At 71.9% G+C, this 57,671-nt stretch carries 51 protein-coding genes (1 of these 51 running past the window's edge); 25 read left to right on the forward strand and 26 right to left on the reverse strand.

The window, feature by feature from the left end:
- Positions 1–461 (reverse strand): ABC transporter ATP-binding protein (locus tag LUU90_RS23970; protein WP_275006536.1); only part of this gene is annotated, 461 nt, incomplete at its 3' end.
- 374 nt (positions 462–835) lie between these two features.
- Between LUU90_RS23970 and LUU90_RS23975 the strand changes: the two genes are divergently transcribed.
- Complete coding sequence (locus tag LUU90_RS23975) at positions 836–3,943, forward strand: FtsK/SpoIIIE domain-containing protein (protein WP_275006538.1); 3,108 nt, start codon at positions 836–838, stop codon at positions 3,941–3,943.
- Here LUU90_RS23975 and LUU90_RS23980 read toward each other — a convergent pair.
- Positions 3,891–4,061, reverse strand: a complete 171-nt coding sequence (locus tag LUU90_RS23980) for a hypothetical protein (RefSeq protein ID WP_275006542.1) — start codon at positions 4,059–4,061, stop codon at positions 3,891–3,893. The genes LUU90_RS23975 and LUU90_RS23980 overlap by 53 nt on opposite strands.
- Before the next feature lie 541 nt (positions 4,062–4,602).
- Here LUU90_RS23980 and LUU90_RS23985 point away from each other — a divergent pair.
- Entirely contained in the window at positions 4,603–4,851 is a 249-nt protein-coding gene (locus LUU90_RS23985) for a WhiB family transcriptional regulator (RefSeq protein WP_026365970.1), read from the forward strand.
- Between the two features lie 143 nt (positions 4,852–4,994).
- On the opposite strand, the gene LUU90_RS23990 is transcribed toward LUU90_RS23985, so the two are convergent.
- Complete coding sequence (locus LUU90_RS23990; protein WP_275006687.1) at positions 4,995–6,476, reverse strand: sensor histidine kinase; 1,482 nt, start codon at positions 6,474–6,476, stop codon at positions 4,995–4,997.
- A 160-nt stretch (positions 6,477–6,636) separates the two neighbouring features.
- Between LUU90_RS23990 and LUU90_RS23995 the strand changes: the two genes are divergently transcribed.
- The 7 genes from LUU90_RS23995 (at position 6,637) to LUU90_RS24025 (ending at position 15,027) form a co-directional block, all read left to right on the forward strand.
- Positions 6,637–7,161, forward strand: coding sequence for a DUF2505 domain-containing protein (locus tag LUU90_RS23995; RefSeq protein ID WP_275006544.1), 525 nt, complete (start codon positions 6,637–6,639; stop codon positions 7,159–7,161).
- A gap of 281 nt (positions 7,162–7,442) precedes the next feature.
- A complete protein-coding gene (locus LUU90_RS24000) occupies positions 7,443–8,789 on the forward strand; it encodes an ABC transporter substrate-binding protein (protein WP_275006546.1) in 1,347 nt (448 codons plus the stop codon).
- A gap of 192 nt (positions 8,790–8,981) precedes the next feature.
- On the forward strand, positions 8,982–10,310 hold the full coding sequence (locus LUU90_RS24005; protein ID WP_275006548.1) for an ABC transporter substrate-binding protein: 1,329 nt from the start codon (positions 8,982–8,984) through the stop codon (positions 10,308–10,310).
- Between the two features lie 169 nt (positions 10,311–10,479).
- The gene (locus tag LUU90_RS24010; protein ID WP_275006550.1) at positions 10,480–11,496 is read left to right on the forward strand and encodes a carbohydrate ABC transporter permease; all 1,017 of its coding nucleotides are present in this window, start codon (positions 10,480–10,482) and stop codon (positions 11,494–11,496) included.
- A complete protein-coding gene (locus LUU90_RS24015; protein ID WP_275006552.1) occupies positions 11,493–12,410 on the forward strand; it encodes a carbohydrate ABC transporter permease in 918 nt (305 codons plus the stop codon). Before LUU90_RS24010 ends, LUU90_RS24015 begins: the two co-directional genes overlap by 4 nt.
- A gap of 8 nt (positions 12,411–12,418) precedes the next feature.
- A complete protein-coding gene (locus tag LUU90_RS24020; protein WP_275006554.1) occupies positions 12,419–14,005 on the forward strand; it encodes a GH1 family beta-glucosidase in 1,587 nt (528 codons plus the stop codon).
- The gene (locus LUU90_RS24025; RefSeq protein WP_275006556.1) at positions 14,002–15,027 is read left to right on the forward strand and encodes a LacI family DNA-binding transcriptional regulator; all 1,026 of its coding nucleotides are present in this window, start codon (positions 14,002–14,004) and stop codon (positions 15,025–15,027) included. Before LUU90_RS24020 ends, LUU90_RS24025 begins: the two co-directional genes overlap by 4 nt.
- A gap of 81 nt (positions 15,028–15,108) precedes the next feature.
- On the opposite strand, the gene LUU90_RS24030 is transcribed toward LUU90_RS24025, so the two are convergent.
- Positions 15,109–18,723 (reverse strand): bifunctional proline dehydrogenase/L-glutamate gamma-semialdehyde dehydrogenase, encoded by a 3,615-nt coding sequence (locus LUU90_RS24030; RefSeq protein WP_275006558.1) that lies wholly within the window; start codon positions 18,721–18,723, stop codon positions 15,109–15,111.
- Between the two features lie 97 nt (positions 18,724–18,820).
- Between LUU90_RS24030 and LUU90_RS24035 the strand changes: the two genes are divergently transcribed.
- Positions 18,821–19,648: an AraC family transcriptional regulator gene (locus tag LUU90_RS24035; protein ID WP_275006561.1), complete on the forward strand. Its 828-nt coding sequence runs from the start codon at positions 18,821–18,823 to the stop codon at positions 19,646–19,648.
- On the opposite strand, the gene LUU90_RS24040 is transcribed toward LUU90_RS24035, so the two are convergent.
- A complete protein-coding gene (locus LUU90_RS24040; RefSeq protein WP_275006563.1) occupies positions 19,627–20,418 on the reverse strand; it encodes an ABC transporter permease in 792 nt (263 codons plus the stop codon). The genes LUU90_RS24035 and LUU90_RS24040 overlap by 22 nt on opposite strands.
- On the reverse strand, positions 20,415–21,380 hold the full coding sequence (locus LUU90_RS24045; RefSeq protein ID WP_275006566.1) for an ATP-binding cassette domain-containing protein: 966 nt from the start codon (positions 21,378–21,380) through the stop codon (positions 20,415–20,417). Before LUU90_RS24045 ends, LUU90_RS24040 begins: the two co-directional genes overlap by 4 nt.
- Positions 21,381–21,470: 90 nt before the next feature.
- On the opposite strand from LUU90_RS24045, the gene LUU90_RS24050 reads away from it, so the two are divergent.
- The 3 genes from LUU90_RS24050 to LUU90_RS24060 all read left to right on the forward strand — a co-directional run bounded on the left by LUU90_RS24050 (position 21,471) and on the right by LUU90_RS24060 (position 24,736).
- Positions 21,471–22,235: a TetR/AcrR family transcriptional regulator gene (locus LUU90_RS24050; protein WP_275006568.1), complete on the forward strand. Its 765-nt coding sequence runs from the start codon at positions 21,471–21,473 to the stop codon at positions 22,233–22,235.
- Positions 22,236–22,491: 256 nt separating this feature from the next.
- Positions 22,492–23,799, forward strand: a complete 1,308-nt coding sequence (locus LUU90_RS24055) for a Glu/Leu/Phe/Val family dehydrogenase (protein ID WP_275006571.1) — start codon at positions 22,492–22,494, stop codon at positions 23,797–23,799.
- Between the two features lie 103 nt (positions 23,800–23,902).
- Positions 23,903–24,736: a putative protein N(5)-glutamine methyltransferase gene (locus tag LUU90_RS24060; protein WP_275006573.1), complete on the forward strand. Its 834-nt coding sequence runs from the start codon at positions 23,903–23,905 to the stop codon at positions 24,734–24,736.
- Positions 24,737–24,767: 31 nt separating this feature from the next.
- Here the strand turns inward: LUU90_RS24060 and hemQ are convergent, their stop codons facing one another.
- The 3 genes from hemQ to LUU90_RS24075 form a co-directional block, all read right to left on the reverse strand.
- Complete coding sequence (gene hemQ, locus LUU90_RS24065; protein WP_275006575.1) at positions 24,768–25,517, reverse strand: hydrogen peroxide-dependent heme synthase; 750 nt, start codon at positions 25,515–25,517, stop codon at positions 24,768–24,770.
- A gap of 33 nt (positions 25,518–25,550) precedes the next feature.
- Positions 25,551–26,705 (reverse strand): ferrochelatase, encoded by a 1,155-nt coding sequence (locus tag LUU90_RS24070; protein WP_275006577.1) that lies wholly within the window; start codon positions 26,703–26,705, stop codon positions 25,551–25,553.
- A 105-nt stretch (positions 26,706–26,810) separates the two neighbouring features.
- Positions 26,811–27,698: a LysR family transcriptional regulator gene (locus tag LUU90_RS24075; protein ID WP_275006579.1), complete on the reverse strand. Its 888-nt coding sequence runs from the start codon at positions 27,696–27,698 to the stop codon at positions 26,811–26,813.
- 72 nt (positions 27,699–27,770) lie between these two features.
- On the opposite strand from LUU90_RS24075, the gene LUU90_RS24080 reads away from it, so the two are divergent.
- Complete coding sequence (locus tag LUU90_RS24080) at positions 27,771–29,144, forward strand: MFS transporter (protein WP_275006581.1); 1,374 nt, start codon at positions 27,771–27,773, stop codon at positions 29,142–29,144.
- On the opposite strand, the gene LUU90_RS24085 is transcribed toward LUU90_RS24080, so the two are convergent.
- Together LUU90_RS24085 and ald are read right to left on the reverse strand one after the other, a co-directional pair.
- A complete protein-coding gene (locus LUU90_RS24085) occupies positions 29,035–30,186 on the reverse strand; it encodes a glycerate kinase (RefSeq protein ID WP_275006583.1) in 1,152 nt (383 codons plus the stop codon). The two genes, LUU90_RS24080 and LUU90_RS24085, sit on opposite strands and share 110 nt — an antisense overlap.
- A 26-nt stretch (positions 30,187–30,212) precedes the next feature.
- Positions 30,213–31,331 (reverse strand): alanine dehydrogenase, encoded by a 1,119-nt coding sequence (ald, locus tag LUU90_RS24090; RefSeq protein WP_275006585.1) that lies wholly within the window; start codon positions 31,329–31,331, stop codon positions 30,213–30,215.
- Between the two features lie 86 nt (positions 31,332–31,417).
- On the opposite strand from ald, the gene LUU90_RS24095 reads away from it, so the two are divergent.
- Positions 31,418–32,317, forward strand: coding sequence for a LysR family transcriptional regulator (locus LUU90_RS24095; RefSeq protein WP_275006587.1), 900 nt, complete (start codon positions 31,418–31,420; stop codon positions 32,315–32,317).
- A 7-nt stretch (positions 32,318–32,324) separates the two neighbouring features.
- On the opposite strand, the gene LUU90_RS24100 is transcribed toward LUU90_RS24095, so the two are convergent.
- Entirely contained in the window at positions 32,325–32,792 is a 468-nt protein-coding gene (locus tag LUU90_RS24100) for a MarR family winged helix-turn-helix transcriptional regulator (RefSeq protein WP_275006588.1), read from the reverse strand.
- Between the two features lie 133 nt (positions 32,793–32,925).
- The gene (locus tag LUU90_RS24105; RefSeq protein WP_275006590.1) at positions 32,926–33,687 is read right to left on the reverse strand and encodes an isoprenyl transferase; all 762 of its coding nucleotides are present in this window, start codon (positions 33,685–33,687) and stop codon (positions 32,926–32,928) included.
- Between the two features lie 426 nt (positions 33,688–34,113).
- Between LUU90_RS24105 and trhA the strand changes: the two genes are divergently transcribed.
- Positions 34,114–34,788, forward strand: coding sequence for a PAQR family membrane homeostasis protein TrhA (gene trhA, locus LUU90_RS24110; RefSeq protein ID WP_275006689.1), 675 nt, complete (start codon positions 34,114–34,116; stop codon positions 34,786–34,788).
- A gap of 15 nt (positions 34,789–34,803) precedes the next feature.
- On the opposite strand, the gene LUU90_RS24115 is transcribed toward trhA, so the two are convergent.
- From LUU90_RS24115 to mca, 3 genes are read right to left on the reverse strand one after another with little or no spacing between them, the layout of a single operon-like run.
- A complete protein-coding gene (locus LUU90_RS24115; protein WP_275006592.1) occupies positions 34,804–35,640 on the reverse strand; it encodes a carbon-nitrogen hydrolase family protein in 837 nt (278 codons plus the stop codon).
- Positions 35,633–36,043, reverse strand: coding sequence for a hypothetical protein (locus LUU90_RS24120; RefSeq protein WP_275006594.1), 411 nt, complete (start codon positions 36,041–36,043; stop codon positions 35,633–35,635). The genes LUU90_RS24115 and LUU90_RS24120 overlap by 8 nt, the downstream gene beginning before the upstream one ends.
- Positions 36,040–36,927: a mycothiol conjugate amidase Mca gene (gene mca / locus LUU90_RS24125; RefSeq protein ID WP_275006691.1), complete on the reverse strand. Its 888-nt coding sequence runs from the start codon at positions 36,925–36,927 to the stop codon at positions 36,040–36,042. The genes LUU90_RS24120 and mca overlap by 4 nt, the downstream gene beginning before the upstream one ends.
- Before the next feature lie 172 nt (positions 36,928–37,099).
- Between mca and LUU90_RS24130 the strand changes: the two genes are divergently transcribed.
- Together LUU90_RS24130 and greA are read left to right on the forward strand one after the other, a co-directional pair.
- Entirely contained in the window at positions 37,100–37,609 is a 510-nt protein-coding gene (locus LUU90_RS24130; protein ID WP_275006596.1) for a DUF4307 domain-containing protein, read from the forward strand.
- A 205-nt stretch (positions 37,610–37,814) separates the two neighbouring features.
- The gene (gene greA, locus LUU90_RS24135; RefSeq protein WP_275006598.1) at positions 37,815–38,297 is read left to right on the forward strand and encodes a transcription elongation factor GreA; all 483 of its coding nucleotides are present in this window, start codon (positions 37,815–37,817) and stop codon (positions 38,295–38,297) included.
- A 57-nt stretch (positions 38,298–38,354) separates the two neighbouring features.
- On the opposite strand, the gene LUU90_RS24140 is transcribed toward greA, so the two are convergent.
- From LUU90_RS24140 to LUU90_RS24165, 6 genes are all read right to left on the reverse strand, one after another.
- Positions 38,355–39,722 (reverse strand): RNA polymerase sigma factor, encoded by a 1,368-nt coding sequence (locus LUU90_RS24140; protein WP_275006599.1) that lies wholly within the window; start codon positions 39,720–39,722, stop codon positions 38,355–38,357.
- Positions 39,719–40,078, reverse strand: a complete 360-nt coding sequence (locus LUU90_RS24145; RefSeq protein WP_275006601.1) for a YciI family protein — start codon at positions 40,076–40,078, stop codon at positions 39,719–39,721. The genes LUU90_RS24140 and LUU90_RS24145 overlap by 4 nt, the downstream gene beginning before the upstream one ends.
- Before the next feature lie 107 nt (positions 40,079–40,185).
- Positions 40,186–41,445 carry a threonine ammonia-lyase gene (ilvA, locus tag LUU90_RS24150; RefSeq protein ID WP_275006603.1) on the reverse strand — a complete coding sequence of 420 codons (1,260 nt, stop codon included), beginning with the start codon at positions 41,443–41,445 and terminating at the stop codon, positions 40,186–40,188.
- A 29-nt stretch (positions 41,446–41,474) separates the two neighbouring features.
- Positions 41,475–42,719 carry an AI-2E family transporter gene (locus LUU90_RS24155; protein ID WP_342471143.1) on the reverse strand — a complete coding sequence of 415 codons (1,245 nt, stop codon included), beginning with the start codon at positions 42,717–42,719 and terminating at the stop codon, positions 41,475–41,477.
- Between the two features lie 165 nt (positions 42,720–42,884).
- Positions 42,885–43,484 carry a YdeI/OmpD-associated family protein gene (locus LUU90_RS24160; RefSeq protein ID WP_275006605.1) on the reverse strand — a complete coding sequence of 200 codons (600 nt, stop codon included), beginning with the start codon at positions 43,482–43,484 and terminating at the stop codon, positions 42,885–42,887.
- A 10-nt stretch (positions 43,485–43,494) separates the two neighbouring features.
- Entirely contained in the window at positions 43,495–44,274 is a 780-nt protein-coding gene (locus LUU90_RS24165) for a metallophosphoesterase family protein (protein ID WP_275006607.1), read from the reverse strand.
- Between the two features lie 146 nt (positions 44,275–44,420).
- On the opposite strand from LUU90_RS24165, the gene msrA reads away from it, so the two are divergent.
- The 4 genes from msrA to LUU90_RS24185 all read left to right on the forward strand — a co-directional run bounded on the left by msrA (position 44,421) and on the right by LUU90_RS24185 (position 50,677).
- Positions 44,421–45,104 carry a peptide-methionine (S)-S-oxide reductase MsrA gene (gene msrA / locus LUU90_RS24170; RefSeq protein WP_275006609.1) on the forward strand — a complete coding sequence of 228 codons (684 nt, stop codon included), beginning with the start codon at positions 44,421–44,423 and terminating at the stop codon, positions 45,102–45,104.
- Positions 45,105–45,209: 105 nt separating this feature from the next.
- Entirely contained in the window at positions 45,210–45,812 is a 603-nt protein-coding gene (locus LUU90_RS24175) for a pentapeptide repeat-containing protein (protein WP_275006611.1), read from the forward strand.
- 123 nt (positions 45,813–45,935) lie between these two features.
- Positions 45,936–48,440, forward strand: coding sequence for a glycoside hydrolase family 2 protein (locus LUU90_RS24180; protein ID WP_275006613.1), 2,505 nt, complete (start codon positions 45,936–45,938; stop codon positions 48,438–48,440).
- A 65-nt stretch (positions 48,441–48,505) separates the two neighbouring features.
- On the forward strand, positions 48,506–50,677 hold the full coding sequence (locus LUU90_RS24185; protein ID WP_275006615.1) for an alpha-galactosidase: 2,172 nt from the start codon (positions 48,506–48,508) through the stop codon (positions 50,675–50,677).
- 174 nt (positions 50,678–50,851) lie between these two features.
- Here LUU90_RS24185 and LUU90_RS24190 read toward each other — a convergent pair whose 3' ends face one another.
- Together LUU90_RS24190 and LUU90_RS24195 are read right to left on the reverse strand one after the other, a co-directional pair.
- Complete coding sequence (locus LUU90_RS24190) at positions 50,852–51,649, reverse strand: hypothetical protein (RefSeq protein ID WP_275006617.1); 798 nt, start codon at positions 51,647–51,649, stop codon at positions 50,852–50,854.
- A 135-nt stretch (positions 51,650–51,784) separates the two neighbouring features.
- A complete protein-coding gene (locus LUU90_RS24195; protein ID WP_275006619.1) occupies positions 51,785–52,813 on the reverse strand; it encodes a LysR substrate-binding domain-containing protein in 1,029 nt (342 codons plus the stop codon).
- Between the two features lie 144 nt (positions 52,814–52,957).
- Between LUU90_RS24195 and LUU90_RS24200 the strand changes: the two genes are divergently transcribed.
- From LUU90_RS24200 to LUU90_RS24210, 3 genes are all read left to right on the forward strand, one after another.
- Positions 52,958–53,359 carry a DUF5997 family protein gene (locus tag LUU90_RS24200; RefSeq protein ID WP_275006621.1) on the forward strand — a complete coding sequence of 134 codons (402 nt, stop codon included), beginning with the start codon at positions 52,958–52,960 and terminating at the stop codon, positions 53,357–53,359.
- On the forward strand, positions 53,356–54,693 hold the full coding sequence (locus tag LUU90_RS24205; protein WP_275006623.1) for a class I SAM-dependent methyltransferase: 1,338 nt from the start codon (positions 53,356–53,358) through the stop codon (positions 54,691–54,693). Before LUU90_RS24200 ends, LUU90_RS24205 begins: the two co-directional genes overlap by 4 nt.
- 85 nt (positions 54,694–54,778) lie before the next feature.
- Positions 54,779–56,782: an adenylyl cyclase gene (locus tag LUU90_RS24210; protein WP_275006625.1), complete on the forward strand. Its 2,004-nt coding sequence runs from the start codon at positions 54,779–54,781 to the stop codon at positions 56,780–56,782.
- A gap of 88 nt (positions 56,783–56,870) precedes the next feature.
- Here the strand turns inward: LUU90_RS24210 and LUU90_RS24215 are convergent, their stop codons facing one another.
- Positions 56,871–57,272, reverse strand: coding sequence for an FKBP-type peptidyl-prolyl cis-trans isomerase (locus LUU90_RS24215; protein ID WP_275006627.1), 402 nt, complete (start codon positions 57,270–57,272; stop codon positions 56,871–56,873).
- Positions 57,273–57,331: 59 nt separating this feature from the next.
- Positions 57,332–57,671, reverse strand: the end of a protein-coding gene (locus tag LUU90_RS24220) for a LysR family transcriptional regulator (RefSeq protein ID WP_275006629.1). Its footprint extends 572 nt past the window's final position; 340 of the gene's 912 nt are visible here — the last part of the coding sequence; the start codon falls outside the window, past its right edge — the gene reads right to left on this strand; its stop codon occupies positions 57,332–57,334.

The following is a 57,671-nucleotide window of genomic DNA, read 5'->3' on the forward strand; positions in this document are numbered from 1 at the left end:
AACCGACCCGCCAGACCCAGAGTCTCCACCAGGGTGTCGAACCACGCCCTGTCCGCGGTACCACCGGCCAGCTCCACCGGCAAAGTGATGTTCTGCTCCGCCGTGAACATCGGCAACAGGTTGAACTGCTGGAACACGAACCCCACCCGGTCACGACGCAACCGCGTCAACGCCTTGTCGTTCAACCCCGTTATCTCGGTGTCCCCCAGGAACGCCTGACCACCCGTCGCGGAATCCAGACCCGCCAGCAGATGCATCAGCGTCGACTTACCCGAACCCGACGGCCCCATGATCGCCGTGAACCGACCCTGCTCGAAGTCGACGTCCACACCATCCAGGGCGCGCACGATCGCCTCACCCTTGCCATAGGTCTTGCTCAGGTTCCGGGCCCGTACGGCGCGGGCGGCGCCGCCCGGCGCCGGGGCCGGCTGGTCCGCCGGGACGTACACGGTGGTGTCCACGAGATTTCTCCTCGAGTCGTCAATGCTGCTGAGTGCTGCGGCGAGTCGCCGACGGCGGCCCGCCCCGGGCGGCGCACGCGAGGAACGTCCCCTGCCTGCGGCCCGGAAGTGGTCCGACCTTCCCGGGATTGATCCCGGTACGGCCGGCAGGTACGAACTTACGGAGCGGGGACCGGCGCGGACATCGGGCGTCGGCCTGATCCTTCCCTGACCGTGTCATCCCCTGGTCGTACATCCGGTCAGGCCCTGGTAGGGGCACTCACCCAGGGGTTGTGCCGTAGCGAGCACGACGGCGGTCCTGTGGAATCCGGGATCGTGCACAGAAACCCCTGTGTCTGCACCGATCCGGGCGTGTGACGACGAGGCTCGGAACCATGGCCCCACCCCCGACTGCCGACAGCGCCGTGCGCCTGACCCTGCACCCTGGCGAGGACGTGCTCCTGCGCCCCGGCGCCCGCCTGGCCGACCTGCGCGTGCCCCTCGCGGCCCTCACCCGGCGCCCGGAGCTGCGGTACGCCACGTTCACGGTCGACGACGCGCCCCTGACCGACGACCAGGTGGTCGGCGAACGCCCCCTGCTGCCCGGTGCCGTCCTCGGGGTGGGGCAACCGGAAAGGCACGGTGCCGAGCCGCTGCCCGCCCGAGGTCAAAGCCCGGGTCTCGGCCCTGGCGACGGCCGGCCCTGGCTCGTCGCGCGGGTCACCGGTCCGGACGCAGGGACGGTGGTCGGTGCCACCGGACCGCTGGCCGCGCTCCGGACCTGGGTCCGCATGCGGCCGGGGGGCCGCCTCGTGGTCCGCCGGACGCGCGGTCCGGCGGCATGGCTCACGCCTCCTCCCGCACTCCCGCACGGCGGTGTGCCCTGGGTGCTCACACTGCTGCCCGCCGCAGCGTCGCTCGGCCTCGCCGCAGCCCTGCGCCAACCGCTCCTGGCGGTGTTTGCGCTGGTCAGCCTGGTTGTGACGCTTCCGCAGCTGCGCGCCGCCCGGCAGCGGACCACGACCGGCGGCAGGTCACGGAACCGTTCGCAGGTACTGCCCGGACCGGCAGGGCTCCTCGCCTTCGCGCACGCCGCGCACCACGTCTCGCCGGGTGCCTGGACGGCAGCGCTGGACGCTCGTCTCGCCGCCCACGAAGCCGGCCCGCCGAACGCCCCGGGCACTCCCCCGGGAACAGCCCTGCACCTCCTGCCTCCGCCGACCGACGATCCCTGGGAGCAGCTGCTGCACGACGGCGTCGTCGCCGTGGTCGGCCCCGCCGGCCTGGCCGGCTCGGTCGCCCGCGCACTCGTCGCCGGACGTGCCGCCCGGGGTGCCACGGTGCGACTCGGCGCCGGCACACAGGGCTGGTCCTGGGCCCGCTGGCTCCCCCCGGATGGCCCGCTCGTGCTCGTGCTGGACGGCGCCGGTCCCGTGCCGGTCCCCGCACCCGCCGTCGCGACCGCCGCCACGCGGGCCCGCGCAGCCGACGGCTGCCTCGTGGTCTCCGTCGGTGCGGTACCACCGGGGTGCCGTGCGGTGGCACGCGTACTCGACGCCCGCCGCGTCCGGATCAGCGGACCGGACGGCACCGCGCGCATCGTGCCGCTCGTCGGTGTCACCGCGGAGTGGGCCGAGCACCTGGCCCGTCTCCTCGCCGGCGCAGCCCGGCTCGGCCGCACCGCCGCCGTCGGGCACCCCGGGGACCCCCACCTCCTCCCTTCCGTCGTTCCGCTGACCAGGGCACACGGCCTCGCGAAGCTGCCGGGGCCGGAGGAGCTCGCGCAGCGGTGGAGCCGCGCCGACGGCTGGGCAGTACCGCTCGGGATCGGCGCGGACGGCGCGCCGGTGCTCCTCGACCTGGTCCACGACGGGCCGCACCTGCTCGTCGCGGGCACCACGGGTGCGGGCAAGTCGGAGCTGCTGCAGGCGCTCGTGGTCGGGCTCGCCCTGACGCGGTCGCCCGCCGACCTCGCCCTCGTGCTCGTGGACTTCAAGGGCGGGTCGAGCCTCGGCGCGTGCCCGGGGCTGCCGCACGTCGTCGGCCGGGTCACCGACCTCGAGCCAGGGCTCGCGGCGCGGGCGCTCGCCGGCCTGCGGGCAGAGCTGCGCCGTCGTGAACGTGTCCTCGCCGCCCACGGCCTGCCCGACGTCGCCGCCTTGTCGCCCGGCGTGCTCCCCCGGCTGGTGGTGGTGATCGACGAGTTCCGCGCCCTGGCCGACGACCTGCCCGAGTTCCTGCCGGCCCTGCTGCGTGTCGCGGCACAGGGACGGTCGCTCGGTGTGCACCTCGTCCTCGCGACGCAGCGTCCGGGCGGGGCCGTCGGGCCGGACCTGCGGGCCAACGTCAGCGCCCGTATCGCGCTCCGTGTCACCGACCCGCTCGAGTCACGGGACGTGCTCGACGATCCCGCAGCGGCGCGCATCCCCGCCACGGCACCGGGTCGAGCGATGCTGCGCCTGGGCTCGGCGCCGGCCGTTCCGCTGCAGTGCGCGCACGTCACGGCGGCGCCCGAGGCGGAGATGCCGCTGGTGCGCCGCGCCCCGACGTGGCCTGCGACCCGGAGCGCGCCCGGGCTTCCCGACGCCCCCCGGACGGCGACCGCGCACACCGGCACCGAGCTCCAGGAAACTCCGCTGAGCGCTCCCGTTCACGCGCCGCCGGACACCGCTGAGCTCGTGCTCGACGCCGCCCGTCGAGCGGCGGACGCCCAGGGCCATGTTCCGGGCGCGCCGCCCTGGCTGCCGCAGCTGCCCCGGCGGGCAAGCGTCACGGACCTGCCTGCGGCCACCCGGCGGGACCGGTCAGGGCTCGTGCTCGCCCTCGGCGACGACCCTGACGGGCAGCGCCGCACGACCGTCACGTGGGATCCGAGCGACGGCCACGTCGCGATCGTCGGACGAGCCCGCTCCGGACGCACCACGGCGCTGGTCACCCTGGCGCTGGCCGCCCTGCGGCAGGGCTGGACCGTGCACGGGATCGCACGCGACCCACGCGCGCTCGCACCCCTGGAGCATCATCCTGGCTACGGCGGGACAGTACGCCCGGACGACGCCGGGGCCGTGGCCTGCCTGCTCGCCGACGCCCGTGGCGGCACCAGTGCCGGCACCAGTACCGGCACCCTGGTCCTCGTCGACGGGGTCGAGGACGCACGCGGCACCCTCTCACCCGGGGCGCTGCGGTCGGAGGTGGCGTTCGCGCTCGCCGCGGACAGCCCGTCGGTGGGCGGCCTGGCGTCGCGGGTGGGTCCGCGCCTGGTGCTGCTCGGCACGGACCGCGCGGCCGACGTCGCGCTCGGGGCGCCGGTAGCTCTCGCCGGTTCGGGTGGTCCGCCGGGCCGCGCCGCATGGTGCGGCCGGGGCGAACCGGTGCTCTGCCAGGTGCTGGAGCCAGAGATCGGCCCGGAGGCGACGCTCGGTCCGGAGCCGGCGATCGGTCCGGAGCCGGCGATCAGTCCTCGGAGCCGATCCCCGACGTCGCCGCCACGACCGACGGAGTCATGAGCAGCGCACCCACGGCCACGGCGATCACCAGGGCCACCCAGCCGCCCGTCACGGCGATCCCGGTACCGCTGCCGATCGCCGCGACCGATCCGATGATCTGGAAGAGCTGCCAGGTCACGACGGGTCCACGACCGGAACGACGTCCTGCCAGAAGTGCCCGGCAGGACACAACGAGAACCCAGGCGACACCCAGGAGGAAGATCACCAGAAAGAGGCTCACCCCGACGGACGAGGAACCGCCCGTAAGGAGTTCACCAAGTAACACCACTGCGAAAGCAACGAGGCCGATCACCTCGATCAGGACACCGATGACGAGGGCACGAAGAAACGCGGGGACACGACTCGCGAAAAAGGCTTCCAGTACGGGCACGACGGACTAGGATACTGGTGAGCAGCCTATTCACAATAGTGTGACGGATACCTCAGGGTTCACTGCGAAGAAACTTCGCCGTAACCCCTTGTGCGAGTGTTCACGAGCGTGTGAACCTAGACGCAGCAATCCACCACACCCCCGAACAAACCCCCGTCGGTCGCCGCCTGGCGCACAGGGATCGGAAAAACGATCCATAACCAGACCTGCGCGCCCCAGACGCACGACGACGATGCTCCCCACGTGGCGAGCCGGACGGCGGGTAGTTCCTTCCAAGGAGTACGTGACCATGGACTGGCGCCACCGCGCAGCATGCCTCGAAGAGGACCCCGAGCTGTTTTTCCCGATCGGTAACACGGGCCCCGCCCTGCTGCAGATCGAGGAGGCCAAGGCAGTGTGCCGTCGCTGCGACGTCGTCGACACCTGCCTGAAGTGGGCGATCGAGTCCGGCCAGGATGCCGGCGTCTGGGGCGGTATGAGCGAGGACGAGCGCCGCGCGCTCAAGCGTCGCACTGCGCGCGCTCGTCGCGCGGGCTGACCTCCGCCCCACTCTTCTCCGCGAGCCGCGCCTGAGCACTCCCCCTTCGCTCGGGCGCGGCTCGCGTCATTCTTTTCCAGGAACGCCCTGGGTGCGCTTGAACGGCGTACCGAATGTCGGGAATGCCGTTCCCGTTGGTCGGCTCAGGACCGCGACGAATCCGCCACCCGCAGCACGAGCTGGAGCTCCACCTGCGTGCCGCCACCGTCGCGGGTCGACCATTCGATGGTTCCCCCGAGCTCGTTGGTGACCAGCGTGCGCACGATCTGGGTACCCAGGCCACTGCCGGGACCCCGCCCACCTGCGCCCCCGTTCTCCGGCAGCCCGACGCCGTCGTCGGCCACGACCACCCGGAGGTCCGAGTTCTCGCGCTCCACGCCGATCTCGATGGTGCCCACCGTGCGGCCCACGAACCCGTGCTCCACCGCGTTGGTGACCAGCTCCGTGAGCACGAGGGCGAGCGGCGTCGCGTCCTGCGCCGGCACCATGCCGAACGAACCGGTGCGCACGGTGCGGACCGAGGTGCCCGCGGAGGCGACGTCGGCCGTCAGGCGGAGCGCCCGGCCCACCATGTCGTCGAGCTCGACCTGCTCGTCCAGGGTCTGCGACAGGCTCTCGTGCACCAGGGCGATGGTCGAGACGCGCCGCATGGCCTCCTCGAGCGCCTCCTTCGCCGCAGGCACATCCATCCGCCGGGCCTGGAGCCGGAGCAGCGCGGCCACGGTCTGCAGGTTGTTCTTCACGCGGTGGTGGATCTCGCGGATCGTCGCGTCCTTCGTGATGAGCTCACGCTCGCGCCGGCGCAGCTCGGACACGTCACGGCACAACAGCACGGCGCCGATGCGCTGCCCACGATCCGTCAGCGGCATCGCACGCAGTGACAGGGACACCCCGTGCGCCTCGATGTCGGTGCGCCAGGGCGCACGGCCCATCACGACCAGCGGGAGCGACTCGTCGACGGGCTTGAGCTGCTCGACCATCTCGGCCGTCACCTCGACGAGCGACTGGCCCACGAGCGGGCCGATGACGCCCAGCCGGTGGAAGCACGACAGGGCGTTCGGGCTGGCGTACAGCACCTCGCCCTCGGAGTTGAGGCGGATCAGGCCGTCACCCACACGCGGGGCCCCGCGCCGCGATCCTGTCGCGGCGTTCGGCAGGGGGAACTCACCCCGCGGGATCATCGCGACGAGGTCGTCGGCGGCCTCGACGTAGTTGAGCTCCAGCCGCGACGGCGTGCGGCCCGAACCGAGATTGGTCTGTCGCGCGATCACCGCTACCGCCGTGTCCTTGTGGACGACGGGGATCGCCTCCTCCCGCACCGCGTACGCGCCGAACCAGCGCGGCTCGCGGGCGCGCTGGGCCTTGGCCTCGGCCATCGCCTTGGCGAGCTGCGGGCGCTGACCCTCGGGGGCGAAGGAGCCGACGATGTCGTCGTAGTGCACCGTCGCGCCCGTCGAGGGACGGCACTGCGCGATCGCGACGAACCGCCCGTCGTCGGTGGGCAGCCACAGCACGAGGTCCGCGAACGCCAGGTCCGAGACCACCTGCCAGTCGCCGACCAGCAGATGCAGCCACTCGACGTCGGCCGGCTCGAGGTCGGCGTGCTCAAGGATCAGGTCACTCATCGCGGACACGCGCCCAGCCTATGCCGGAACCGCTCATGACCTGTTGCGTGCCCGGCGCCCGCCCCTGGCCAGGGCGCCGCACGTACGTATCGGATGCGCGCAACGTGTCGGTTAGAGTTCCACCACCGGCATGCCCCCGTCGGCGCGAGGAGGAAAGCCCGTGCACCTGACTGTGGACCTGACGTTCCCCGCGAACATCGACGACGTCTCCGCGATGCTCGCCGACGAGTCCTTCGTGCGGTGGCGCGCCCAGCGCTCCACCGGATCCGTGAACGGCGCCGTCGAGCAGGCCGACGTCACGGGCACGGCGGCCACGGGCTTCACCGTGGTGGTGCGACGCACCCTGCCGACCGACATCATCCCCGTGCAGGCCCGCCCGTTCGTCGGCGCGCACCTCGAGATCCGCCAGGCCGAGGCGTGGGAGGCAGCGTCCGAGGGCCGCCGCACCGGCACGGTGGCCGTCGAGATCATGGGTGCGCCGGTGCGGGTCACCGCGACGGCCGCCCTCACCGCGCTGCCCGACGGCGGGACACGTCTCACCTACGCGGGCGACGTCCGGGCAACCGTGCCGCTGTTCGGCGCGGTGATCGAGGAGGCCGCCGTCAGTGCGGTGCGCACGACCCTCAAGACCGAGGCGGAAGCAGGCCGCGACTGGCTCGAGGGCAAGCACACGGGTTCGGCCTGAGCCCGTCCCGCTCCGGACGTCCCGCCAGGGGCGCCCCTCTGCCGGTCGCGTCGGGCACCGCGACTGTGGCAAACCTGACGAACCTGTGCCCCGTCCTGGTGCAAGCTCATCATTTCGGACATAGTTTCCCCGATTGCACCCTCCGGTTCCTTCAACCCCTGCCCTTTTCGGGCGACTGGTGCTAGAACCTGAGCGAACATTCGTGTCGGATGTGGGCAACTTTGTGCTCTGATACCGCTTCCAAGCCCCGACACACAGCATCCCGATCACGAGGAGTCCCAGTGCCCAGCAAAAACGGACCGGTCCGAAGCCGGACCGTCGCCCCCAGACGCGTGGCCCTCGCCGCGCTCACAGCCGTCGTCCTGCCCCTCACCGCCTGCGGCTCTCTCCTGGGGCAGAGCCCGGCCGACGACGGAGGCGACGACGACGCCCCGATCACGCTCACCGTGTCGACGTTCAACGACTTCGGCTACACGGACGAGCTGCTCGCGGAGTACACGAAGGAGCACCCGAACGTCACCGTCGAGCACATCGTGGCCCCCACGTCGGACGAGGCCCGTCTGCAGATGCTCAAGGCGTTCACCACGGGTGACGGCGCCGAGCTCGCTGACGTCGTGGCGGCAGAGGTCGACTGGATGCCGGAGCTGATGCAGCACTCCGAGCTCTTCGAGGACCTGACGGACCCCGAGGTCTCCAAGCGCTGGGTGGACTGGAAGGTGGCACAGGCCACCACACCGGACGGCAAGCTCCTCGGCTACGGCACCGACATCGGCCCGGAGGCCATCTGCTATCGCGCCGACCTGTTCGAGCAGGCCGACCTGCCGACCGACCGCGACGACGTCGCCGAGCTGCTCGGTGGCAAGAACGCCACCTGGGAACGCTACTTCGAGGTGGGCCGTCAGTTCGCCGAGAAGTCCGACGCCGCGTGGTTCGACGGCGCGACCGGCACGTTCCAGGGCATGGTCAACCAGCTTCCCGCCGCGTTCGAGGACCCGGCGACGCAGCTGCCCACCGACCTCTCGACCAACAACGAGGTCCGTTCGGTCTACGACCAGATCACGGCCGCGATCGGCGACGACCTCTCGGCAGGCCTCGTGCAGTGGACCCCCGAGTGGGCGGCGGGCTTCCAGGAGGACGCCTTCGCCACGATGCTGTGCCCGGGCTGGATGATGGGGCCGATCGAGTCGTACTCCGAGGGCGTGCAGGGCTGGGACGTCGCCAACGTCTTCCCCGGTGGCGGCGGCAACTGGGGCGGCTCGTTCCTCGCGGTGCCGTCCGCGGGCGCGTACACCGAAGAGGCGAAGGATCTCGCCGCGTGGCTCACCGCACCCGAGCAGCAGACGAAGGCCTTCACCGCGGCTGGTGCCTTCCCGTCGCAGATCGAGGCGCAGGACTCCAAGGCCGTGCAGGGTTACACCAACCCGTTCTTCAACGACGCTCCGGTCGGCAAGATCTTCACCGCCCAGGCGCAGTCCATCGACGGCGCACCGTACAAGGGCCCGTTCTACTTCGCGATCCGCGACGAGGTGAACAACGCCCTGACAGCGGTGGACACCGGCAGCAGCGGGCCGGAGATCGCCTGGAACCAGGCCGTCCAGACCGTCGGCGACTTCCGGGTCCCGGAGTAGCCGAGAATCCTTTCGCCCGCTGCCTGTCTTGACACGACACGGCGGACAGCGCAACGATCAGTGCCTGTGGAAGCGCTACCACACCACGATGGTGGGAGCGCTTCCAGCGCTGGTACGCCGACGTGCTCGCACGTCACGCGACCGCACCACGCTTGACCGCATGCCCCAGATCGCACGACAAGGGAGTCCCCAGTGCTGAGCAGTACCCGACCCACGCGGCGCACCGCCGCCCGCACCCTCCAGGCGACCGCAGGCGTCGCCGCCATCGCCCTCGCCCTCACCGCCTGCGGCGGGTCCGGCGACGCGGCCGAAGGCGGATCCGGCGACGACAGCCCCATCACGCTCAAGGTCGCCACGTTCAACAACTTCGGTTACACGGAGGAGGTGCTCGCCGAGTACAAGGAAGAGCACCCGAACGTCACCGTCGAGCACGTCACGGCCGCCACCAGCGACGACGCTCGCGCCAACCTGACCACCAAGCTCGCCGCCGGTGGCGAGGGCCTGGCCGACATCGAGGCCATCGAGGTCGACTGGCTGCCCGAGCTCATGCAGTACCCGGATCTGTTCACCGACCTGGCCGACCCCGAGCTCGACGGTCGCTGGGTGGACTGGAAGGTCGAGCAGGCCACCACGCTCGAGGGCAAGGTCCTCGGTTACGGCACCGACATCGGCCCCGAGGCCATCTGCTACCGCTCCGACCTGTTCGAGGAGGCCGGCCTGCCGACCGACCGCGAAGAGGTCGCCGAGCTGCTCGGTGGCGAGGACGCGACGTGGGAGGACTACTTCGCCGCGGGCCGTGAGTTCGTGAAGGAGTCCGACGCCGCCTGGTACGACAGCGTGGGCGGCACCTTCCAGGGCATGGTCAACCAGCTCCCCGCCGCCTTCGAGGACCCGGAGACGGGCGAGCCCAAGGACCTGGCGGACAACACCGAGGTCAAGGGCATCTACGACGAGATCGTTGCGTCGGTCGAGGACGACCTGTCGGCCGGCCTCGTGCAGTGGGAGGACGACTGGAACGCGGCGTTCCAGCAGGATGCCTTCGCCACGATGCTCTGCCCGGCCTGGATGACCGGTGCGGTCGAGGAGCGCGCCGGTGGCGTCGAGGGCTGGGACGTCGCCAACGTCTTCCCCGGTGGCGGCGGTAACTGGGGCGGCTCGTTCCTGACCGTCCCCGCCTCGGGCGAGAACACCGAGGCGGCCAAGGAGCTCGCCGCGTGGCTCACCGCCCCCGAGCAGCAGTCCCGGTTCTTCGAGTCGGCAGGCACGTTCCCGTCGCAGCTCGAGGCGCAGGACTCGGAGGCCGTGCAGTCCGCCACCAACGCGTACTTCAACGACGCACCGGTGGGCGAGATCTTCGCCACCCGCGCGCAGACGATCGAGGGCGCTCCCTTCAAGGGCGCGCACTACTTCGGCATCCGTGACGAGGTCACCAACGCGCTCAACCGTGTCGACGTCACGAAGTCGCAGGACGCCGACGAGGCCTGGGACGAGGCAGTGCAGAAGGCTTCGGCCCTCGGCTGAGCCTGAGCTGCGCCTGAGCCCTCTCAAGGGCTGACGTGATCCGGTGGTCGAGCGTGTCGAGACCTGAGGTCTCGACGCGCTCGACCACCGATTGCCGTCGCCCTCCGTTCCGGACTCGGCGACACACCGGAAGTGACCCTCACCCGACGATGACGCGGCGGAAGAAGAAATGGCTGTCCTGACACCTCAACGATCGGCACCGGAATCAGGTGCGCCCCAGCGCGAGTCGCGCAGAATCGGCTTCTCCCAGCGGCTCGGCCGGTGGGACGTGAAGCTCTCCCCGTACCTGTACATCTCGCCGTTCTTCATCCTGTTCGCGGTGACCGGCCTGTTCCCGCTCGGCTACACCGCCTTCGTCTCGGTGCACGAGTGGAGCCTCCTGGGCGGGCAGGGCGACTTCGTCGGCCTGGAGAACTTCACGTTCGTGCTGGCCCAGCCCACCTTCTGGAAAGCCCTGGTCAACACGCTGTCGATCTTCGTGTTCTCCTCGGTGCCGCAGGTGGTCATCGCGATCATCATCGCCGCGCTGCTGGACCAGAACCTGCGGGCGGCGACCTTCTGGCGCATGGGTGTGCTGATCCCCTACGTGGTGGCGCCCGTCGCGGTGTCGATGATCTTCGGCCGGCTGTTCGCCGACCAGTACGGTCTGATCAACGCGATGCTCAACCTGGTCGGGCTGGACTCCATCGCCTGGCACGGGGACCGGATCGCCAGCCACGTCGCCATCGCCACGATGGTCAACTACCGCTGGATGGGCTACAACGCCCTGATCTTCCTGGCCGCGATGCAGGCCGTGCCACGTGACCTCTACGAGGCCGCCGTGATCGACGGCGCGGGCCGCGTGCGCCAGTTCTTCTCCATCACGGTGCCGCAGATCCGCTCCACCATCATCTTCGTCGTCATCACCTCGACCATCGGCGGCCTGCAGATCTTCGACGAGGTCCGTATGTTCGACTCGATCGGGCTCGGCGGTCCGGACCAGAACTGGATGACCACCGTCGTGTACATGTACGACCTCGCCTGGGGCGACCAGCACAGCCTCGGCCGGGCCTCCGCCGTCGCCTGGATGCTGTTCCTCCTGATCGTCGTGATCGGCCTCGTGAACTTCCTGGTCACGCAGCGCATCTCGTCGAACGCGGCGGTCAAGAAGCCCAAGCGCAAGAGCACCACCGGAGGGAACGCATGAGCTCCGTCGCTGTCACCGCCCAGACCGCTGGTGAGGGCGCCGCCAAGGTCGCCGCCCGCCGTCGGGCGAAAAGGTCCCGCGGGAGCACCAACCGCCGCGCGAGCTGGATCGTCTACGCGCTGCTCGGGATCACGCTGCTGATCTCGGTCTTCCCGCTCTACTTCACGCTGCTGCTCGGCTCGTCCGAGCCGATCGCGATCTCGCAGAACCCCGTGCCGCAGTGGCTGCCGGACCTGTCGCTGTTCACCCAGTTCCGGACCGTCATCGAGTCCACCCAGATCAACTTCTGGCTGGCCCTGACGAACTCGCTGATCATCGCGGTGGTCGTCTCGGTGGCAGTCGTGCTGTTCTCGACGCTCGCCGGGTACTCGTTCGCGAAGCTCCGCTTCCGTGGCCGTGGGCCGCTGCTCGTGTTCGTCATCGCGACGATGGCGGTCCCGACCCAGCTCGGCGTGATCCCGATGTACATCCTCATGTCGGACCTCGGCTGGATCGGCAAGCTCGAGGCGGTCATCGTGCCGTCGCTCGTCGCCGCGTTCGGTGTCTTCTGGATGACGCAGTACCTGTCGGAGGCGCTGCCGTACGAGCTGATCGAGGCCGCCCGTGTGGACGGCGCGTCGATGATCCGCACGTTCTGGAGCATCGCGCTGCCCGCCGCACGCCCCGCGGCGGCCATGCTGGGCCTGTTCACGTTCGTCCAGCAGTGGACCAACTTCTTCTGGCCCTCGATCGTGCTCAGCTCGTCGAATCCGACCCTACCGATCGTCGTGAAGTCCCTGCAGGCGAACTACTTCGTCGACTACTCGCTGGTCATGGGCGGTGTGTTCCTCGTGACGCTCCCGCTGCTGGTGATCTTCGCCGTCGTCGGCAAGCAGCTCGTCGCGGGCATCATGCAGGGAGCTGTGAAGGGATGACTTCCGAGATGACACTCAACGTCAAGACCACCGCGGAGGCACGGCGCGTGCCCGCACCGGGCATCGCCCTGCCGTACACGCCCACCGCACCCCGCACGGAGCGGACGGCCAACACCACCGGCACCGTCAGCTTCCCGGACGGGTTCCTGTGGGGCGCGGCCACCGCCGCCTACCAGGTCGAGGGCGCCGCCCACGAGGACGGCCGCGAGGACTCCATCTGGGACGTGTTCGCGAAGGTCCCGGGCGCCGTGCTCGGCCAGGAGGACGGCGAGGTCGCGTGCGACCAGTACCACCGCTTCCCCGCCGACGTCGCGCTCATGAAGGACCTCGGCATCAAGGCCTACCGGTTCTCGACGTCGTGGTCCCGCGTGGTGCCCGGCGGGCGCGAGGTGAACCCGGCCGGTGTCGCGTACTACGACCGGCTCGTGGACGAGCTGCTCGGTGCCGGCATCCTGCCGTGGCTCACGCTCTACCACTGGGACCTGCCGCAGGCCATCGAGGCCGCGTCGAACGGCTGGGTGAACCGCGACACCGCGTACCGGTTCCGGGACTACGCCGTGACCATGCACGAGGCGATCGGCGACCGCGTCGACGTGTGGACCACGCTCAACGAGCCGTGGTGCGCAGCCTTCCTCGGCTACACGGGCGGTCAGCACGCGCCGGGCCGGCAGTCCCGCGAGGACGGTCTCGCGGCCGCGCACCACCTCATGCTGGGCCACGGCCTGGCCGTGGAGGCACTGCGGGAGCGGGCACCCGAGGCGAATCTCGGCATCACGCTCAACTTCGAGATCGAGGACCCGCTGAACCCGGACGACCCCGCCGACGTCGACGCCGCGCGCCGACTCGACGGCGGGTTCAACCGCATCTTCGCGGACCCGATCCTGCGCGGTGCCTACCCCGAGGACGTGCTGGAGGACGTGCGCGAGTACGGCCTCGAGCGGCACATCCAGGAGGGCGACCTCGAGATCATCTCGACGCCCATCGACTCGCTCGGCGTGAACTACTACCACGGCAATGCCGTGTCGGCGACGCCGCCCGAGCGGTCGCTGGACGGCGGCGCCCCGGTCTCCCGCCCGTCGTCCTCCCCGTTCCCGGCCGGCGACGGCGCGTACACGCACCCGCGTGGACTGCCGATCACCGACCAGAACTGGGAGGTCCAGCCCGAGGGCCTGACCAGGCTTCTCCTGCGGCTGCAGCGCGACTACACCGGGCCGCGCGGCATCGCGCTGTACGTGACGGAGAACGGCAGCGCCTACGACGACGTCGTCGGGCCGGACGGGTTCGTGGACGACCAGAACCGGCTCGAGTTCATCGACGTGCACCTGCGCGCCATCAGGGACGCGATCGACGAGGGCGCCGACGTGCGCGGCTACTTCGGCTGGTCGCTGCTCGACAACTACGAGTGGGCGTGGGGCTACGGCAAGCGCTTCGGGCTCGTGCGTGTCGACTACGAGACGCAGGAACGCACGGTCAAGGCGTCCGGCCGCTGGTACGGTCAGGTCGCGCGGGCCAATGCCGTTCCGGAGCGAACTGTGACGCCCGCATCGCACGGAGACGACGACAACGGCGGAGACAAGGCGGTTCCCCAGGCGTGACCATCTCAGGCCCACCCACTCTGGACGACGTGGCCCAGGCGGCCGGGGTTTCCCGGTCGACCGCGTCGCGCGCCATCAACGGTGGCCTGCGAGTCTCACCCGAGGCGCAGGCGGCGGTGGACGACGCCGTCGCCCGCCTCGGGTACGCACCGAACCGCGCCGCCAGGTCGCTCGTGACCCGGCGGACCGACTCGATAGCCCTCGTGGTTCCCGAGCCGGACCAGCGCATCCTCACCGACCCGTTCCTCAGCGGCACCCTCGCGGGGGTGAGCGAGGGACTGGCCGGGACGGACCTGCAGCTCGTGCTGCTGCTCGCCCGTCCGGGCGAGCAGCGCGGGCGGGTCGGCCGCTACCTGCGCAGCGGCCACGTGGACGGCGTCATCGTGGCGTCGCACCACCGGGGCGACCATCTCGAGACGGAGCTCGGGCCGGCCATGCTGCCCGCCGTCTTCGTGGGGCGCCTGTTCGAGCCCGACCCGATGTTCTCCCGTGGCCTGCGCTACGTCGACGTCGACAACGTCACGGGCGGGCGCATCGCCACCCAGCGGATGATCGACCGCGGACGCCGTCGTATCGGCACCATCACCGGGCCGCTCGACATGCCGGCCGGGGTGGACCGGATGATCGGGTGGCGCGATGCCCTCCGTGACGCCGGCCTGCCCGACGATGCCGTCGTCGAGGGTGACTTCACCGTGGCCGGGGCAGCCGTCGCCGCGGCGCGGCTGCTGGACCAGCACCCGGACCTGGACGGGATCTTCGCCGCGTCCGACCTCATGGCGGAGGCCACCCTGCGTGTGCTCGCCGACCGCGGCCGGTCGGTGCCCGGCGACGTCTCGGTGGTCGGGTTCGACGACCTCGGCATCGCCGAGACCACGTCGCCCCGGCTGACCACCGTGCACAACCCGGTGGTGCAGATGGTCGGCGCGGCGACGAGCATGCTCGTGGACCTCGTCGCAGGACGGCCGGTGCGTGACGAGCGCCGGATCTTCGCCCCGCGCCTGGTCGAGGGCGAATCGGCCTGACCTGACCACCTCGTTGAGTGCTGGCTATTTGTTGCTTCCGACGCCTTTCGACAACAGATAGCCAGCACTCAACGGAGTGGGTCAGGCGGTGCGCTGGTGGCCGTAGCGGTGCATGGTGCGGCTCACGGCCTGCTCACGCAGCATCGTGAGCAGCTCGCGCCGTCCGCTCGCCAGCACCGGGGCATCGAGCACCGTCACCGTGCCGAGACGGCTCGCCGCGGCCTCGCGCAGACCCTGCGCCGTACCCACCACGCGGATCCGGCCGGTCACCTTGCCGTCGGCGACGGCCTCGGCGAACGCCTCGTCCGTCATCTGCCGCTGCCCGACGACGGTCGCCGGCACGTCAGCACGCGCGGCCGCTGCCAGCACGCGCTGCACCTCGATGTCCGGGGCGTCGACGCCCACGCGCACGGTGATGCCGGGGACGGGCCGGTAGCGGAACACGTTCGACTCGACGCCGAGCGCCGACGGGTCGTGCTCGGTACCGAACTCAGTGACCCAGGCACGGTCGTCGTCGGCCCGGGCCCAGGCGAGCCAGCCGGACGGGTCCGCCGTGCGCGACGGCACGTCGGGCGCGTCCTCCCACCGGCCGAGCTGCGCGACGTAGTTGGGTCCGCCCGCCTTGGCGCCCGGACCCACCGACGAGGCCTTCCAGCCGCCGAACGACTGGCGCTGCACGATGGCACCGGTGATGTGCCGGTTCACGTAGGCGTTGCCGACCTCCACCCGGTCGAGCCAACGCTCCACCTCGGTGTCGTCCAGGGAGTGGATGCCGCCCGTGAGGCCGAACGACACGGCGTTCTGCAGCGCGATCGCCTCGTCCAGGGTGCGGGCCGTCATGATGCCCAGCACCGGGCCGAAGCACTCGGTGAGGTGGAAGAACGAGCCGGGACGGACGCCGTCGCGCACACCGGGGGTCCAGAGCCGGCCGTGGCCCAGACCGGCCGCCCGCGCCACGCCGTCCATCCGGCGCGGCCGCACGAGCCAGGTCTCGCCGGGTTCCAGCGTGGTCAGCGCACGCAACAGCTTGCCCTGGGCCGGCTCCGTGAGCGGCCCCATCACGGTCGCCAGGTCCGTCGCGGGCCCGACGGCGAGCGACGCCACCGCGTCGACCAGCTGGCGGCGGAACCGCTCACCGGTCGCCGTGCGCGGGTCGCCGACGGAACCGACGAGGATCACGAGCGACGCGGCCGAGCACTTCTGCCCCGCGTGCCCGAACGCGGAACGCACCACGTCCGCGACGGCCAGGTCGAGGTCGGCCGAGGGGGTCACGACCAGGGCGTTCTTGCCCGAGGTCTCGGCGAGCACCGGGAGCTCCGGCCGCCACGACGCGAACATCTCGGCGGTCTCGATGGCACCCGTCAGGATCACGCGGGACACGTCGTCGTGTGTCACGAGCCGACGGCCGAGGTCGCCGTCGGGCACGCGGACGAACTGGGCGACGTCGCGAGCGAGCGCCGAGTCGAGCCCGATCTCCGGGGCCACCTCGTCGAGCGCCGCGTGCACCGCCTCGACGGCGATCTCCAGGCAGCGCGGCGTGGGCGGGGCGGGCTTCGCGATCACCGCGGAGCCGGACGCGAGGCCCGCGAGCACACCGCCGATGGGGATGGCGACGGGGAAGTTCCACGGCGGGGTGACCAGGGTGACGCCGTCGGGCGTGAAGCGGGCACCGGGCCAGGCCTCCGACGTCGGGTCGAGAGCCTCGGCGGCCTGCGCGTAGTAGGCGGCGAAGTCCACCGCCTCGCTGACCTCGGGGTCCGCCTCCGCGACGGTCTTGCCCGCCTCGTGCACCATGGCCGCGACGAGGTCGGTCCGTGCGGCCTCGAGGTGCTTGGCCGCCGCGCGGAGCACGCGGCCCCGATCCGGCGCCGACACCTTGGACCAGGCGGTCCCCGCACGGCGGGCGAGCGCCACGACGTCGTCCACCTGGGCGGACGTCGCCAGCGGCTCCGCGAGCGCCGGGACGTACCCGGAGAGCGCGCCGGTGACCTGCTGCGCCCACTCACGGTGAGCGGCGACGGCGGGGTCCGTGTCGGCGGCGTTGCGGAACGGCCCCGTCAGCGGCTGCGGCGCGGGTCGCGGACGGCGGCGCGGGGTGACGTCGTCGGGCGTGTAGTGCACGCCGTGGGTGACCGACGCCCGGAAGGCCGCCTCCTGACGGTCCATGGGCGAGCCGCCGGTGGTCGAGCCTTCCCCGTTGGTCGAGCTTGTCGAGACCCCGGCGGGCTCAACCTGCGAAGGAGCGAACGCCGCGTGCAGGAAGTTCTGCTCCGCCGCGTTCTCCTCGAGGCGACGCACCAGGTACGAGATCGCCACGTCGAAGTCCTCGTCGCGGACCACAGGGGTGTACAGCACCACTCGGCCGTGGTCCTTGGCGACCTCGTCGCGGACCGCCGCGGCCTCGGTGGGCGCCATGCCCTGCAGCATCTCGATGTCGAGCGCCTCGGACACGCCGCGCGCGCGGCCGAGCAGGATCGCGAGCGCCACGTGGAACAGGTTGTGCGATGCCGCGCCGATGCGGACCGCGTGCGCGCGGCCCGGACGCAGGGCGTGGTCGAGCATGCGGACGTAGTTGGCGTCGACGTCGGGCTTGGTCGGGTACGGCGCCTGGGGCCAGTCGTGCAGGGCGGCCTCGACGTGCTCCATGGCGAGGTTGGCGCCCTTCACGATGCGCACCTTGATGCGCGCGCCGCCGTCCGCCACACGCTGCGTCGCGAACTCGGTGAGGCCGTCCAGCGCTCCCAGACCGTCCGGGAGGTAGGCCTGCAGCACGATGCCGGCCTCCAGGTCGCGGAACTCGTCGCGGCCCAGGATCTCGGTGAAGACCTCGGTCGTCAGTGCGAGATCGCGATACTCCTCCATGTCGAGGTTGAGGAAGACGCCGTGGTCACGGGCGGCCCGGTAGAGCGGCAGCAGCCGCTCGACGACGCGGTCCCGGGACCCCTCGAGGTCCCACGTGACGAGCTGGGCGGCGACGCTGGACACCTTGACCGACACGTAGTCGACGTCGGGGCGCTCCACCAGCGCGATGGTGCGGGCCAGCCGGGCTGCCGCCTCCTCCTCACCGAGGACCGCCTCGCCGAGCAGGTTCACGTTGAGGGTGTACCCCTCGGCGCGGGTACGGGCGAGGTGGGCGGTGAGCCCGGCGCCGGCGTCGGCCACGAGGTGCCCGACGAGCTGGCGGAGGCGGGCGCGCGCGGCGGGGACGACGATGCCGGGGAACACCGGCGCGGCCAGGGCACCGGCGCGGAACAGGGCGCGGTCGGCCGGGCTGAGGAACGTGGCGCTGCCCGCCTGCTTGCCGAGCCGGGCCAGGGCCTTCGCGGCGACGTGGGTGTCCTGCGGGCGGGCGACGTCGTCGACGAACCCGACGGCGAGCTCCAGGCCCGCCGGGTCGGACACGAGGGCGCCGAGGGCGGCCGAGGCGCGGGCGACGGCCTTGTCCGTCCTGGTGGACCCGGTAGTGGTGGACCCGGTCGTGGTGGACCCGGCGGCTGTGCCGGAGGTGTCGCCGGTGCTGATGGCGGTGCCGATCCAGGTCCTGGCGAGGGCTACGGCGTCCTCGACCAGGGTGTCGGCGGCGGGCTGCACGGACGGCTCGGTCGGAGCCGGTGGCGTGGCGCTGTCCGGTGCGCCTGCGCCCCCGGTCGGGACTGCGGCGGAAGTGGCGCTGTCGCGCCGGGCGGAGGTCTTCATCCTTCCAGGGTGCACCCGAACCCGTTCGCATGTATTGGCGGGATCACTCGCTGTCGGCACCTGTTTTCGCCAAGGCGCCGCGTACGATCAGGTCGAGATGAGCAACCCGTCGAACGGCACCGCTCGGCCTGAGACGAAGGCCCTGCTGGCAGCGCTGAACCCCGCCATGGTGTCCCTGATGGACGAGCTGTCCGGCGTCATGTTCTGCGCCAAGGACGCCGACGGACGTTACGTGCTCGTGAACCAGGTCTTCGTGGGCCGCACGCGGGAACGTTCGCGCCGGGACGTGATCGGCAAGCGTGCCGCAGACCTGTTCGTGCCCGAGCTCGCCGAACGCTACGAGAGCCAGGACACGCACGTCCGCACCACCGACAAGCCGCTGCGGGGCGAGCTCGAGCTGATCCGCCACGTGGGTGGGGCGCCCGGCTGGTTCCTCACCTCGAAGTTCCCCCTGCACGACGGCGACGGTGCGTACGTGGGACTCGTCTCCGTCTCGCAGGACCTGCGCTCCGGGGACGCCGACGACGCGACGATCCAGGCCATGGCTCGCCTGCGGGGCGAGATCGAGGACCTGCTCGAGCACGGCGAGGTCCCCTCGGTGGCCGACCTCGCCGCGCTCGCCGGCTGCAGCCCCGCGGCCCTGGACCGCCGGGTGCGCCGGGTCTTCGGGCTCTCCCCGCGCCAGCTCGTGCTGCGGCTGCGGGTCGACCGGGCGGCGCACCTGCTCACGTCGAGCACCGTGCCGCTCGCCGACGTCGCCGCGGCCGCGGGCTTCTACGACCAGCCGTCGTTCACGCGCACCTTCGCACGGCTGACCGGCGAGACGCCGTCGTCGTTCCGCGGCCGGTCGAGGCGGCAGAAGGCGGAGCCTGAGGCGCCGCCTCGACCGGCCGCGGACGTGGGTCAGCGCGACAGCCGCCGGTAGGCGCGTGCCGTCAACGGCACGAACACCAGGACCAGCGCCGTCGGCCACAGCACGGCAAGAAGGAGCGCGTTGTCAGCCAGGACGCCCCCGGTGATGCCTGTCGGGTTGCCGAACAGCTCGCGGCACGCAGCGGCCGTCGCCGAGATCGGGTTCCACTGCGCCACCGCTCCGAGCCAAGCGGGCATGGACTCCGGTGCGACCAGCACGTTGGACAGGAAGCCGACAGGCCACACCAGCACCTGCACCGCCGTCACACCGCCCTCACCACGGAACGCGAGCCCGAGGAACACCCCGAGCACCAGCATCGCGAACCGGAGCCACAGCAGCAGCACGACGGCGAGCGCCGTGGCGCCGACGCTGCCGGAGGCCTGCCACCCGATGAGCAGCCCGCCCACCATGAGCACGGCCAGCTCGGCCGCGGAGTTCATCAGGTCGGCCCCCGCTCGTCCGAGCGGCACGGCGGCGGAGCTGATGGGCAGCGACCGGAAGCGGTCGGTGACGCCCTTCTTCGAGTCGTTGGCGACGGCGCTCATCGTGGCCTCGATGCCGAACATCATGGAGAGCGCGAAGATCCCGGGCAGGAGGTACGGCAGGTAGTCCCCGCCGCCCGGCAGCCCGATCGCTCCGCCCATGAGGAAGCCGAACATCAGGACGAGCATCACGGAGAAGGCGATCCCGAAGATCGGGGTCCACGGCTCCCGCTGCCAGTGCTTGAGATCGCGCAGCGTGATCACCCAGCTCTGCCGCAAGGTGGTGGTGACGGCGTTCATCGGTGAGCTCCTTCGGGTCGTGCCGTGTCTGGGGCCGAGTGATCAGCCGTGAGGTGCAGGAACACCTCGTCGAGAGTGGGACGGCGCAGCAGGATGTCCTCGGCCTCCAGGTGCGCGGCGTCCAGAGCTCGGACGGCGGCCGTCAGAGCCGCCGCCCCGCCACCGGGCCCCGCCTCGACCGTGACCTGCCGGAGCTCCGGGTCACCGATGCCGCCGAGCGCCGCGGCCAGCCGGTCCAGGTCGGCATGGACCGGTGCGGTGACGAGCACACGGTCGCCGCCGACGCGCCGCTTGAGCTCCTGGGCGGTGCCTTCCGCCACCACCCGTCCGGCGTCCATCACGGTGATCCGGTCGGCGAGCTGGTCCGCCTCGTCGAGGTACTGGGTGGTCAACAGCACGGTCGTCCCGGCGTCCACGATCCGGCGTACGGCCTGCCAGACCTCGTTCCGGGCACGCGGGTCGAGCCCGGTGGTGGGCTCGTCGAGGAACAGCAGCGCCGGACGGCGGATCAGCCCCGCGGCGATGTCCAGCCGGCGTCGCATCCCGCCGGAGTAGGTGGACACCTTGCGGTCGGCGGCGTCCGACAGGCCGAAGGTGCGGAGCAGCTCGTCCGCCCGCTCGCGCGCGGCGGCCTTCGACAGGCCGTACAACCGGCCGAACATCACGAGGTTCTCTCGCCCGAACAGGATCTCGTCGAGTGCCGCGTGCTGGCCCACCAGCCCCACGGCGGCGCGAACGGCCGCGGGCTCACGACGGACGTCATGGCCCGCGACGTGCACCTCGCCCTCGTCACAGCGCGTGAGGGTGGTGAAGGTGTTGACGGCGGTGCTCTTGCCCGCCCCGTTGGGGCCGAGCAGCGCGTGGACGGAACCGGGTCGGACCTCGAGGTCGAACCCGTCGAGAGCGAGGGTGTCGCCGTACCGCTTGCGCAGTCCGTGAGCGACCAGGGGTAGGACGGGCACGATGGTCTCCTTTTTCGTACGGCGTACGTCTAAAACCGAACCAGGGTAGCATCTATTCCGTACGGCGTACCAAAAAGTTACGGTGAAGCCATGCCCACCCAGCCCGACCCCGTCCTCCGACTCCTGTGGCGCCACGGCGCCGGCGAACCGCAGGGACCCCGGCGCGGCCGCAAGCAGCGGCTGAGCGTGGACGACGTCGTCGACGCGGCGATCCGAATAGCCGACCGCGACGGGCTGTCCGGCCTCTCGATGCGGCTGCTCGCCACCGACCTCGGGCTCGGCGCCATGAGCCTGTACACCTACGTGCCCGGCCGGGACGAGCTCCTCGCGCTGATGGTGGACCGGGCCCTCGGTCGTCGAGAGCTACCGGCGATGCCGGACGGCCTGCCTGACCGCATGGCACTGATCGCGCGCGTCCAGTACGAGGAGCTCCAGGAGCACCCCTGGCTGCTCGAGATCTCGGGGTTGCGGGCCTGGGTGGGACCCGGCGCGTCCGACCGTTACGAGTGGCAGCTCTCCGGTCTCGAGGGTGTTGGTCTCGACGACATCGAGATGGACCAGACGGTCGCCCTGCTCAGCGGTTTCGTGGGCAGCGTCGTCCAGGCCCAGCAGCGGATCCGGCAGGACGAGCGCACGTCGGGCCTGACCCAGGCCGAGTGGTGGGCGGCGAACGCCGACGAGCTCGACGTGGTGATGGCCGGGCGGTCGTACCCGCTCGCCGGTCGCGTCGGCGCCGCCGCGGGAGAGGCCTACCAGGCGGCCACCGACCCAGCTCGGGAGATGGAGTTCGGCCTCGCACGGATCATCGACGGCCTGATGTCCTACATCGAGGGCAAGCAGGCCGCCCAACGCTGACAGTCGCCCGGCCGGCGACCGCACCTGGTCCTGCTCAACCTTTTCCGTGCGCAAAATTCCTTGCCCGACCCGGGCTCAGCGGCAGAGTTTCGCTCGGCAGGGCGCACGACCACCGAATAATCACCGAACTGATTCCCTCGGGTGAGCACCGAGGCCCGTCGAAGCGATACGGTGATACCGAGGCGCAAACCCCGCGCCGCGAAACCCGCGCTCCCGCTCCCAAGGCGGTTGGCGCCGTTCTCCCCGGAGGACCCACGTGACGACGACAACGACGTCCACACCCGCATCACCGCCCAGCTTCGCACCGTCCGGATCGCCCGCCGAGGGTTCCGCGCTCGCCACCGCGCACGCGCAGCTCGCCTCCGCGGCCGAGATCCTCGGTTACGACGAAGGCCTGCGCCGCATGCTTGCGACCCCCCGCCGTGAGATCCACGTCGCGGTGCCGCTTCGCCGCGACTCCGGAGAGACCGTGCTCTTCCACGGTTTCCGCGTGCAGCACAACGTGAGCCTAGGCCCGGGCAAGGGCGGCCTGCGCTACCACCCCTCGGTCGACGTCGACGAGGTGCGGGCGCTGGCCATGTGGATGACCTGGAAGTGTGCGGTGGTCAACCTGCCGTACGGCGGCGCCAAGGGCGGCGTCGCCATCGACCCCCGCGGCTACTCGCAGGCCGAGCTCGAGCGCGTGACCCGGCGGTACACGTCGGAGATCATGCCGATGATCGGCCCCGACACCGACATCATGGCCCCGGACATGGGCACCGACGCCCAGACCATGGCCTGGGTCATGGACACCTACTCGGTCAACCGCGGCTACACGATCCCCGCGGTGGTGACCGGCAAGCCCCTCGCGGTCGGCGGCTCGCTGGGCCGCGGCACCGCCACGTCGGCGGGCATCGTGCACGTCACGTCCGCCGCGCTCGCCGAGGCCGGCGTCTCCCTGAGCGATGTGTCCGTCGCCATCCAGGGCTTCGGCAAGGTCGGCTCGCACGCCGCGGAGATCTTCGCGGCGCGCGGCGCGCGCGTCGTCGCCGTGAGCGACCAGTACGGCGGCATCCGCGCCGACGGCGGCCTCGACGTGCCCCGGCTCATGGAGCACGTGCGGCGCACCGGTTCGGTCGTGGACTTTCCCGACGCGGACCGGGTCTCCAACACGGAGCTGCTCGCGCTCGACGTCGACGTGCTGGTCCCCGCCGCCATCGAGGGTGTGCTCGACGAGACCACGGCCGGCGACGTCAAGGCTCGCTGGGTGGTCGAGGGAGCCAACGGCCCCACGACGGCCGCCGGCGACGCGCTGCTCGCGAAGAACGACGTGACGGTGGTCCCGGACGTCCTGGCGAACGCCGGCGGCGTCGTCGTCTCCTACTTCGAGTGGGTCCAGGCGAACCAGACGTACTGGTGGACCGAGCAGGAGATCGCGGACAAGCTGGAGCACCGCATGACCACCGCGTACGCGGAGGTCTCGGCCCTGGCTCAGCGCGAGCACCTGTCGCTGCGGGACGCCGCCCTCGTGATCGGCGTCAAGCGGGTCGCCGAGGCCCACCAGATCCGGGGCCTGTACCCCTGATGTGACGGCCGCCGTTGGTCGGGTCTCGACGAGCTCGACCAGCGGTTGGCGAGGTCTCGACGAGCTCGACCGGCGGTGGGGCGGGCTCGTCTACGCTCTCGGGGTGGACGAACTTGTAGCGCGGCTGCGTGCCGCCGGCTGTGTCTTCGCCGAGGACGAGGCGCGCATCATCACCGAGGCCGCCGACGGTGACGCCGCCCGCCTCGAAGAGCTGGTCGCCGCGCGCGTCGGCGGGCTTCCCCTGGAGCACCTGGTGGGCTGGGCCGAGCTCGACGGCCGGCGCTGGCGTGTCGCACCCGGGGTCTTCGTACCGCGGCAACGGTCCGAGCTGCTGGTCCGGGAGGCGACCGTGCGCGCGGCCGGTGACGGGACCGCGGTCGGCACCGTCCTGCTGGTCGACCTGTGCTGCGGCTGCGGCGCGCTCGGCGGCGCGGTCGCGGCCCGCCTCCTCGCGACGGGACGCGACGTCGAGATCCACGCCGCCGACGTCGACCCCGCGGCTGTGGCCTGCGCCCACGACAACCTCAAGACGCTGGCCGACGACGCTGCCGCGGCCCGGGCCGGCGTGCTCACAGCGCACACCTTGGTGGGCGACCTCGCCGACCCCCTCGAGGCCGAGGTGTGGGGCCGCGTCGACGTCCTGGTCGCGAACGCACCGTACGTGCCGACCGCCGCGATCAGCCTGATGCCGCCCGAGGCCCGGGAGCACGAGCCGCACGCGGCACTCGACGGCGGCGGCGACGGGCTGGCGATCCTGCGGCGCGTGATCGACCTGGCCCCGAAGCTTCTGCGCCGGGGCGGACACCTGCTCGTGGAGACGGGCGACGGTCAGGTGAGCGCCGCCGTCGGGCACATGACGGCCGCCGGGCTGAGGGCGACCGTCCTGTCCGACGACGAGCTGGGCGCCACGGCCCTCGCCGCCACCCTGCCGGAGTAGCCGCGCGGCAGGGGCGGGCCGGCGCGCCGGATCAGCTCAGCGGCTGGCGGGACGCCCACGCCTCCAAGCTCGTGCGCGGGCCCGTGAAGAACGGGACCTCCTCGCGCACGTGGCGACGAGCCTCGGTCGCGCGCAGGTCGCGCATGAGGTCGACGATGCGGTGCAGCTCGTCGGCCTCGAACGCGAGGATCCACTCGTAGTCGCCGAGCGCGAACGCGGAGACCGTGTTGGCGCGGACGTCCTTGTAGCCGGCGGCGGCCATGCCGTGGTCGCGCAGCATCGTGCGGCGCTCGTCCTCGGGCAGCAGGTACCAGTCGTAGGAACGCACGAACGGGTAGACGCAGATGTAGTCGCGCGGCGCCTCCCCCGCGAGGAACGCCGGCACGTGCCCGCGGTTGAACTCGGCCGGGCGGTGCAGCGCGGCGACCGACCACACGGGCTCCAGCGAGCGGCCCAGCTCGGACGCGCGCAGGGCCTGGTAGGCACCTTGCACCGCCTCGATCGACGGCCCGTGGGTCCAGAGCAGGAGGTCGGCGTCGGAACGCAGGCCGCCGACGTCGTACCAGCCGCGCGTCACGAGGTCCCCGGTGGTCGCGGCCGGGTCGCTGCCCCCGCCGACGGCGGCCTCGGCGTCGGCCACCACCGCCTTGCGCTCTGCCTCGTCCGCCGGGAGCGTCTCGGTCACGGAGAAGACCGAGAACATCGTGTACCTGATGCCCTCGTTGATGACGGTGGTGTCGATCTCGTGCCCGGTGTCGCCGTGCACGTGTGCGTCGTTCATGTGATGCCTCTCGTCGTGGCCGTCCCGCGGGACTCAGGAGTACAGGTCGGTGCTGCAGAGCGCCGGGACGCCGCTCGGCTCGCCGTCCCGGCGCAGGCAGCAGCCCGGGGCACAGACGGAACGCAGTGCGGGCAGCGAGCCCACGGTCGCCTCGGTGATCTCCTCGTCACGGGCCAGTGCGGCCCGCTCGAGCAGCAGGTCCACGAGACCACGGACGAACGGCTCGCGCGTGCCCACCGTGCCGGCTCGTACCGCCGCCATGCCGAGGTCCTTCGCGGTGGCGAGCGCCTCGGTGTCGAGGTCGTAGGCGACCTCCATGTGGTCCGAGATGAACCCGATCGGCGACAGGACCACGTTGCGCAGCCCGTCGCCCGCGAGGGCCTCCAGGTGGTCGTTGACGTCCGGCTCCAGCCAGGGCTGGCTCGGCGGACCGGAGCGGGAGCAGTAGGCCAGGTCCCAGGGCACCTCGTGCCCGAGACGCTCGGCGACCTCCGTGGCGACGACGCGGGCGAGGTCCAGGTGCTGCTCGGAGTAGGTGGCGCGCGAGATCCGCGACGCCGCCTCCATGGTGTCCGGGATCGAGTGCGTCACGAAGACCAGCTTCGCGTCGGCCCCGGACCCACCCTTCGCCTCGAGCTCGGCGTAGGCCTCGACGACGGCGTCGACGTTGGCCTGCGCGAAGCCCGGGTGGTTGAAGTAGGAGCGGATCTTGTCGAACTGGACGCCGGTGGACCCCACGGAGTCCAGCTGGCCGCGCTTCTCCAGCGTCACCGCGAGGTCCTCGCGGTACTGGCGGCAGCCGGAGTACGAGGAGAAGGCGCTGGTCACCAGCGCGACCGCGCGCTGAGCACCCAGCTTCTCCAGCTCGTCGATCGCGTCGCTGGTGTACGGGTCCCAGTTGCGGTTGCCCCACACGACCGGCAGGTCGATGCCACGGTCGGCCAGCTCGGCCTCGAGCGCGGCCTTCAGCGCGAGGTTCTGCTCGTTGATGGGGCTCTTGCCGCCGAACCCGTAGTAGTGCTCGCCCACCTCTTCGAGCCGCGCGTCCGGGATGCCCTTGCCCGCGGTGACGTTGCGCAGGAACGGCACCACGTCCTCCGGTTTGTTCGGACCACCGAAGGAGTAGAGCAGAAGGGCGTCGTACGGCGCGGCGTCGTGCGCCGCAGGCTGGGGGGAGTTCGCGGGCATGCGCCCATCTTTCCACCGTCAGCGGCGCACGCTCGCCCGGAGAGGGGCGAACGGGACGTGACATCGATGCGACGTCCTGTCAGAACCGCGCCAGCCGCCCGCGGCTCAGGTCGCCCTCGGCCGGGCGTGCACGTTGCCCCGGTCCAGCCGTTCCCGCAGCCCTGGCAGGACATCGAGCAGGTCCGACGGCGCCGGGCTCCGGGTCACCATCGACAGCCGGACCCGGGACCGGACCGGCGCCGGCTCTATGCGGTCACCGGGAGCCGCGTACCAGTGCGCCACCATGTCGGGCACGACGACGGCGCAGCGCCGCTCCCGCGCGGTGCGTACCGCCGACTCCGCCGTGGCCGAGTGCCGGACGTGCGCACCCAGGTCCGTGAGTCTCTGGAGCAGGGCGTCCCGGGACAGGTCGAGCGCGCAGCAGACCACCGTCTGCCCGGCGTACGGGCGTCGACCGCGTCCGCGCTCCGGGGCACCGTCGGGCAGCAGCGTGACCAGGTCGTGCTGCCCCACCTCCGTGGCCACGAGACCGCGGGCGATCGGCACCTGCTTCGCGATGGTCACGAACGCCGCGTCGAGCGTCCCCCGCTCCACCCACTCCAGCAGCCGCGGGCCGTGCTCCACCTCCGGCTGGACGACCACGTCGTCGAGCAGCACGTCGAGCACGGCGAACAGCGTGCCCGCGAGGCTCGGGATGGTGCCGACGGACACCGTCCGCGACCGGGCGGCCACGAGCGTGCGGTCGACGATGGCACCCAGGTGGTCGAGCACGTGCGCGGCCTGCGCGCAGAACTCCTGCCCGGCTGCCGTCGGGCGCGCGCCGGTCGTGTCCCGGTCGAACAGGGTGACGCCCACCCGCCGCTCGAGCGCGGCCAGCCGCTGGCTCGCCGAGGGCTGGCTCACCAGCAGCTCGCGCGCGGCGGCGCCGAGGGACCCGTGCCGCGCGACGGCGTCGACCAGCCGGAGATCCTCCACGGAGGGATATGAGCTCATAGCACCAGCCTATGGCCGCTCATGCGCGACGGCCGTCTACCGGCCGGTCCCGGGCGCGCGCAGGATGACGCCGTGCGCCACCCCCACCTCGTCACCCTGACCGCCACCACCTTCGTCACGTGGACCGGCCAGCGCATCACCGCGGTCGCGCTGCCGCTCGTCGCGCTCGACCAGACCGGCGACGCCTGGACCACTGGTCTCGTCGGTGGCTTCGCCGGCCTGCCGCTGCTCACCTCCGCGTGGTGGGGCCGGCGCCTGCGGTCTCGGCTGACGTCCGGGCACGCGCTGGCGGCCCTGCTCGCCGTGCAGGTGCTCGGGCTCGCCATGGTGCCCGTGGCGACGGCCACGGTCGGGGTCGGCGCGGCGGTGCTCTGCGCGACAGGCCTCGTCACCGGCACGACGTCGGCGCTGCTCGCGCCGGCGCAGCGTGCCCTGACCGCCGACCTGGCCGAGCTGCCCGGCAACGGGCCGGACGTGGGCGCGCGAGCCCTCGCCTGGCAGGACCTCGCGCACCGGTCGTCGATGATCTTCGCGCCACCACTCGGGGCGTGGCTGCTGGTCGTGTGGGGCGCCGAGCCGCTGCTGTGGTGCGAGGCCGCGGCCGTCGCGCTGAGCGCCGTGGCGATGCTGACGGTACCGGCGGCCTCGGCGGCCGCGCACAAGCCGTTGGTCGAGCCTGTCGGGACCTCCCCCGGTCCCGACAGGCTCGACCAACGAGGCCCGACCACCGAGGGAGATGAGCCGTCCCCCTCGATCCGCTCGGTGCTGCGCAACCATCCGGACCTGGCCGTCGGCATCGTCCTGGCGGGCATCGGGGGCGTCACGTGGTTCGCGTTCACGCTGGGGCTGACCCTGCTCGGCGCCGAGCTCGACCGACCGGGCGAGCTGGTCGCGACGGGCATGGCGGGGTACGGCGCCGCGACGGTCGGTATGTCGTTCGTCGTGCCGCTCGTGGTGCACCGGGTGCCACGCGTCCCCGCGATCGTCGTGTCGTGGGTGATGTTCGGGCTGGCCTATCTCGCGCTGCCCCTGGCCGCGCCCGATCTCCTCGCGGTGGCCCTGGTGTCCGCGGTGGGCGGTTCGACCATGCCGTTCGGGATAGCGGCGCTCAACGCGCTGATCGTGGACCGGACGACAGGCGCGGAACGCCGGACCGCGTTCACCGCGGAGACCGTGCTGCACAGCGGGGGCGCCTCGGCCGGCCTGCTCGTGGGCGGCGCGGTGATCGGCGCCTTCGGCGCCGGCCCGGTCCTGGTGGTCACCGGGTTGGTGCAGATCGTCGCGGCGGCCGTGGCGACCCTGTGGCTGCGCACCCGACCGGCGCGGACGGGACGAGCTAACGGCGGGCGGCGCCGACGAGGCTCGTCACGGCTGCGGCGAGGTCGCGCAGGCGCGGTGCGGTCCGGGCGATCAGGTCGTCCAGCTCGACCGGACCGGGCGCTATAGAGAACGCGGCGGCGATACCCGCGGCGCGGGCCTGCGCCTCCGGCAGCAGCACCTGACCGGCCACGACCACCACGGGCGGCCGGGTCGGCGACGCCGCGGCGAGCTGCGCGACGCCGTCGGCCACCTTGCCGTTGACCGACTGGGAGTCGAAGGACCCCTCACCCGTGATCACCAGGTCGGCCGCGGCGAGCGCCGCGGGCAGACCCACCGCCTCGGCCACGAGCACGGCGCCGGGCGTGTTCTCGGCCCCGAGCACGGCGATCAGCCCGGCGGGCACGCCGCCGGCCGCACCGGTACCGGGGATCTCGGCGACGGCGACGCCCGTCTCGCGCTCCAGGACCTCCGACCAGTGCCGCAGCGCGTCGTCGAGGAACTCCGCGTCCCCGCCCCGGGCACCCTTCTGCGGACCGAACACCTGCGCCGCCCCGTGCTCGCCCACCAACGGGTTCGTGACGTCGACGGCGAGCCGCCAGCGCACCTCGCGTGCCCGCGGGTGCAGCCCGGAGAGGTCGAGGGACGCTACGGAGGCCAACCCTTCCCCGCCGTCGGGCACCTGGCGGCCCTCCGCGTCGAGGAGGCGGGCACCCAGCCCGGTCAGGATGCCGGAGCCGCCGTCCGTGGAGGCGGAGCCGCCCAGGCAGACCAGGATCTCGGCGACGCCCGCGTCGAGCGCGGCTCGCGCGACGTCCCCGGTGCCGCGGGTGCTCGCGTGCAGCGGCTGCAGCGGCGCGTCGGACACCCCGGGCAGGCCGCTGGCCTCGGCCAGCTCGACCACGGCGGTGCTCCCGTCGGGCGACACGGCCCATCGGGCCGACGCCGGCCTGCCGATCGCGTCGACGGTCGTGGTGACCAGCGCCTCACCGCCCCAGACGGCGAGCAGCGCGTCGAGCGTGCCCTCACCGCCGTCGGCCATGGGCAAGCGGGTCACGACGGCGTCCGGGGCGGCGTCCAGCACCCCGTCAGCGACGGCGGACGCGACCTCGGCAGCGGACAGGCTGCCCTTGAACGAGTCGGGACAGACAACGACGTGCAGCGGCTCCACGCGCTGATCGTAGGCCGTCGAGGCCGTCAGTCGGAGAGGATTTCGGCCACCGGAACGAGGTCGGCGCCGAACGCCTCGGCCACACCCGCGCTCGTGATGCGCCCGGCGTGCGCGTTGAGGCCGTGGGCGAGCGCCGGGTCGGCCCGCAGCGCGTCCCGCCAGCCCTTGTCCGCGAGCGCCGTGACGTACGGCAGCGTCGCGTTCGTCAGGGCCCGGGTCGCCGTCACGGGTACGGCGCCGGGCATGTTCGCCACGCAGTAGTAGAGCGTGTCGTGCACGGCGAAGGTCGGGGCGTCGTGCGTGGTTGGGTGCGAGTGCTCGAAGCAGCCGCCCTGGTCGATGGCGATGTCGACGAGCACGGCGCCGGGCTTCATGGCCTTGACCATGGCGTCGGTCACGAGCTTGGGCGCGGCGGCGCCGGGGATCAGGACCGAACCGATGACCAGGTCCGCGGTCTCGAGCTGTTCGGCGACCTCGTACGTCGTGGACGCGCGGGTGGCCAGCGCCCCGCCGAACTGCACCTCGAGCTGCCGCAGCCGAGGGATGGAGATGTCCAGGATGGTGACGTCGGCGCCCATGCCGAGCGCGTTGGCCGCCGCGTGCTCGCCGGCGACGCCGCCTCCGATGACGACGACCTTGGCCTTGGGCGTGCCGGCCACTCCGCCCATCAACACGCCTGTACCGCCCTGGGGACGCATCAGGTGGTAGGCCCCCACCTGCGCGGACAACCGCCCGGCGACCTCGCTCATGGGGCTGAGCAGCGGCAGGGAGCGGTCGGGCAGCTGGACCGTCTCGTACGCGATGGCGGTGGTGCCGGCCGCGAGCAGCGCGTCGGTGCACGACGCGGACGCTGCGAGGTGGAGGTACGTGAAGAGGGTCAGGTCGGGCCGCATCAGTGCGTACTCGGGCTCTATCGGTTCCTTGACCTTGACCAGCAGGTCGACCGTGCCCCACACCTCCTCGGCGGTGGCGGCGATCCGCGCACCGGCGAGCCGGTACGCGTCGTCGTCGAAGCCGGATCCCTGCCCTGCACCGGCCTGCACCAGCACGTCGTGGCCGCGGCGGACCAGCTCGTGGGTGCCGGCAGGCGTGAGCGCGACCCGGCTCTCGTTGTTCTTGATCTCCGTGGGGACGCCGACGTTCATAAGGTGACGGTAATCACGTTGCGGTGTACGGGTCCAGGCCACGTTCCCGAATAGAATGTTCGGCCGTTGTGCACAACAATGGGCGAATGCTCAACCCCTGGCGGCTACGCCTCCTGCACCAGCTGCACCTGCTCGGCACCGTTCGCGCCGTGGCCGACGCGGCCCACATGAGCCCGTCGAGCGTCTCCCAGCAGCTGGCGACGCTGGAGACCGAGTCGAAGGCGCAGCTCTTCGAGCGGGTCGGACGGCGCATCCGGCTGACCCCGGCCGGTGTCACGCTCGCGGGCCACGCCTCCGACATCCTCGACCGGATCGCCGCGGCGGAGGCCGATATCGCGGGCCTGCACTCGGAGGCCACCGGCGTGGTGCGGCTCGCCGCGTTCACCAGCGCCTTCCATGGCATCGTGGTGCCCGCCGTCGCCGCCCTCGCCGAGGAGCACCCGCGCATCACGGTGGAGCTCACCGAGGCGGAACCCCTGGTCAGCCGCCCTGCACTGCAGCGCGGCGAGGTGGACGTCGCCGTCTGCGCGGACTTCCCGGACGCGCCCGTCCCGCCCGACGCCGACCTCAGCCGCCTACCGCTGACGGGCGACCGCGTGGTGCTCGTGACGGCTCGCGACACGCCCACCGGCGCGCGCTCGGGCCGGGTCGACCTGGCCGCTCTCGCGGACGAGCCGTGGGCGTTCGAGCATCCCGGCGCCCACCTCGCCGACCTGGCCGAGCGCCTCTGCCGCCGCGCCGGCTTCACGCCGCGGACCGTTGCCCGGTTCGAGAGCCACGGCACGCTGCTCAGCCATGTCGAGGCGGGACTGTCGGTCACGCTGCTGCCGCTGCTCGCCGTCCACGATCGATATACGGTGCGCACGCTGGACCTCATCGACCCGCCCCGGAGGGACATCCACCTCGTGGTCCGCCGCACCACCATGGACCGGGCCGCCGTACGCGTGGTGGTGGAGGCGCTCCGGTATCAGGCGCGATCGGCCTGAGGCCCCGTCAGAAGTCGTCGATGTCCGCCTGAGCGGCGCGCAGCGTCTCCGTCAGCTCGCGCAGCCGCGTGAGATCCTCCGCGTCCATCGCGGGAGCCACGTAGTGCGCTATCGACCGCACGTGGCGGCGCCCGAGCTCCTTCTGGGTGGCCGAACCCTCGTCGGTCAGGCTCACCAGCACGCCGCGCCCGTCGTCCGGCGACGGATGCCTGCGCACCAGGCCGCGCTTCTCGAGCCGCTCCACCATGCGCGACAGCGATGACTGGGCCATGAGGATGTTCTCGTTCAGCTCGCGCAGGCGCAGCGTCTCCCCCGGAGCGAGAGCGAGCGTGAACAGCACGTCGTACTCCCGCATGCTCAGATCGCCCCAGATGTCGTCCGCCAAGAGCCGGCGCATCACCGTCACCTGGGCACGGAACAGCGACTCCCATGCTTCGGCGGCCTCGCGAGCCGACGGCGCACGTCGCTCAGTCATCAGCGCCCCTCTCGTCATCCACGGCACGCTACCCGACTGAACTTTCGCTTACCTACCTGGGCGCGTGGTGGCGAATTTCACCATGTCGAATATCGGCGACACGGGCGTCATGACCCCCTCGAGCGACCCGTCCTCAGCGTCCGAGCCGACGCTCCCGGAGCGAGAAGTCGCGCAGTGCGCGCAGGAAGTCGACGCGCCGGAACGCGGGCCAGTAGGCCTCGCAGAAATAGAACTCGGTGTGCTGGCTCTGCCACATCAGGAACCCGCCGATGCGCTGTTCCCCCGAGGTCCGGATGACCAGCTCCGGGTCCGGCTGCCCCTTCGTGTACAGGTGCTCCGCGATGTGCTCGACGTCTATCGACTCAGCGAGGTCCGCGAGCGTGGCCCCGTCCTTCGCGCGCTCGGTGAGGTAGGAGCGGACGGCGTCGGCGATCTCCGTGCGGCCGCCGTACCCGATCGCGACGTTGACCTGGAGACCCTTCACGCCCGCCGTGCGGTCCGCGGCCGCGCGCAGTGCGGCGGCCAGGCGGGCCGGCAGCAGGTCGAGCCGTCCGATGACGCGCAGGCGCCAGCGACCGGACTCCGCGAGGTCCGACACGGCGTCCTCGATGATGTCGAGAAGGTTGCTCAGCTCATCGGCCGACCGGCTCAGGTTGTCCGTGGACAGCATCCACAGCGTGACGACCTCGATACCCAGCGACTCGGCCCAGCCCAGGAACTCGGTGATCTTGTCGGCGCCCCGACGGTGCCCCGTCGCCGCCGTCTCGCCGAAGGAGCGCGCCCAGCGGCGATTGCCGTCGAGCATCACGCCGATGTGCCGGGGCAGCGTCGCGCCGTGCAGGGCGGACGCGAGGCGACGCTCGTAGAGGCGGTACAGCGGGCTGGGCAGGCGCACGAATACCTCAGTGGGTCCGGGGCCGTGGACCGCGAGACGCGGTCCGCACGGCAGCTCTGGCGGCCGGGTGACACCCGGCAGGACGTGGACAAAGGTACCCCCCGAACGCGCGCGTTCCGGCGCATCGGCGCCCTTCCGGGACGCCGGACGGGCGACTCCCGCCAACCCGGCGCAGTATCTTCACAAGGCCCTTGTCAAGGGGGCGGCCAGCGAACCTACGCTAGAGTAAGTTACGCAACCGTAGGTAGCGTCCCGGTCCACGAAGGGCGCCGGTTGCCGAACGAATTGCCGAACGAAGAGGAGAGCAGCGTGCGAGCACCCACGGACGAGCCCGACCACTCGGCCGGCCGCTCGGACGAGGACACGAGCAAGCTCACCGACCGGCTCGACGACGTGCGGGACCGGGCGGGCGACGTCGTACAGGACATCTCCGACTCGGTATCGACCACCGTGGAGAAGGTCGAGCAGAAGATCAAGCCGCGCCTGCGCGGCTGGATCCACGCGGGGACGTTCCCGCTCGCCCTCGTGGCGAGCATCGTCCTGGTCGTGCTCGCCCCGACCGTGCCGGGCAAGGTCTCCGCGTCCGTCTTCGGCCTGAGCGCCTGCCTGCTGTTCGGTGTCTCCGCGGTCTACCACCGCGGCAACTGGTCACCCCGGGCCGACGCCGTCCTGCGCCGCCTCGACCACACGAACATCTTCCTCATCATCGCGGGCACCTACACACCGCTCGCGGTCCTGCTCCTCCCCCGCGACCAGGGGACGGTGCTGCTCTGGCTGGTGTGGAGCGGCGCGCTGCTCGGACTGCTGGCCCGCGTCTTCTGGCTCAACGCCCCCCGCTGGGTCTACGTGCCGGTCTACCTCGCGCTCGGCTGGGTGGCCGTGGCGTACATGGGCCAGTTCTGGGCCACCGGCGGCCCGGCCGTCGTCTGGCTCATCCTTGCGGGCGGCCTGGCCTACACGGCCGGCGCGATCGTCTACGGCACCAAGAAGCCCGACCCGAGCCCTACCTGGTTCGGCTTCCACGAGATCTTCCACGTGCTCACCGTGGTCGGCTTCGTCTGCCACCTGGTCGCCATCTACCTGGCCAACCTCGCGATCTGACCACCCCGCGGGCTCTCATGCGCCCGTGGGAACCACCGTGTAGCGCCGGTTCGCCAGCGACGGGTTCGTCCTGCGGACCGCGGCGAGCGGAGCGGGGTCCAGGTCGACGGTGCGGTACGCCTGCTCGTCACCCATCTCCAGTCCGACGACGCCGTCCGGCCCCGCCAGGAGCGTGCGCCCCGTGACGCCCTTGCCCGTCATGCCGACGCCGATCACCACCGCGGTGTTCTCGATCGCCCGCGCCTGGAGCAGCGTGCGCCAGTGGTCGGCCTTGAGCGGGCCGGCGACCCAGGCGGCCGGGTAGACCAGCACGTCCGCTCCGGCGTCGACCACGCGGCGGGCCGACTCCGGGAACCGCAGGTCGTAGCAGGTCAGCACCCCGAAGGTGAGCCCGCCCAGGCGCAGGGTGACCGGCTCGGCGTCCGCGGGGCCGGGCTCGAGCAGGTCCGACTCCTGGTACCCGAACGCGTCGTACAGGTGCACCTTGCGGTAGACGCCCGCGAGCTCGCCGGCGCCGTCGACGACGACCAGGGCGTTCACCGCGCGGACCCCGTCGGAGCCGGGCAGCGTGACGCCGGCGATCACGGCGAGCCCGTGCTTGCGCGCCCTGTCCCGCAGGAGTGTGACGAACGGTCCGTCGAGCGGCTCCGCGTGCTTCGGCCCGACGCCGTGCGGGTCGTAGCCGGACGCGTACTCCGGCAGCACGAGCAGGTCGGCCTTGGCCCGCGCCGCCACCTTGAACGCGTCGAGCGCGGTCTGGCGGTTGGCGCCGTGGTCGTCGGTGACGGCCACCTGGGCGACCGTCACGCGGACAACTCCGGCGACGGTGGCCCGCTCGGCCTGATCAGTCACCCGAGCCGCCACCGTCCCCGCCCGACGAACCACTGCCGCCGGATGCCGAGCCGCCCGCGTCGGACGTCCCGGACGTACCACCCGCGTCGGGGGTGCTCGCGTCGTCGGGCTCCTTGGCGGCGGGGGCCGTGTCGCCGTTCGAGTCGGCCCGACGGAAGCTGACGACCTGCGGGGCCGGGACCGGCAGGCCCTGCTGGCGGGCGTTGTGACCTGCCTGGCGCAGGTGCTTGCTCATGTTCAGGAACAACAGCACGCACGCGATCGCCAGCGCGAAGGTGACGATGAAGCCGATGAGCCCCGGCGAGACCTGCCACTCCTCCAGGCCCGGGCGGAGCGTGCCCTCGGTGGGGTTGGGTGACGGCTCCGTCGCGAGAGCGATCGCGCCGGCTGCCAGGCGGCTCATGCGGGGACCTCCGACCGGACGCCCTCGAACAGGTCCTCCTCGTACTCACCCTCAGCGCGCTCGGGCAGCGGCACACGGGACTCCGCGAGCTCGTACTCGTCCCACGGCCACACGTCGACCTCGAGGTCGCGCGGCACCGCGAAGAAGAAGCCCTTGGGGTCGATCTGCGAGGCGTGCGCCATCAGGGCGGCGTCCCGGTTCGTGAAGTAGTCGGCGACGGGGACCAGCGTGGTCACCTGGCGCTCCGGGATCTCGCGGGCGTCGCGTGACTCGACCCAGTCGCCGAAGGGTGACTCGAGGCCGGCGCCCTCCATCGCCTCGTGCACCGCACGGATGCGCTTCATCGAGAAGCCGTGGTTGTAGTAGAGCTTGAGCGGCTCCCAGGGCTCCCCCGCGCCGGGGTACCGGTCCGGGTCGCCCGCCGCGGCGAACGCCTCGAACGACACCTCGTGGCACTTGATGTGGTCGGGGTGCGGGTAGCCACCCGACGGGTCGTACGTCGTGATGACGTGCGGCCGGAACTCACGGACAGCCTGCACCAGCGGCGCCGCGGCCTCCTCCAGCGGTACCAGCGCGAAGCAACCCTCGGGGAGCGGAGGCAGCGGGTCGCCCTCGGGCAGTCCCGAGTCCACGAAGCCCAGCCACTGCTGACGCACACCCAGCGCCTCGGCGGCCTGGGCCATCTCCAGCCGGCGTACCGCGCGGCGGCCCTCGACCGACTCGAACTCGTGGCCCGCGGGTACCTCGAACGACGGGTTCAGGATGTCGCCCCGTTCGCCCCCGGTGCATGTGACGACGAGGACCTCCACCCCCTCTGCGGCGTAGCGGGCCATCGTGGCGGCCCCCTTGCTCGACTCGTCGTCCGGGTGCGCGTGCACCGCCATCAGACGGAGCGGCTCGCGCTCGGGTACGGACACTGGGTCCTCCTGTGTGGGATGAGGCTGTGTGGGATGAGGCTGCGTGGGATGACTACTGGGACAATCACTCACATGGACCATGATGGTCCAGGGACAATCTTGCTACGAACCACTGACACCTCGAACCGAGCGAGCCGTGATGACCGACCCAGACCCCGCCGCACCGACCGGCGCCACGCCCGTACAGGCACCGAGCCTCGCCGAGCGCTACGGCCGCGCGAGGCCCGGATCGCACCGGGCGGCGGCGCAGCCCGGCGGGGACGACCCGTGGGACGAGGCGGACGACGTCCGGCCTCGTCCGAAGCTCTCCGTGGGCGCCCGGATCGCGGTCGCCGCCGCGCTGGCCGCCGGTGTCGCGCTCGCCGCGTGGTTCACGATCGTCGACACGCAGCGCGATCCTGTGACCTTCACCGACGTCGGTTTCTCGGTGACGAGCCCCGAAGCGGTGGACGTCACGTTCGAGGTGAGCATGCCGCCGGGGACCGAGGCCGTGTGCACCGTGACCGCGCTGAGCCAGAGCTTCGCGGAGGTCGGCGCGGTGGACGTCGAGGTGGGCCCGGACGAGGCCCGCACGACACGCCACACGGTGACCGTCGCCACGACGGAGCTCGCGACGACGGGCGTCGTGGACCACTGTGACCTGCGCTGAGACCGACCTCACCGAACAAGTACGTCGTCCGCTCAGAGCGGAAACAGGGAATCTCTTGGCATGTCTTTCCCGGGAATTGGTATTCTCGTCGTTTCACACGCTGTGTTGACCGGCTGACGCGCGTGCCCGATCCGTTTCCGTCGGCCGGGATCCGCGCGCTGCCGTAACTGTGGCTCGATCGAGCAACGACGAAAGGAGAGCCCCCGTGGCCGACGCTTCTGTCACCTGGCTCACCCAGGAGGCGCACGACAAGCTCAAGGCTGAGCTGGAGTATCTCTCCGGCCCCTACCGGGCGGAGATCACCGAGCGCATCGCGGCTGCCCGCGACGAGGGCGACCTCAAGGAGAACGGCGGCTACCACGCCGCGCGCGAGGAGCAGGGGAAGAACGAGGCACGGATCCTTGAGCTCACCGAGAAGCTCCGCCACGTCCAGGTCGGCACCCCCGCGGACGACGGCAAGGTCGAGCCCGGCATGGTCGTGACCGCGATCGTCGCCGGCGACGAGATGAACTTCCTTTTCGGCTCGCGCGAGATGGCGGGGTCCACGGACCTCGACGTCTACTCGCCGACGTCGCCGCTGGGCGCAGCGATCGACGGAAAGTCGATAGGCGCGAAGACGACCTACCACGCGCCGAACGGGCGCGACATCCCCGTGGAGATCACGGGAGCGAAGCCCTTCCAGGGCTGAGCCACAGGCTCGGGCCGTGCCCCTGGAGCCTGATCGCAGCGCAGGACGACGGGCCTGTCAGACAGCCGGTTCACCCACGTGACCGGAGTGTCCGGCAGGCCCGTCGGCATGTCCGAGGTCCGCGAGCCGGCGCTGCAGGAACCGGCGGTCGCCCTCCCGGTCCACCTGTCCGAGCGCCCGCCGGTACTCCACCGCGGCCTCTGCGGTTCGGCCCGCGCGCCGCAGCAGGTCCGCCCGCATCGCGGGGAGCAGGTGATAGGCCGCCAGCTCGGGTGCTGACGCGACGTCGTCGAGCGCCGCCAGGCCCGCCTCGGGTCCTCGCGACATCCCCACCGCCACCGCCCGGTTGAGCGCCACCACCGGCGAGCGCGTCATACCCGCCAGTACGTCGTAGAGGGCCTCGATCTCGGCCCAGTCCGTGGCGTCGGCCGAGGCCGCCCGGGCGTGCAGCGCCGCGATCGCCGCCTGCACCTGGTACGGACCGGCACGGCGTGCCGCGAGCGCGTCGTCGAGCACCGTCAGTCCCTCGCCGATCTCGTCGCGCCGCCACAGCGACCTGTCCTGCTCCTCGAGCGTGCGCGGCACCGCTTCGGCCCCGGTGCTCACGCGCGCCCGGCGCCGCGCGTGCTGGAGCAGCAGCAGCGCGAGCAGACCGCGCGCCTCCGGCTCGTCGGGCAGGAGGCGTGCGACGAGCCGGGCGACCCGGACCGCGTCGTCGGCCAGGGCTCGGCGAGCCTCGGCCCCGGCGACCTCGTCGACGGGTTCCGCCCACGCGTCGTACCCCTCGGTGAACAGCACGTACAGCACGGCCAGGACCGCGGAGACGCGGTCGTGCAGCAGCTCGGGCGGCGGCACGCGGAACGCGATGCCGGCGCTCCGAATCTTGCGCTTGGCCCGGGTCAGGCGCTGGGCCATCGTCGTCTCGGGCACCAGGAAGGCTCGCGCGACCTGCGCCGTCGTCATACCCGTGAGGGACCGGAGCGTGAGCGCGACCCGGCCCTCCAGCGGCAGTGCGGGGTGGCAGCAGGTGAAGACGAGGCGCAGCAGGTCGCCGTCGGGGTCCTCCGCCCCGGGGGCGGCCCAACCGTCGCCGGGGCCCCCACCGCCGTCCACGGCCCCGGCGGCCGGGTCGCCGGCAGCCGAGGTGAGCCGCTCGGTCAGTCGCGCCGCCACCGCCACCTTCTCCGCCTCGACCTTGCGGCGGCGCAGCCGGTCCAGCGCACAGTTGCGTGCGGTGGTGGTCAGCCACGCCCCGGGGCGGGCGGGCACGCCGTCCCGCTCCCAGGTGCGCAGCGCGACCGCGAACGCCTCCTGCGCGCAGTCCTCCGCCAGGTCGAGGTCACCGGTGCTGCGGGCGACTGCCGCGAGCACGCGTCCCCACTCCTCGCGGAACGCGGCGGTGACGGCCTGCCCGACGTCGGTCACCCCTCGCCCTCGGCACCGTCGTCGAGGTCGAGGGGCCAGAACGGGCGCAGCTCGATCGCGCCGGTGTGCGCCATCGGGTGGGCGGCCGCGATCCGGATGGCCTCGTCGAGGTCCGGCGCCTCCAGGACGTCGAAGCCCGCGATCACCTCTTTGGTCTCCGTGAACGGGCCGTCGGTGACGACCACCTCGCCGGTACGGACCTGCACGCCGACGGCGTCGGCGGGCGGACGCAGCCGGTCGCCGATGATCGCCCGTCCCGTGCCGTAGGTGTCCCGCACCCAGTCCTCGATGTGGGGCACGTCCCCCGTGGGCGCGGGCGCGTCGGGCGTGGACAGGACGAGCATGAGGTAACGCATGGTTGTGCTCCCTTCCGGGGCGGCCCCGGAGTCATGGTCCCGCGACCGGTCGGCCGCGTCACTCCGACGACGAACGGGAACGCGCCCGCACGACACCCGCACGACACTCAGTTCGCGACGACCTCGTAGCCCTCGGACTCCAGCCGCTCGACGACGGCGGCGCGGTGCTCGGTGCCCTTGGTCTCGAGCTGCAGGTTGACCCGCACCTCGGACACGGCGAGCGAGACGTCGGTCCGCGTGTGGTCGACGGCCACGATGTTGGCCCCTGCCGCAGCGATCGTCTCCACGAGCCGGGCGAGCGCACCCGGCTTGTCCATCAGCCGCACCTGCAGCTTGAGGTACCGTCCGGCCGCGACCAGACCGTGCTGCACCACGCGCAGCAGCACGAGGGGGTCGATGTTCCCGCCCGACAGGACGGCGACGACCGGCCCCTTGAACACGCCGGGACCCGCGGCCATGATGCCGGCGACGGCAGCAGCTCCGGCGGGCTCGACCATCAGCTTCGAGCGCTCGAGCACCGCGAGCAGCGCCCGCGAGAGCTGGTCCTCGCTGACGGTCCGGACCTCGACGCCCTCTTTCTGCACGATCCCGAACGGCACGTCGCCCGGTAGCCCCACGGCGATGCCGTCGGCCATGGTGGAGCCGAGCGTGCCCGCCAGCGGCTTGCCGGCCTTCAACGAGCCCGGGTAGGCCGCGGCCGACGCCGCCTGGACGCCCACCACCTTGACGTGCGGTGCCGCCTCGGCCAGCACGGCGGCGATCCCGGCCACCAGCCCGCCACCGCCCAGCGGCACGACGACGGTGGCGACGTCCGGCACCTGTTCCAGGATCTCCAGGGCGACGGTGCCCTGGCCCGCCACGACGTCAACGTGGTCGAACGGGTGGATGAGCACCCGGCCGGAGCGGGCGGCCTCCACGCGGGCGGCGGCGAGCGCCTCGTCCACGGAGGAGCCGACCATCCGCACCTCGGCCCCGTACCCGCGCGTCGCCGCGACCTTGGGCAGGGCCGCGTCGACCGGCATGTAGACGACGGTGTCGATACCGAGCATGCCCGCCGCGACCGCCACGCCTTGCGCGTGGTTCCCGGCCGAGGCCGCGACGACTCCACGCTCCCGTTCGGCGGCCGACAGGCGTGCGAGCCGCACGTACGCGCCGCGCACCTTGAACGAGCCGGCGCGCTGCAGGTTCTCGCACTTGAGCAGCACCTTGGTACCGGCGATGGTGGAGAGCGCGCGGCTCTCGGTGATCGGTGTACGGGTGATGACGCCGTCGAGCATCTCTGCGGCGGCGCGGGCGTCGTCGGCGGTCACCGTGAGGTGGCCGCCGTAGGACTCCAGGTCGAACGGATCCAGGGGCACAGCGCGCATGTTGCCCGACTACGCCCCCGGATGCACGTTCAGCGCTTCTGATCACCCTCTGAAGGATCACGATCCTCGTCGACGCCGACGTCCGCGACGGCGCCTTCGGCCACCACGCCGGGAGTACGGCGCAGCCGGAGCGGGATCGGTGGCGCGTCGGCGGCGCGCCACCGGATCGGCAGCGCGTCCTCGTCCCCGAGCTCCGGGAACTTGTCGTGCCCGTTGAGGTAGAGGATCACGGTGTTCAGCACTGCCGCGAGCGGCACCGCGAACAGGGCGCCGACGATGCCTGCGACATACGACCCTGCGGCCACGGCGAGGATCACGGCGACCGGGTGCAGCGAGACGGCCTGCCCCATGAGGAATGGCTGCAGCGCGTGCGACTCGATCTGCTGCACCAGCAGCACCACGCCGAGCATGATGAGGGCGGCCACCCAGCCGTTCGACACGAGCACCACGACGACGGCGATGGCTCCCGTGACGATGGCACCGACCACCGGCACGAACGAACCGACGAACACGAGGATGCTGATCGGCAGGGCGAGCGACGGGACGAAGAACACGGCGCCGATCCCGATACCGACCGCGTCCACGGCGGCGACGAGGATCTGTGTGCGGGTGTAGGCGGCGAGCGTGACGGCGCCGCGCCGGCCGGCCTGGTTGACCCGCTCGCGGGAGGACTGCGGCAGCAGGCCGACGATCCAGCTCCAGATGCCCCGCGGGTCGTGCAGGAAGAAAAACGTGCAGAACAGCGCGATCAGCGCCCCGATCAGCACGCTGCCCGCGGTGGCGGCGGCCCCGAGAGCCCCGCTCACGATCGCGGCCTGCTGCGCCTCGAGCTGGTCGAGGATGTCCTGGCTGTAGCTCTGCAGCTGCTCCTCGAGCCCGAACTGCGAAGAGAGCTGCGTCCAGAGCTCGTTGAAGCCGCTGATGGCCTGCGCCGTCAGGTCGGCGAACCCGTTCGCGATCGACTGTCCCGCCAGGGTGATCAGGCCGGCGACCACCACGATCAGGCCGACCAGGGAGAGCCCGGCGGACAACCCGCGCGGCAGGCGCAGGCGCTCGTTCAGCAGGCGGCGCACCGGCGTCAGCATGATGGTGAGCAGCAGCGCGACCGCCACCGGGATCACGATCGACTTCAGGAGCGTGAGGAGCCAGAGCGCGGCGGCGACGAACGCGCCGATGAGGAGCATCCGCCACGACCACGAGGCGGCGGCCCGGATCGCTGGCGGGACCGCACCCGACTCGTCGGTCGGCGGCGCGGTGGTCGGGCTGGACGTCACGCTTGTCTCCTCGGTCTGCGACACGGATACGACCCTAGGGGAGCACACCGGCATGCCGCTGGCCTGCTCACGCGCCGCACCAAAGGTGCACCGCCCGCTCACGGGTCCGACATGTCTCGAACGCGTCCGGGTGCCGCTCTCGCGAGCCGTCCCGGCAGGTAGCCGTCAGGCCTCCAGCTTCCGCTTCTGCGGATGCGGGGTCTCGCCGCGCTCCAGCATCTCGACGAACTTGGTGATGTTGCGGGCGCGAGTCTCCGCCTTCTTGACGCCGGTGACCCGGAACAGGATCGCGAACCGGTTCTGGGCGGTGAGGATCTCGAACATCGCCGCAGCACGCGGGCTCGCCGCGAGCGCCTCGGCGAGGTCCGGGGGTACCTCGAAATTGCTGTTGACCTCATAGGCGGCTTCCCAGCGCCCGTCGGCCCTCGCCTTGTCGATCTCCTCCTGGCCCCGGATGCGCATGCGACCCTCGGCGATCAGACGCTCCACGATGCGTACGTTCCGGGCGGACCACCGGCTGCGTGGCCGGCGGGGGCAGTACCGCTGCAGGGTGGTCGTATCGTCCCGGCTGCGCGCCTGGGCATCGATCCAGCCGCTGCACAGCGCCTCGTCGAGCGCCTGGCCGCGGGTCAGGGTCGTCGGGGAGTCCTTGCCCTTCCTCGCGAGGATCAGCCAGACGCCGTCCGACGTCGACTCGTTCTCGTCGAGCCAGGCGCGCCACGCCGCGACGTCCGGGATCAGGAGCTCGGGATCGGTCTCAGCCATGGGGAGGACGCTACGCCGAACCACCGACATGCCGCCCGTCCCTGGGCCCGAACGCCCGCAGCGCATCGGCGTCGCTGTTGGCCGACGTCACGTACTCCCGTGCCCACTCCTCCGCGCCGGGGTAGGTGCTCGCCGTCGCGATCGCGGCCACCGCCACCTCGACGTCGACGGGCGTGTGCCGCAGCTCCACCTGACCGTCCCGCAGGAGCGCCCACGAGCCACCCGCACGGCCGTAGGGCATCCCGACGCTGCCGGGGTTGACACACAGGCGCCGGTCGACGAGACGCACGAACGGCATGTGGGTGTGGCCCATGACGACGGTCGCGATGTCGGCGTCGAGACCGCCCAGCACCTCCGCCCAGCGCTCGAGGGACGAGTCGACGAGCACCACCTCCTCGTCGTCGCGCGGGGTGGCGTGACAGAACACGACGCGGCCGAACCCGCGCACCGCCAGCTCGGCCGGGTGCGGCAGGCCGGCGAGCAGCGCGACGTCGTCGGGGCGCAGCTGGGCCGCCGCCCACGGTGCCACCGGATCGGGGATGTCGGTGCCGCCGCCGCGCGCGAGCGCGACCAGCTCGCGGTCCGCGTTGCCGCGCACCAGCAGCGCCCGCTCGCCCAGGGCCCGCAGGCGGTCCAGCACGGCGACGGGTTGTGGCCCTGCGGCGTGGTCGCCGGTCACGACGACACGGTCCGCAGCCACCACGTCGGGTTCCGCGAGCACCGCCTCCAGCACGGGAAGCACCCCGTGGACGTCCGACAGGACCGCTACGGAACCGACCTCGCTGCTCATGCCCCGACCTTGGCGTGAACCGGCCCGCACCGCCACCAGGGTCTGCCGCTGGCAGAACGCAAGCGCCGGAACACCTCCACGCCGGTCCGTGTTGGAATGGGTAAACGTGCTACCGCACGAAGCAGACCCTTAAGGATGTGCGCCTGATGACGTTCTTGAACTCCCTCTTCGGCCCTGGTTCCGGTTCCAAGACCACGATGGTCGCGCCTGAGGACGCCCTGCCCGGCCGTTCCGCGCCGCTGCTGCAGAACCCGCGCCCGCACACGGTCCTCGGATCGTCGATCACCGGTCCGTGGGAGCCCGGCACGCGGGTGCTCTACCTGGCGATGGGCTGTTTCTGGGGCGCCGAGGAGATCTACTGGCAGGTACCCGGCGTGGTGAGCACCGCCGTCGGATACATGGGCGGGACGACGCCCAACCCGACGTACGAGGAGGTCTGCAGCGCCCGGACCGGGCACACGGAGACCGCCCTCGTCGCGTACGACCCGGCCCGGGTGACCGAGGCCGATCTGCTCAAGATCTTCTGGGAGCGGCACGACCCGACGCAGGGCTTCCGCCAGGGCAACGACGTCGGCACGCAGTACCGCTCGGCGATCTACTGGACGTCGCCGGAGCAGGCGGAGGTGGCCGAGGAGACCGCGCAGCGCTACGCCGAGGTGCTCAGCGCCAAGGGGTACGACGCGATCACCACGGAGATCGCCCCGGCCGCCGAGGCCGGACCGTTCTACTACGCCGAGGACTACCACCAGCAGTACCTGTCCGACGCGAAGAACCCGAACGGCTACCGCTGCCACGCCACGACCGGCGTCCCGTTCCCCGACGCCGCCTGACCAACCTCTGGTCGTGGGCGTGACCGTTGCGAGCACGCGCCCGGGGCGCGACGGTCACGCCCACAGCCCTGGGTCGTGTCAGTGGGGCGCCGTAGGGTCGCTCCCATGATTCGAATGCCCGCCACCGAGATCTCCGTCACCGGCGAGGACTGGTACGGCCGTGACCTCTCCGGTGAGGACCACATGGCCACGCTGTTCGCCGACGTCGACATGACGGAGGCCACGGGGACGGGCGCGACCTTCGACTCGTGCGTGTTCCGGGGAGTGCGCTTCAACAGCGCCCACCTCACGGAGTTCGCCTTCACATCGTGCGTGTTCGACGGGTGCGTGTTCTTCGACGCGAAGCTGGAGCGCTGCAAGCTCGTCGGCTCCCGGTTCGCCGACTGCCGGTTCGACCTGCTCAAGGTCACCGGCGGCAACTGGTCCTTCACCGACCTGCACCGGGCGGCGCTGGCCGGCGCGGAGTTCGACGGCGTCCGGTTCCGTGAGGCCGACCTGGCCGGGATCAAGGCGTCCGGGGCGGTGCTGGTCGGCTGCGACCTGTCCGGTGCGGACCTTGAACAGGCCGACCTGACCAACGCCGACCTGCGCGGCAGCGACCTGTCGGCGCTGGACCCGCTCTCGGCGAACCTGACGGGCGCGGTGGTCAGCGAGGCCCAGGCGATCATGCTCGCCGAGACGCTCGGCCTGGTGGTCCGGCCGGACTGAGCGGCCTGCGGCGCCGGCGGTTCGGCCAGTGATATCGGTTCGATCGGACCCTGCGCGCGGCCCTATGCTCGGGTCCGCTCGCACACGTACTGGGCTCACGCCCTCAAGGGACGAGGATCGATGATGATCAGCCGCGAACTGACCGACTGGACCCTGACGGCCACCGGTGGCCCCGTTCCCGCAGACCTCGCAGGGGTCGACGTCCCCGCGACGGTCCCGGGCACGAACCACACGGCGCTCCTGGACCGTGGCCTCATCCCGGACCCGTATCTCGGCACCAACGAGACGTCGCTCGCCTGGATGAAGCGGGCCACGTGGCGGTACGCGACGGTCCTCGACGAGCCCGCCGCGGCACCCGACGAGCGTGTCGACCTGCTCTTCGAAGGGGTCGACACGGTCGCGGAGATCTCGCTGGGCGGTGCCGCGCTGGGCCGCACGGCCAACATGCACCGGTCCTACCGGTACGACATCCGGTCGCTCGTCGGCACACCGGCCGACCTGGTCGTCGACCTGGACTCCGCGCTGGAGACCGCCGAGGCCGAGGCCGAGCGCATCGGCACCCGTCCCATGGCGTACGACCAGCCGTTCAACATGGTCCGCAAGATGGCGTGCTCCTTCGGCTGGGACTGGGGTCCCGACCTGCAGACCGCCGGCCTGTGGAAGCCCGTGCGGGTGCAGCGCTGGCGCGTGGCGCGCCTCGCGGGGGTGGTCCCCCTGGCCACCGTGTCCGACGACGGCGCCGGGCTGGTCGACGTCCGCCTGGAGGTCGAGACGTCCGGCCTGTCCGACGTCGGACAGCTCGTCGTCGATGTCTCGGTCGGGGACCGCGGCGTGACCACCGGGATACCGGCAGGCTGGTCCGGCGGTGCCCTGGACGTCCAGGTCGAGGTGCCCGACGTCGACCTCTGGTGGCCGGCCGGGCACGGCGAGCAGCCGCTGTACCCGATCGTGGTGACCCTGTACGAGGGCAACGGTGAGGACCGCTCGAACCCGCTGGACTCGTGGTCCGGCCGGGTCGCGTTCCGCACCGTCGAGGTGGACCGCGGCCGGGACGAGCACGGCACCGCGTTCACGTTCGTCATCAACGGCAAGCCGGTGTTCGCCCGCGGCGCCAACTGGATCCCCGACGACCACCTGCTCACCCGCATCACGCGCGAACGCCTGGAACAGCGTGTCGACCAGGCGCTCGGCGCCCACCTCAACCTCCTGCGGGTGTGGGGCGGCGGCATCTACGAGTCCGACGACTTCTACGACGTCTGCGACGAGAAGGGCGTCATGGTCTGGCAGGACATCCTGCTGGCCTGCGCCGCCTACCCGGAGGAGGCACCGCACCCGACCGAGTTCGAGGCCGAGCTGCGCGAGAACGCCGCACGTCTCGCCCCGCACCCGTCGCTCGTGCTGTGGAACGGCGGCAACGAGAACATCTGGGGCCACGAGGACTGGAACTGGAAGGAGCCGCTGGGCGACCTCACGTGGGGCGCCGGCTACTACTACGAGCTCTTCCCGAAGGTCCTGGCCGAGGTGGACCCGACCCGGACCTACTCGGACGGCTCGCCCTACTCCCCCGGTTTCCCGCCCGAGGAGACGCACCCCAACGACCCGGACCACGGCACCCATCACCAGTGGGACGTCTGGAACCGCATCGACTACACGCACTACCGCGACGACGTGCCGCGGTTCCCGTCCGAGTTCGGCTTCCAGGGCCCGGCGACGTGGGCGACGATGCAGCGCGCCATCCTTCCTGACAGCGCTGACGTCCCGCCGGGGTTCAAGGAGTCCGAGGTCTTCCTGCTGCACCAGAAGGCGCTGGACGGCAACGGCAAGCTCGACCGCGGTCTGGCCCCGCACCTGGGCGTCCCCGAGGACTTCACCGACTGGCACTGGGCGACGCAGCTCAACCAGGCACGGGCCCTCCAGTTCGCCCTGGAGCACTACCGGTCGTGGTGGCCGCGTACCGCGGGCGCGATCGTCTGGCAGCTCAACGACTGCTGGCCGGTGACCTCCTGGGCCGCCGTCGACGGCGACGGCCGGCGCAAGCCGCTCTGGTACGCGCTGAAGCACGCGTTCGCGGACCGGGTGGTGACGGTGCAGCCGCGCGGGACCGACCTGGTGGCGGCACTCGTGAACGACACCGACGAGCCGTGGACCGGGCAGGTCGAGGCGGTCCGGACGACCCTGGACGGTGCGGTGCTGGCGGCGTCGGACACGGCAGCCGGGACGGTGACCGTCGCCCCGCGGTCGGTGACCCATGTCCCGCTGGCCGGTGACCTGGTAGCGGTCGGCGACCCGGCGAACGAGGTGCTGGTCGTCACGGTCGGCGAGGCGCGCGGCCTGCACCGCTGGGCGGAGAGCAAGGACCTTGCCCTCGACCCGGCCCCCGTACGGGCCACGGTCACGGCGGAGGACGGCGGTTACCGGGTGGACGTGACAGCGACGTCGCTGGCGCTCGGCGTCACGCTGCTGGCCGACCGCCTCGACCCGGACGCCGAGGTGGACGACCAGGTCGTCGACCTCCCCGCGGGCACGACGGCGGTGTTCCACGTGACGAGCACCGGCCTCGACCCGGAGGCGCTGGTCACCCGGCCGGTGCTGCGTACGGAGAACGACCTGGTCCGCGCGGCGGGCTAGGGTCGGGCGATTCGATGTCGGTGGCCGCACGTACGGTGTGGTCGAGGGGGCGAAGGGACACCATCATGAACACGCTTGCCGAGGATTCCAGCTGGTCAGTACTACGCCGCGAGGGTGTCGCGGTCGTGGTGGCACACCCGGAGGTGGGCCTGCCACTGGTACTCCACTGGGGTCAGGACCTGGGTGAGCTCTCGTCGGCCGATCTGCGGGCGCTCGACTCGGCGACCAGCCGCCAGACCGCGCCCGGCACGCTCGACGCAGCCTGGCGCCCGTCGCTGCTCCCGCAGGAGTCGGACGGCTGGTCGGGTCGACCCGGCCTGCTCGTGGTGTCGGACGGCGTCACGCTCTACCCTCGCTGGACCGTCACCGAGGCCGAGCGGGGCACGGCGGAGCTGATCGTCACCGCACAGGACGCGAACCTGGGGCTCACGCTGCGGTCGCACCTGGAGATCGGCGCGGGCGGACTGGTGCTCCTGCGGCACGAGCTCCGCAACGACGGTCCCACCGTGGTCGACGTGCACTGGCTCGAGGCCACGCTGCCCGTGCCACGGTCCGCTGACCACCTCACCCAGTTCACCGGCCGCTGGCCCCGCGAGAAGGTGCCGGTCACCACCGCCATGCCCGCCGGCAGCACGGCCCGCCAGACCCGTCGCGGCCGCTCAGGACACGACGCGCCCTGGGTGACCCTGGCGTCGTCGGGCACACCGCGCAACCGGGCCGGCGAGGTGTGGGCCACCCACCTGGGGTGGAGCGCCGACGTGACGCATCGGGTGGACCACCTCACGGAGCACTCGACGCTGCTCGGTGCGGGAGAGCTCGTGCGACCCGGCGAGATCCGGCTGGCGCCGGGCGAGACCTACCGCACGCCGGTCGCGTACTTCGCGTGGTCGGCGGCAGGGCTCGACGGCGTCGCGGACCGGTTCCACACGTGGATGCGAGCGCGCCCGCAGCACGTGACGAGCCCGCGTCCGCTGGTGCTGAACACCTGGGAGGCCGTGTACTTCGACCACTCACCGGCCAAGCTGGAGCGGCTGGCTCGCCGCGCCGCGGCCGTCGGCGTGGAGCGTTTTGTGCTCGACGACGGTTGGTTCCACTCCCGCCGGGACGACACCACCGGCCTCGGCGACTGGGTGGTCGATCACGATGTCTGGCCCGAGGGCCTCGACCCGCTCGCCGGGCTGGTGCACGAGCTGGGGATGCAGTTCGGGCTGTGGTTCGAGCCCGAGATGGTCAACCTCGACTCCGACCTCGCACGGGCACACCCCGAGTGGATCCTGTCGAACCCGGCGGCCGTCCCGTCGCCGGACGGCCTCTCGTTCCGCACGCAGTACGTGCTGAACCTCGCGAACCCCGACGCGTGGGAGCACGTGCGGTCGCAGATCTCGACCCTGGTGACGCAGCTGGGGATCGACTTCATCAAGTGGGACCACAACCGCGACCTCGCCGAGCCCGTGCACGTCGGCGCCGACGGCGCGGCTCGCCCGGGCACCCACGTGCAGACCAGGGCCGCCTACGCGCTGATCGCTCGGCTCAAGGCGGACCACCCCGGGCTGGAGATCGAGTCGTGCTCCTCGGGCGGCGCTCGGACCGACCTCGGCATCCTCGAGTTCACCGACCGGGTCTGGGCGTCGGACTCCAACGATCCCCTGGAGCGCCAGGACATCCAGCGGTGGACCTCACTGGTGCTGCCGCCCGAGCTGGTGGGGGCGCACGTCGGGCCGTCGCCGACCCACTCGTCGGGGCGGACCACCGACCTGTCGTACCGGGTGGCCACGGCGTTGCAGGGGCACGCGGGTTTCGAGTGGGACCTGCTGACCTGCACCGACGACGAGCTGGTCGCCGTCGCCGCGTACGGGGCGCTCTACAAGGAGCTCCGGTCGCTGGTGCACACCGGGACCATGGTGCATGCCGACACGGTGGACCCGGCGCTGCGGGTGACCGGCTTCGTGTCCCCCGACCGCACGGCGGGCGTGTGGACCGTCGCGACGGTGGCGTCGCCGCGGGACGCCCTGACCGAACGGGTGCGGCTCGACGGGCTCGACCCCGCCCGGCGGTACAGCGTGCGGGTGCGCGACGAGGTCGGGGCGGCGAAGTGGCACCGCTGGATCACCCCGGGCTGGCTCGGCAAGGACGCGATGGACATCCCTGGCTCGGTGCTGACCGGTGTCGGGCTGCAGCTGCCCACGCTCTGGCCGATGCAGGCGCTGATCATCCAGGTGACGGCCACCACTCCGTAGTCCTCGTGCGCCCCACGGGGCCGCAGACGTGTAGTCGCCCGGCGGGCGTCGCACGACGAAGAGCGGGCGCCCGGCCGACCCTCCACCCGGAGCAGAAGCTCATGGGACGGAGAACCTGCCGGACGCCCGCTCTACCAGCGGTCGCTCGGGGCGACGGCTTGGTGTGAAGCAGCGTCAGCTACCGAGCACGCCCTTGCGACGAAGCACGATCAGCGTCACGCCACCGCCCACGAGGGCCAGCGCGATCAGCGTGAAGCCGATGGCGGTGCTGGCGCCGGTGGCGGCGAGCACGCCCGGCCCGTCAGTAGCTGCGGAGGGAGAGGGGGACGGCGTGACGTCGCCGTCGACCGGTGCGACAGACCCGTCGGTCGGCTCCTCGCCCGGCACGGTCGGCTCGACACCGGGCACGGTCGGCTCCTCGCCCGGCTGCGTCGGCTCCTCGCCCGGCTCGGTGGGCTCCTCGCCCGGCACGGTCGGCTCCTCGCCCGGCTGCGTCGGCTCCTCGCCCGGCTCGGTGGGCTCCTCGCCCGGCACGGTCGGCTCTTCACCCGGCTCCGTCGGCTCTTCACCCGGCTCGGTCGGAGTCGGTGTCGACCCCACCTTCACCGTGACGAGCGTGTAGTGGCTGACGTCCTTGCCGGACGGGTGCGAGATCGTCACCGTAGCGCTCGGAGGGTCAACAACCACGTCGACGGGCCCCAGGTCCTCGTTGCTCGAACCAGCCTTGCCGCCCGGCCCAGCCTTCACGCAGTAACCCGTGATCAGGTAACCCGGTTCGGCGGTCACCTCAACGGTCTTGTGGTCGCCCACCACGTCGACCTTCCCGTCCTTCGGGCAGGTTGCGCCGTGGTTGCCACCACCCGTGATCGCGACGGAAGCACCGGCAACGGGTGCGGCGAAAGCGGCGGCCGGCGAGCCCATCAGGCCGGCGACGAGGAGCGCGGAGGCTCCCAAGACGGTCATCTTGCGCACTGAGCGCTCCTTCGAAACGGGGATCTGGCCCGTGCCCGACAGCGGGCACGACTCCCCGGAGCGTAGCGACAATGTCGCAGATCGCCAATATGCCGTTATCTTACTGAAATACCTTACATAGGCTTGTATCGGAGCCTACCGGCCTTTGCCCTTTTTCTTCCCTTTCGGGACGGGTCGCGCACCCTTGCCCCGCTGTACCCCGCCACCGCCCCGCTGAACACCCCCGCGACCGCCTGCCTTCGCCCCGCCGCGCCCTCCGGCGGAGCGTCCGGCGGCCCCGCCCGTACCGCCCTTGACGGGTTTTTTCACCCCGGCCTTCGCGGACTTTCCGGCCGATCCGCCGGCGGCGGCGCCGTCCTCGGCCTGCCGGGCGTCCGGTCTGCCCCGACCGCGTGAGCTGTTCACCGTGCGCCCGCGGACGATCCCGATGAGCTCCTCGACCAGGTCGGTGGTGCCGTCGGTGGGCCAGACCAGCCCCACGGGCGCCGTCGGCCCGTCCACGAGCGGGCGGTAGGTCACGTCCTTGCGGCGGTGCAGCCGCGCGAGCGACATGGGCAGCACGGCCACGCCCACATTCGCGGCGACGGTCGCCACGGCGTCGGCGGTGGTCGGGACCGGGTCCAGAGGGTTCCCGTCCGGGTCCACGGGCACCACACCGGGGACCGGATGTGTGGCGAAGAGGACGTCGTCGGCGGGCACCCAGACAGGATCCTCGGCGATGTCGTCGGTGGACACCGCCTCCTCCTCGTCGAGGGCCGCGAGCAGGTGGTCCCGCGAGAAGCACACGACAGAGATCTCCTCGTAGAGCGGGATGGCGGAGAACACCTCCTTGTCCACGGGGAGCCTGCCGATGGCGGCGTCAGCCTCGCCCGCCGCCAGCGCGGGGACAACGGCGGCTGCCTCCAGCTGCACGAGGACGAGACGCACGTCAGGCAGCCGCTCGCGCCACACCGCCGCCCACTTGCCGGGCGATGCACCAGGCACGTAGGCCAGCCGGAACTGCGGCAGGCTCGGATCGGCGTCGGCGTCGGCGTCGGCGTCGGCGTCGGCGGCGGAATCCTCCGCGGGCGCCGGGCCGTCCACGGCCTCCGACTCGGTGGTCGAGGGGTCGGCGGGGTCGCCGTCCGGAACGGGCGGTCCGACGTCGGGCAAGGGCTGGCTCACGTGCCAAGGCTACGGTCCCTGGATGACGACGGCGGCTCGTCCGGAACACCCGGACCCGGTACGGGCCGAGGCATCCGCGGATGAGCGGTGAGGATCACGCTCGCCATGGAGAGCGAGGAGGGCATGCCCCGATACCCTGGGAACATGAGTTCCTCCTTCGCCTCGCAGCGGTTCAAGCCGTCCAACGCCGCCAAGCGACTCGGCGTCTACCTGCCTGCCACCCCGCAGGAGTTCCAGGACAACCCGATCACGCGCGCAGAGCTCGAGGAGCTGGAGACCAACCCTCCCGAGTGGCTGGCCGAGCTGCGCCGTAACGGCCCGCACCCGCGGCCCGTCGTGGCGGGGCGCCTCGGCATCTCGATCGCGGGCCTGGCCCGCGGTGGAATCACCGAGCCGCTGACCACCGAGCAGATCAACGAGCTGCGTGACGACCCGCCGGAGTGGCTGACCCAGGAGCGCGAGATCGCCGCCCAGGTGCGCGCCGAGGAGGAGCGCGTCGAGGAGGCCCGCAAGGCAGCGGAGAAGAAGGCCCGCTCCGCACGATGAGCCCCGCGGCCGACGCCGTCCTGGCCGAGCTCCTCCCCTACCCCGGGGACGGCTCACGCGCCGACGGCCCCGTCGCCGTCGACGCCACGGACCGGCTGCTCCTCGACGAGGCCGCCCCGCTGATCGCGAGCGATCCCGAGCGGGTGGTGGTGATCGGCGACCGGTTCGGTGCCCTCACCCTCGGCGCGCTGGCGTTGGGGGCCCGTTCCGTCGACGTGCACCTGGACGCGATCACCGCCGAGGCCGCCCTCTCCGACAACACCTCGCGCGCGTCCCGGCCTCTGTTGGCCGCGCACCGACAGCTCGCCGAGAACGCACCGAACCCGAACGAGCCGGCCGGGGCCGGGTACACCGTGCACGACGACCTCGGTCCTCAGCTGCTCGCGGGCGCACGTCTCGTGCTGCTCCAGCTGCCGGCGTCGCTGGCGGAGCTGACCGAGATCACCGAGCACGTGGCCCGGCACGCCGACCCGGCGGTGACCCTCCTCGCGGGCGGCCGGGTCAAGCACATGACCCACGCGATGAACGACGTGCTCAGCGCCTCCTTCGGGCAGGTCAGCGCCTCGCTCGCCCGGCAGAAGTCGCGGCTGCTGATCGCGCGCGAGCCACGGTCCGACGTCGGGCCGCTCACCTATCCCGTGACCGCCCGGCTCACCGACCGCGAGATCCTCGAAGCCATCGGCACCCCGGAAGAAACCCGGACGCCGGACGCCGGGCTGACCGTCGTCGCGCACGGGGCCGCCTTCGCCGGAGCCACGCTCGACCGCGGCACGCGTCTCCTGCTGGCGCAGGCCCATCGCTGGCCCGACCTGTCGGGCGCCGAGCCCCTCCCGACGACCCCTGGGCACGACCCGGACTACGCGGACGGCCGGCCCATCGCGGTCGACCTCGGCTGCGGCACCGGCATCCTCGCCACCGTCCTTGCGCTGCGGTTCCCCGGCGCCCACGTGATCGCGACGGACCGGAGCACGGCCGCCTGCGCCTCGACGAAGGCGACGCTCGCCGCGAACGGTGTCCGGGCCGCCGTCGTGCGGGGCGACGCCGGGGACCGGCTCCCCGTCCCCGACGGCTGGGCGGACCTCGTGCTGCTCAACCCGCCCTTCCACGACCGTGCCGCGCTGAGTACCGACGCGGCACACCGGATGTTCGCCGCTGCGGGCCAGGTCCTGCGCGAGGGCGGCGAGCTCTGGACCGTCTTCAACACGGGCCTGCACTACCGCAACGCCCTGCGGCGCGCCGTCGGGCCGACGGAGCACGTGGCCCAGGACCCGCGGTTCACCGTGACCCGGAGTGTGCGGAAAGTACTTACAGATCGGTCAGTGCAGGGCGGTTAGCCTGGCGGGGCGCCCGAACCGGGCGCACCGCACCGGCAGCACGTCCGGTCTTGGCCGGCCTGCCCCGAGCTCGAAGGATCTGTCGATGAGGACACTCCGCACCACCCTGCGCGGCGCCGCCGTCGCGGCGGTCGCAGCATCGCTCGCCGCGGGAGCCGCGGTCGCAGCGCTACCGGCCACTGCCGCGCCGTCCGCCACCGACGAGGGCAGAGCGATGGTCAAGGCGTCCGTGGCCAAGCAGAAGGCGACGTCCGAGGGCAAAGGGCAGAAGGTCAAGCCGAAGGTGAAGAAGCCGAAGAAGGCCGCGGCCGACCCCGACTTCGGGCCCAACGTCACCTTCATCGATCCGACCTGGTCGACCGACCGGATCAACACCTTCCTCGACTCGGTGAACGACGAGGCGGAGATGAGCCTGGGCCGGCACCAGGTGTTCTTCGAGCCCGGCACCTACGGCAGCGCAGCCGGGCAGAACGACCCGGCCACGGCCACCGACATCGTCAACCAGACGGTCGGGTACTACGAGTCGATCTCGGGCCTCGGCGCGCAGCCGGGCGACGTGCTGATCAACGGCGCCCTGCACGTGGAGCCTGTCGTCGGCTGCCCGGAACGGCCCTGGGAGTGCGCCGCCCCCGGCTCGCTGAACCACTTCTGGCGTTCGATGTCGAACATGGCGATCAACCCCATCCAGCGCCCCGTCGGCGAGGACGCCGCCCGCCCGTTCCCGGCCGGCGTGACCGAGCCGCACCAGATGCGCTGGGCCGTGTCCCAGGCCGCGCCGATGCGCCGCATGGACATCCAGGGCAGCCTGACCGTCTTCGGCCGGTACGGCGAGTTCGCCTCCGGCGGCTACCTCGCGAACTCACGTGTGGCCGGCACGATCGCCACCGGGTCACAGCAGCAGTGGTTCACGCGCAACAGTGAGGTCGGCACCTGGGACGGCGGCGTCTGGAACATGGTGTTCTCGGGCGTCCGTGGCGCCCCCGCCACCGACTTCGGGCAGGACCTCGGTGAGGGCGCGAAGGGTGTCAAGACCACGGTCGCCAACACCCCGATCAGCCGGGAGGCCCCGTTCGTGTACCGGGCGGACAACGGCGAGCTCGCCGTCTTCGTGCCGAACGCGCGGACCGACAGCAACGGGACCGACTGGTCCACGTCCGCCGAGTCGGGCACGTCGATCGGTATGAGCGACTTCTACGTGGCCCGCGAGGACGTCGACACCGCCGCCTCGATCAACGCCGCCCTGGCGGACGGCAAGAACCTCCTCCTCACGCCCGGCGTCTACGAGCTCGACGCGGCCCTGCGGGTCGACCGTGCCGACACCGTCGTGCTCGGCCTCGGCTACGCCTCGCTCACCCCGACGGCGGGCAACAGCGTGCTGGAGATCGGCGACGTCGCGGGCGTCAAGGTCGCGGGCATCACCGCCGACGCGAACGTGCCGGAGTCGGCGACGCTGATCAAGGTGGGCCCCGAGGGCGCGAGCGTCTCGGACCCGGCCAACCCGACCACGCTCACCGACGTCTTCGTCCGCGTGGGCGGTCCGTGGGAGGGCAAGGCCGTCACCTCCATCGAGGTGAACAGCGACCACACCCTGCTCGACCACATCTGGGCGTGGCGCGCCGACCACGGCCACGGCGTCTCCTGGGGCGGCAACACGGGTGCGCACGGCGTGATCGTGAACGGCGACGACGTGACGGCGACCGGCCTGTTCGTCGAGCACTACCAGGAGCAGCAGACGATCTGGAACGGCGAGAACGGCCGGACGATCTTCTACCAGAGCGAGATCCCGTACGACCCGCCGTCGCAGGCGGCGTTCATGGACGGCGACCGCCTGGGCTACGCGTCCTACCGGGTGGCGGACCACGTGACCAGCCACCAGGCGACCGGGCTCGGCGTCTACTCGTTCTTCAACCAGGAGCAGGACATCCGCGTCGAGTCAGGCATCCAGACGCCGAACCGGCCCGGTGTCACGTTCCGGTCGATGACCAGCGTCTTCCTCAACGGATCGGGCGGCATCAACCACGTCATCAACGACACGGGCGCCCCGGCGGTCGGCAGCTTCGCCGCCCCCCAGGTGATCTCCTACCCCTGACCCAACCCCTCCGTCGGAGGTAGGACCAGGGCCGGACAGAACTGCAGCGCACCCGAGGGTGCGCTGCAGTTCTACTTCGGCAGGAACGTCACTTCACGTCGACGATGTCCACGACGAACACCAGGGTGTCACCGCCGCCGATGCCGGCCTGCGGCACGCCGCGCGCGCCGTAGCCGTGCTCCGGCGGGATCGACAGCAGCAGGCGCGAGCCGACGTTCTGCCCCACCATGCCCTTGTCCCAACCACCGATGACGGCGCCGACGCCGATCGGGAAGTCGATGGTGGTGCCGCGGTCGTACGAGTTGTCGAACACGTGGCCGCCCCAGGTCTGGCCCAGGTAGTTCACCACGATGGTGCGACCGGACTCGACGACCGGGCCGTTGCCCTCGGAGAGCACCTGCACCTGCAGACCGGTGGGCGCACCACCCTCGGGGAACGTCAGCTCCGGCTTGTCACCGAAGGTGCCGGAGGCGGTAGGAAGCGTGGTCACGAGGATTGCCTCTCGATCGGGGTGACGCCGGGCAGTCCCGGCGCCGGTACCCACCCACCCTATGCGGCCACCACTGCTGCCCGCGAAGCGACGGCGGCCTGCCGCAGCGCGTCCAGAGCGGCGATCGCGGGCGGGGTGTGCGCGACGGCGTCCTGCAGCACCGCGTAGATCGAGCGCACGGGCGTGGGCCGCACGACGGGCACCGCGACCGTCGCCTGCGGCAGGTTGACGGCACCGAGCTCGGGCAGCACGGTCATGCCGATGCCGGCCTCGACGAACGCGACCGCCGTCGGATAGTCGTGCGCCTCGACGCGGAACGTAGGGCTGAAACCCGCTGCCGTGCATGCCTCCAGCAGGTTGCGTCGGCACCATCCGCGCGCGAAGTCGTTGTCGACCCAG

The organism is Promicromonospora iranensis, assembly GCF_028994775.1.
Taxonomy (GTDB): domain Bacteria; phylum Actinomycetota; class Actinomycetes; order Actinomycetales; family Cellulomonadaceae; genus Promicromonospora; species Promicromonospora iranensis_A.

Excerpts from the sequence above, each read along its gene's own strand:
- LUU90_RS24095 (WP_275006587.1), top strand. The coding sequence starts at position 31,418 with ATGCTCAACCCCTGGCGGCTACGCCTCCTGCACCAGCTGCACCTGCTC.
- LUU90_RS24050 (WP_275006568.1), top strand. The coding sequence starts at position 21,471 with ATGCCCACCCAGCCCGACCCCGTCCTCCGACTCCTGTGGCGCCACGGC.
- LUU90_RS24160 (WP_275006605.1), bottom strand. The coding sequence starts at position 43,484 with ATGGCTGAGACCGATCCCGAGCTCCTGATCCCGGACGTCGCGGCGTGG.
- LUU90_RS24070 (WP_275006577.1), bottom strand. The coding sequence starts at position 26,705 with ATGCCCGCGAACTCCCCCCAGCCTGCGGCGCACGACGCCGCGCCGTAC.
- LUU90_RS24010 (WP_275006550.1), top strand. The coding sequence starts at position 10,480 with ATGGCTGTCCTGACACCTCAACGATCGGCACCGGAATCAGGTGCGCCC.
- LUU90_RS24185 (WP_275006615.1), top strand. The coding sequence starts at position 48,506 with ATGAACACGCTTGCCGAGGATTCCAGCTGGTCAGTACTACGCCGCGAG.
- LUU90_RS24180 (WP_275006613.1), top strand. The coding sequence starts at position 45,936 with ATGATCAGCCGCGAACTGACCGACTGGACCCTGACGGCCACCGGTGGC.
- mca (WP_275006691.1), bottom strand. The coding sequence starts at position 36,927 with ATGGCGGTGCACGCGCACCCGGACGACGAGTCGAGCAAGGGGGCCGCC.
- LUU90_RS24210 (WP_275006625.1), top strand. The coding sequence starts at position 54,779 with ATGAGGACACTCCGCACCACCCTGCGCGGCGCCGCCGTCGCGGCGGTC.
- LUU90_RS24130 (WP_275006596.1), top strand. The coding sequence starts at position 37,100 with ATGACCGACCCAGACCCCGCCGCACCGACCGGCGCCACGCCCGTACAG.
- LUU90_RS24200 (WP_275006621.1), top strand. The coding sequence starts at position 52,958 with ATGAGTTCCTCCTTCGCCTCGCAGCGGTTCAAGCCGTCCAACGCCGCC.
- LUU90_RS24120 (WP_275006594.1), bottom strand. The coding sequence starts at position 36,043 with ATGAGCCGCCTGGCAGCCGGCGCGATCGCTCTCGCGACGGAGCCGTCA.
- LUU90_RS24075 (WP_275006579.1), bottom strand. The coding sequence starts at position 27,698 with ATGAGCTCATATCCCTCCGTGGAGGATCTCCGGCTGGTCGACGCCGTC.
- LUU90_RS24205 (WP_275006623.1), top strand. The coding sequence starts at position 53,356 with ATGAGCCCCGCGGCCGACGCCGTCCTGGCCGAGCTCCTCCCCTACCCC.
- LUU90_RS24100 (WP_275006588.1), bottom strand. The coding sequence starts at position 32,792 with ATGACTGAGCGACGTGCGCCGTCGGCTCGCGAGGCCGCCGAAGCATGG.
- hemQ (WP_275006575.1), bottom strand. The coding sequence starts at position 25,517 with ATGAACGACGCACACGTGCACGGCGACACCGGGCACGAGATCGACACC.
- LUU90_RS24015 (WP_275006552.1), top strand. The coding sequence starts at position 11,493 with ATGAGCTCCGTCGCTGTCACCGCCCAGACCGCTGGTGAGGGCGCCGCC.
- LUU90_RS24040 (WP_275006563.1), bottom strand. The coding sequence starts at position 20,418 with ATGAACGCCGTCACCACCACCTTGCGGCAGAGCTGGGTGATCACGCTG.
- LUU90_RS24145 (WP_275006601.1), bottom strand. The coding sequence starts at position 40,078 with ATGCGTTACCTCATGCTCGTCCTGTCCACGCCCGACGCGCCCGCGCCC.
- LUU90_RS23990 (WP_275006687.1), bottom strand. The coding sequence starts at position 6,476 with ATGAGTGACCTGATCCTTGAGCACGCCGACCTCGAGCCGGCCGACGTC.
- LUU90_RS24035 (WP_275006561.1), top strand. The coding sequence starts at position 18,821 with ATGAGCAACCCGTCGAACGGCACCGCTCGGCCTGAGACGAAGGCCCTG.
- LUU90_RS24175 (WP_275006611.1), top strand. The coding sequence starts at position 45,210 with ATGATTCGAATGCCCGCCACCGAGATCTCCGTCACCGGCGAGGACTGG.
- ald (WP_275006585.1), bottom strand. The coding sequence starts at position 31,331 with ATGAACGTCGGCGTCCCCACGGAGATCAAGAACAACGAGAGCCGGGTC.
- LUU90_RS23975 (WP_275006538.1), top strand. The coding sequence starts at position 836 with ATGGCCCCACCCCCGACTGCCGACAGCGCCGTGCGCCTGACCCTGCAC.
- LUU90_RS23985 (WP_026365970.1), top strand. The coding sequence starts at position 4,603 with ATGGACTGGCGCCACCGCGCAGCATGCCTCGAAGAGGACCCCGAGCTG.
- msrA (WP_275006609.1), top strand. The coding sequence starts at position 44,421 with ATGACGTTCTTGAACTCCCTCTTCGGCCCTGGTTCCGGTTCCAAGACC.
- LUU90_RS24020 (WP_275006554.1), top strand. The coding sequence starts at position 12,419 with ATGACACTCAACGTCAAGACCACCGCGGAGGCACGGCGCGTGCCCGCA.
- LUU90_RS24030 (WP_275006558.1), bottom strand. The coding sequence starts at position 18,723 with ATGAAGACCTCCGCCCGGCGCGACAGCGCCACTTCCGCCGCAGTCCCG.
- LUU90_RS24165 (WP_275006607.1), bottom strand. The coding sequence starts at position 44,274 with ATGAGCAGCGAGGTCGGTTCCGTAGCGGTCCTGTCGGACGTCCACGGG.
- ilvA (WP_275006603.1), bottom strand. The coding sequence starts at position 41,445 with ATGCGCGCTGTGCCCCTGGATCCGTTCGACCTGGAGTCCTACGGCGGC.